37 protein-coding genes and 4 pseudogenes are annotated in these 57671 nt (G+C 68.9%); 17 read left to right on the top strand and 24 right to left on the bottom strand.

Annotated features, from left to right (window positions below; genetic code table 11):
* Positions 1-449: 449 nt before the first annotated feature.
* The 4 genes from AB0I21_RS36585 (at position 450) to AB0I21_RS36570 (ending at position 12760) form a co-directional block, all read left to right on the top strand.
* Complete coding sequence (locus AB0I21_RS36585) at positions 450-4931, top strand: LamG-like jellyroll fold domain-containing protein (RefSeq protein ID WP_360568141.1); 4482 nt, start codon at positions 450-452, stop codon at positions 4929-4931.
* A 68-nt stretch (positions 4932-4999) separates the two neighbouring features.
* Entirely contained in the window at positions 5000-11608 is a 6609-nt protein-coding gene (locus tag AB0I21_RS36580) for an RHS repeat-associated core domain-containing protein (RefSeq protein WP_360568139.1), read from the top strand.
* A 2-nt stretch (positions 11609-11610) separates the two neighbouring features.
* Entirely contained in the window at positions 11611-11856 is a 246-nt protein-coding gene (locus tag AB0I21_RS36575) for a hypothetical protein (protein WP_360568137.1), read from the top strand.
* 457 nt (positions 11857-12313) lie between these two features.
* Complete coding sequence (locus AB0I21_RS36570) at positions 12314-12760, top strand: DDE-type integrase/transposase/recombinase (protein WP_360568167.1); 447 nt, start codon at positions 12314-12316, stop codon at positions 12758-12760.
* A 334-nt stretch (positions 12761-13094) separates the two neighbouring features.
* Here the strand turns inward: AB0I21_RS36570 and AB0I21_RS36565 are convergent, their stop codons facing one another.
* Entirely contained in the window at positions 13095-16301 is a 3207-nt protein-coding gene (locus tag AB0I21_RS36565) for a hypothetical protein (protein ID WP_360568135.1), read from the bottom strand.
* Positions 16302-16811: 510 nt separating this feature from the next.
* A pseudogene (locus tag AB0I21_RS36560) lies at positions 16812-17499 on the bottom strand (IS6 family transposase).
* A gap of 129 nt (positions 17500-17628) precedes the next feature.
* Between AB0I21_RS36560 and AB0I21_RS36555 the strand changes: the two are divergent.
* The 6 genes from AB0I21_RS36555 to AB0I21_RS36530 all read left to right on the top strand — a co-directional run bounded on the left by AB0I21_RS36555 (position 17629) and on the right by AB0I21_RS36530 (position 24262).
* A complete protein-coding gene (locus AB0I21_RS36555) occupies positions 17629-18024 on the top strand; it encodes a hypothetical protein (protein ID WP_360568133.1) in 396 nt (131 codons plus the stop codon).
* A 98-nt stretch (positions 18025-18122) separates the two neighbouring features.
* A complete protein-coding gene (locus AB0I21_RS36550) occupies positions 18123-18251 on the top strand; it encodes a hypothetical protein (RefSeq protein ID WP_360568132.1) in 129 nt (42 codons plus the stop codon).
* 115 nt (positions 18252-18366) lie between these two features.
* On the top strand, positions 18367-19722 hold the full coding sequence (locus AB0I21_RS36545; protein WP_360568130.1) for a serine/threonine-protein kinase: 1356 nt from the start codon (positions 18367-18369) through the stop codon (positions 19720-19722).
* A 128-nt stretch (positions 19723-19850) separates the two neighbouring features.
* Positions 19851-23282: an ATP-binding protein gene (locus AB0I21_RS36540; RefSeq protein ID WP_360568128.1), complete on the top strand. Its 3432-nt coding sequence runs from the start codon at positions 19851-19853 to the stop codon at positions 23280-23282.
* Positions 23283-23489: 207 nt separating this feature from the next.
* Positions 23490-23660, top strand: coding sequence for a hypothetical protein (locus AB0I21_RS36535; protein WP_360568127.1), 171 nt, complete (start codon positions 23490-23492; stop codon positions 23658-23660).
* Positions 23660-24262 (top strand): tyrosine-type recombinase/integrase, encoded by a 603-nt coding sequence (locus AB0I21_RS36530; RefSeq protein WP_360568166.1) that lies wholly within the window; start codon positions 23660-23662, stop codon positions 24260-24262. Before AB0I21_RS36535 ends, AB0I21_RS36530 begins: the two co-directional genes overlap by 1 nt.
* Before the next feature lie 670 nt (positions 24263-24932).
* Here the strand turns inward: AB0I21_RS36530 and AB0I21_RS36525 are convergent.
* From AB0I21_RS36525 to AB0I21_RS36510, 4 genes are all read right to left on the bottom strand, one after another.
* A complete protein-coding gene (locus AB0I21_RS36525; protein ID WP_360568125.1) occupies positions 24933-25082 on the bottom strand; it encodes a hypothetical protein in 150 nt (49 codons plus the stop codon).
* 245 nt (positions 25083-25327) lie between these two features.
* Complete coding sequence (locus tag AB0I21_RS36520) at positions 25328-25465, bottom strand: hypothetical protein (RefSeq protein ID WP_360568123.1); 138 nt, start codon at positions 25463-25465, stop codon at positions 25328-25330.
* Positions 25466-25601: 136 nt separating this feature from the next.
* The gene (locus tag AB0I21_RS36515) at positions 25602-32939 is read right to left on the bottom strand and encodes a discoidin domain-containing protein (RefSeq protein ID WP_360568121.1); all 7338 of its coding nucleotides are present in this window, start codon (positions 32937-32939) and stop codon (positions 25602-25604) included.
* Positions 32940-33213: 274 nt separating this feature from the next.
* Complete coding sequence (locus tag AB0I21_RS36510; RefSeq protein ID WP_360568119.1) at positions 33214-33750, bottom strand: SMI1/KNR4 family protein; 537 nt, start codon at positions 33748-33750, stop codon at positions 33214-33216.
* 51 nt (positions 33751-33801) lie between these two features.
* Here AB0I21_RS36510 and AB0I21_RS36505 point away from each other — a divergent pair, with 51 nt between their 5' ends.
* The 3 genes from AB0I21_RS36505 to AB0I21_RS36495 all read left to right on the top strand — a co-directional run bounded on the left by AB0I21_RS36505 (position 33802) and on the right by AB0I21_RS36495 (position 35362).
* Complete coding sequence (locus tag AB0I21_RS36505) at positions 33802-34395, top strand: ferritin-like domain-containing protein (protein ID WP_360568117.1); 594 nt, start codon at positions 33802-33804, stop codon at positions 34393-34395.
* Positions 34392-34973, top strand: coding sequence for a ferritin-like domain-containing protein (locus tag AB0I21_RS36500; RefSeq protein WP_360568115.1), 582 nt, complete (start codon positions 34392-34394; stop codon positions 34971-34973). The genes AB0I21_RS36505 and AB0I21_RS36500 overlap by 4 nt, the downstream gene beginning before the upstream one ends.
* A 92-nt stretch (positions 34974-35065) precedes the next feature.
* On the top strand, positions 35066-35362 hold the full coding sequence (locus AB0I21_RS36495; protein ID WP_360568113.1) for a tyrosine-type recombinase/integrase: 297 nt from the start codon (positions 35066-35068) through the stop codon (positions 35360-35362).
* Positions 35363-35962: 600 nt separating this feature from the next.
* On the opposite strand, the gene AB0I21_RS36490 is transcribed toward AB0I21_RS36495, so the two are convergent.
* The 7 genes and pseudogenes from AB0I21_RS36490 to AB0I21_RS36460 all read right to left on the bottom strand — a co-directional run bounded on the left by AB0I21_RS36490 (position 35963) and on the right by AB0I21_RS36460 (position 40881).
* On the bottom strand, positions 35963-36766 hold the full coding sequence (locus tag AB0I21_RS36490) for a hypothetical protein (protein WP_360568112.1): 804 nt from the start codon (positions 36764-36766) through the stop codon (positions 35963-35965).
* Positions 36767-36803: 37 nt separating this feature from the next.
* Positions 36804-37256, bottom strand: a complete 453-nt coding sequence (locus tag AB0I21_RS36485; protein ID WP_360568111.1) for a hypothetical protein — start codon at positions 37254-37256, stop codon at positions 36804-36806.
* A 42-nt stretch (positions 37257-37298) separates the two neighbouring features.
* Positions 37299-38016 (bottom strand): annotated as a pseudogene (locus AB0I21_RS36480) (IS3 family transposase); the annotation flags it as partial.
* 186 nt (positions 38017-38202) lie between these two features.
* Complete coding sequence (locus tag AB0I21_RS36475; protein ID WP_360568109.1) at positions 38203-39288, bottom strand: adenosine deaminase; 1086 nt, start codon at positions 39286-39288, stop codon at positions 38203-38205.
* 226 nt (positions 39289-39514) lie between these two features.
* Positions 39515-40237, bottom strand: a complete 723-nt coding sequence (locus AB0I21_RS36470; protein WP_360568107.1) for a GntR family transcriptional regulator — start codon at positions 40235-40237, stop codon at positions 39515-39517.
* 22 nt (positions 40238-40259) lie between these two features.
* A complete protein-coding gene (locus AB0I21_RS36465; protein ID WP_360568105.1) occupies positions 40260-40418 on the bottom strand; it encodes a hypothetical protein in 159 nt (52 codons plus the stop codon).
* A 331-nt stretch (positions 40419-40749) separates the two neighbouring features.
* Positions 40750-40881, bottom strand: a complete 132-nt coding sequence (locus AB0I21_RS36460) for a hypothetical protein (RefSeq protein WP_360568103.1) — start codon at positions 40879-40881, stop codon at positions 40750-40752.
* 118 nt (positions 40882-40999) lie between these two features.
* Between AB0I21_RS36460 and AB0I21_RS36455 the strand changes: the two genes are divergently transcribed.
* Positions 41000-41389 carry an STAS domain-containing protein gene (locus tag AB0I21_RS36455; RefSeq protein ID WP_360568102.1) on the top strand — a complete coding sequence of 130 codons (390 nt, stop codon included), beginning with the start codon at positions 41000-41002 and terminating at the stop codon, positions 41387-41389.
* Here the strand turns inward: AB0I21_RS36455 and AB0I21_RS36450 are convergent.
* Together AB0I21_RS36450 and AB0I21_RS36445 are read right to left on the bottom strand one after the other, a co-directional pair.
* Positions 41386-41841 (bottom strand): response regulator, encoded by a 456-nt coding sequence (locus tag AB0I21_RS36450; RefSeq protein WP_360568101.1) that lies wholly within the window; start codon positions 41839-41841, stop codon positions 41386-41388. The genes AB0I21_RS36455 and AB0I21_RS36450 overlap by 4 nt on opposite strands.
* 547 nt (positions 41842-42388) lie before the next feature.
* A complete protein-coding gene (locus AB0I21_RS36445; protein WP_360568099.1) occupies positions 42389-42637 on the bottom strand; it encodes a hypothetical protein in 249 nt (82 codons plus the stop codon).
* A gap of 1 nt (position 42638) precedes the next feature.
* Between AB0I21_RS36445 and AB0I21_RS36440 the strand changes: the two are divergent.
* Positions 42639-43388 (top strand): annotated as a pseudogene (locus tag AB0I21_RS36440) (ISL3 family transposase); the annotation flags it as partial.
* Positions 43389-43848: 460 nt separating this feature from the next.
* On the opposite strand, the gene AB0I21_RS36435 reads toward AB0I21_RS36440, so the two are convergent.
* Together AB0I21_RS36435 and AB0I21_RS36430 are read right to left on the bottom strand one after the other, a co-directional pair.
* Entirely contained in the window at positions 43849-44427 is a 579-nt protein-coding gene (locus AB0I21_RS36435; protein WP_360568097.1) for a transposase, read from the bottom strand.
* Positions 44428-44665: 238 nt separating this feature from the next.
* Positions 44666-44785: pseudogene (locus tag AB0I21_RS36430) on the bottom strand (IS5/IS1182 family transposase); the annotation flags it as partial.
* Between the two features lie 339 nt (positions 44786-45124).
* On the opposite strand from AB0I21_RS36430, the gene AB0I21_RS36425 reads away from it, so the two are divergent.
* The gene (locus tag AB0I21_RS36425; RefSeq protein ID WP_360568095.1) at positions 45125-47596 is read left to right on the top strand and encodes an FtsX-like permease family protein; all 2472 of its coding nucleotides are present in this window, start codon (positions 45125-45127) and stop codon (positions 47594-47596) included.
* A 4-nt stretch (positions 47597-47600) separates the two neighbouring features.
* Here the strand turns inward: AB0I21_RS36425 and AB0I21_RS36420 are convergent, their stop codons facing one another.
* From AB0I21_RS36420 to AB0I21_RS36390, 7 genes are all read right to left on the bottom strand, one after another.
* Positions 47601-49130 carry a transposase gene (locus AB0I21_RS36420; RefSeq protein WP_360568093.1) on the bottom strand — a complete coding sequence of 510 codons (1530 nt, stop codon included), beginning with the start codon at positions 49128-49130 and terminating at the stop codon, positions 47601-47603.
* Between the two features lie 1038 nt (positions 49131-50168).
* Positions 50169-50366 (bottom strand): hypothetical protein, encoded by a 198-nt coding sequence (locus AB0I21_RS36415; RefSeq protein WP_360568092.1) that lies wholly within the window; start codon positions 50364-50366, stop codon positions 50169-50171.
* Between the two features lie 1035 nt (positions 50367-51401).
* Positions 51402-51764 (bottom strand): integrase core domain-containing protein, encoded by a 363-nt coding sequence (locus AB0I21_RS36410; RefSeq protein WP_360568090.1) that lies wholly within the window; start codon positions 51762-51764, stop codon positions 51402-51404.
* Positions 51725-52438 (bottom strand): integrase catalytic region, encoded by a 714-nt coding sequence (locus AB0I21_RS36405; RefSeq protein ID WP_360568088.1) that lies wholly within the window; start codon positions 52436-52438, stop codon positions 51725-51727. The genes AB0I21_RS36410 and AB0I21_RS36405 overlap by 40 nt, the downstream gene beginning before the upstream one ends.
* 364 nt (positions 52439-52802) lie before the next feature.
* Positions 52803-53624 carry a transglutaminase family protein gene (locus tag AB0I21_RS36400; RefSeq protein ID WP_360568086.1) on the bottom strand — a complete coding sequence of 274 codons (822 nt, stop codon included), beginning with the start codon at positions 53622-53624 and terminating at the stop codon, positions 52803-52805.
* Between the two features lie 291 nt (positions 53625-53915).
* Positions 53916-54380 (bottom strand): DUF5994 family protein, encoded by a 465-nt coding sequence (locus tag AB0I21_RS36395; RefSeq protein WP_360568084.1) that lies wholly within the window; start codon positions 54378-54380, stop codon positions 53916-53918.
* A gap of 388 nt (positions 54381-54768) precedes the next feature.
* Complete coding sequence (locus tag AB0I21_RS36390; protein ID WP_360568082.1) at positions 54769-55827, bottom strand: glycosyltransferase; 1059 nt, start codon at positions 55825-55827, stop codon at positions 54769-54771.
* Positions 55828-56372: 545 nt separating this feature from the next.
* On the opposite strand from AB0I21_RS36390, the gene AB0I21_RS36385 reads away from it, so the two are divergent.
* A complete protein-coding gene (locus AB0I21_RS36385; protein WP_360568080.1) occupies positions 56373-57503 on the top strand; it encodes a glycosyltransferase in 1131 nt (376 codons plus the stop codon).
* Positions 57504-57671: the final 168 nt, after the last annotated feature.

Below are 57671 nucleotides of genomic sequence, written 5' to 3'. Positions count from 1 at the left end.
GCGGGCGTGACTATTGTCACACTGGTCAATGTGCATGTGCATATTGCTATGCGCCCGAGCTGTCAGAACTCCGAGGTCTCTCGACCTCCGCCGTGGCGACGCCTGATTGGCTACACAGAGTCGTTGTGTCGTTACCTTGACCGAAGGTGAGTTCGCCTCTTAATGTCCGTGCCGCCAGAGTCGTGGATCACGGGGGAGCGGCCCGCATGGATATGACACTGCCCGCCGAGGGCTCGCTGATCCCTGCGTGGCGGCGGAGTTTCGCCTGGTTGGCCGTGCTCGCTGTGCTGTTGCCGCTGTTCGTTGTTGCTGGTGTTTCTGGTGCGAGGGCTGCTCCGCCGTCGGCCACCTGCCCGGCGAGCGCTACTGACGGTGCTGCGGCCTTGCGTGCTGCCGCGGCTTGCACGGGGCAGGTTGAGGTGGCGTCGGCGCGCTCGGAGCGTTCGCAGGTGTTCGCGAATCCGACGGGTACCTTCACCGCCGTCGAGGCGGCGGTGGTGCAGCGTGTCCGGGACGGCCGCGGCGGCTGGACAGCACCGGATCCGACGTTACGTCCCGCCGCGCAGGGCGGTTTGGAGCCGGCCGCGAGTTGGCTCGGCATGTCGTTCTCCGCCGGTGGCGCGGGGCCGCTGGTGGCGTTGCGTCGCGGGGACGCTTCACTATCGCTGTATTGGCCCACCGTGCTGCCGACGCCGACGGTGTCGGGGCGTACGGCCACCTACGCGGAGGTGCTGCCGGGAGTTGACCTGCAGTTGGCCGCCTCCGTCGAGGGTTTCTCCGAGGTGTTGGTGGTGAAAACCGCAGCCGCTGCCGCGAATCCGGCGCTGGAAACGCTGCGGTTCCGCACCACGGTGACAGGCGTGCAGTTGCGGGCCGGTGCCGGCGGTTCGGTGGCGGCAGTCGATGCGAAGGGTGTCGCGCTCTTCGCGTCCGGCACGCCGGCGATGTGGGACTCGTCAGGCGGGTCGACGGCCGTGGCGGCTCAGCCGGCCGCGACAGCTCGGACGGCGGCGATGCCGCTGGTGTTGGACGGTGACACGATTGTGGTCCAGCCGGATCTGGCGACGCTGCGTAGCCCGTCGATGACGTTCCCCGTGTACATCGATCCGTCGTTCGGTGCGAGTGCCTGGACGATGATCAACAGCAGGTACAACAACCAGTCGTACTGGAGTTACGACCGCAACGACTGCCCCTCCCCATATTCGTCGGTGCAGTGCGCCAAGGTGGGGTATACCGATGAGGGCCTGACGATGACCTACCGGTCGATCTTCCGGTTCCCGACGTCGGGTTACACCGGCAAGCACGTCCTGGACGCGAAGTTCTCGATCGACCTGCTGCATTCCTGGACGTGCAGCAAGACGATCACCGATCTCACCTACACCCAGGCCATTAGTTCGGGCACGACGTGGAGTAACAACGCCGGTGGTTGGGGTCCGGTGATCGCGTCGTTGAGCAACAACACCTGTAACCGGGCTCGGGTGCGGTCCGAGTGGGGGATCACGAGCCTGGTCCAGACGGCAGCGGGCAACTGGTGGCAGGACATCAACCTCGGGTTGAAGGCCCGCAATGAGAGCAATCACGACGCGTGGAAGAAGTTCGACGCCGGTACGGCGCTGCTGACCGTCACGTACAACTCGTTCCCGAACGCGCCCGATCAGGTCACCGTCTCCGGTTACGCATGCGCGACCGGCGCCGCCCGTCCGGTGGTGAAGACGGCGACGCCGGAGTTGCGCGCCCGTACGACCGACGCGGACGGCACCGCGCAGGTGCACAGTGTCACGTTCTGGTGGTGGCCGGTCGGCGGCACCCGCAACGACACGGACAAGGTCACGCAGAGTTCGGTGACGCCGGGGCAGACCGCGATCGTGAGTATCCCGCCCGGCAGGCTGGCCAACGACGTCAGCTATGTGATCCAGGCTCAGAGCTATGACGGCGTCGATACCGGTCAGTTCTCCCAGACGTGTGAGTTCCAAGTGGATACCGCACCACCGGGCACTCCGTCGCAGGTGACGTCGACGGATTATCCGTCGGACGGTCAGCGTCATGGCGGGGCAGGGATCGCGGGCACGTTCACGTTCTACCCGCCGGCGACGATTCCGTCGGACTTCGCCGGCTACGCGTACACGCTGGACACCGGCACGTCGGCCGCGAACGCGACCCAGGTGGCGGCGAACCCCAGTGACAAGCGGGCCACGGTGACGATCACTCCGCCGACGGACGACGCGTTCACGCTACGGGTGTGGAGCCGGGACACCGGCGGCAGCTTCTCCGCAACGCCGAAGTCGTACGCGTTCAGTGTGAAGGCCGGCGCCGGGCCGGACGCACGGTGGAAACTCGACGAGGGCACCGGCACGACCGCGGCGGACGTGTCGGGTCACGGCAACACGATGACGGCGGCGAACACGGCTTGGACGGCCAGCCGCGGAGGTACCGGCAAGGCATTGTCGTTCAACGGGACCAACGCTTCGGCGGCGACCGGCGGTCCGATCGCGACGAAGTCGCCGACGACTGGTGCGGCGACGACGGTGCGCACCGACGCGAACTTCACTGTCACCGCCTGGGTGAAGATCGACACGTTGCCCGGTACGGGTCAGTACGTGGCGGTGAGTCAGGACGGTACTCGCACGTCGGCGTGGGCCCTCGCGTACCTCGCTTCGGCGGGCCGGTGGCGGTTCGCGATGACCGGATCGGACGTCGACGCTCCGGTGATCTACTCCGTGCAGTCTGATGCGGCGCCGACGGCCGGGAAGTGGACGTACCTCGCGGCGACCTACGACGCCGCCACGCACCAGATGCGGCTCTACGTCGATGGTGTCGCCCAGACCGGCACGGCGACGGTCGTCGGCGGCTTCAACGCCACCGGACCGGTGGTGCTCGGCCGGCGGCTGTGGGCCGGCAACCCGGACAGTCGCCTCAACGGCAGCGTCGACGATGTGCGGATCTACGCCCGGCTGGTCGGGGCGGCGGAGCCGGAGTTCACCAGCCAGCTCAATCCGGAAGCGCCGATCGTCACATTCCCGAACGGCAACGTCACCCAGGTCGGGCAGTCGCTGCAGGTGACGTTCGGTGCTGGGGGTGACCCGGCGGTGACGACGGTCAAGTACGGCGTCGGCGCGCCGAATGTCACGTCGACCGCGACGCTGCCCACGGCTGGTGGGCAGGTGACCGTCACCCTTCCGCCGGCGTTGGCCGCCGGCGAGCTGTGGGTGTATGCGCAGGCGGTCACGAGTGCCGGTCGGCAGAGCGCGATCGTCGGCGCGGTCATGCAGGTGGTGACGCCGCCGTCGTTGAGCGGCACCGTGATCGACGGCATGACCGGCGATGCGATGACCGGGATCACCGTGACCCTGCAGCCGGGCGGGCTGACCAGGACGACCGACGCGTCCGGTGTCTACGAGTTCACCGGCCTGACCGCCGGGACGTACACCGTGACAGCCACGGTGCCGGACAGCTGTGGCGTGTTCGCCAGCACCGCGGTCGAAGTGAACACCGCGACATATCAGGATCTGGTGCTGTACCCGCAGTCGGACGTGTTCGGCTACGCCTGCACGGTGGGCACGGAAACGTTCGTCAACGCCGACACGACGGTGCTGCCGCTGACCGGCGATGACGCCGTGACCCAGGTGAGCCTGCCGTTCGCGGTGCCGTTCTACGGCCAGGCCATGTCTACGGCATGGGTGTCGACCAACGGGCTGCTGACGTTCGCCGACCCGGGCAGCGATGCGTTGGGAACGAACGCGAGCATCCCCAGCCCGGGTGTGCCGGACTCGATCGTCGCGCCGTTCTGGGCCGACCTGTATGTCGACGGTGTCGCGAGCGTGCGCACGACCGTGGTCGGGTCGGCTCCGGATCGGAAGTTCGTGGTTGAGTGGCGCAACGTCGCCTTCTACAACGACTTCCCGCGCCGCATCACGTTCGAAGCGGTGCTGGGCGAGGACGGTGACATCACCTTCAACTACGCCAGCCTGGATGACGCCAAGGAGCGCGGCGACTCCGCGACGGTCGGTATCGAAAGCAACGGCGGCTCGTACGGATTGCAGTACTCCTACAACATGGCGTCGTTGACGTCGGGGAAGTCGATCCTCATCGGCCACCCGGCTGACGCGCAACCGATCAGCACGTGGACCCTGTCCGGCACGGTCACCCAGGCCGGGACACCGGTGGCGGGGGTCACGGTGACACTGCTGCCGCGAGGCGTCACGACCACCACGGCCGCGAACGGCACGTACAGCTTCGGCAACCTCGAGCAGGACGGCTACACGGTGGCGGCCAGCTACGGCTGCACCGCCGTGTCGCAGCCGCTGTACCTGGGCGGGGACACCACCGTCGATCTGGCGTTGACCGCGGTCCCGGACGAATACGGTTACCTGTGTTCGACGAGCAGCCAGTCGTTCGTGCCGGCGGACACCACAGTGCTGGGCCTGACCGGCGATGAGGGCGTCACGCAGGTGGCGCTGCCGTTCCCGGTGACGTTCTACGGCCAGAGCTCCAGCAGCGTGTGGGTGTCGACGAACGGGTCGGTGAGCTTCACCGACCCGAGCGCCGCCCATGCCGACAACCGTGCCGCCCTGCCGGACAGCGCCGCGCCCAACGCCACGCTGTACCCGTTCTGGGACGACCTCGTCGTCGACGGCTCCGCCAGCGTGCGAACGGCAACGATCGGATCTGCGCCGAACCGGCAGTTCGTCATCGAATGGCGCAACGTCCACATCTACGGCAACCTGTCGCAGCGCGTCACGTTCGAGGTCCTGATTGCCGAAAACGGAACGGTCACGTTCAACTACACCGGTCTGGACAACGCCGGCGAACGCGGCGCCACCGCAGTCGTCGGGATCGAGAACCACACCGGCCTGATCGGGCAGACCTACTCGTCGTTCACGCCGTCGCTGCTGGACGGCCGCGCGATCACGTACACCCCGCCGGCGCCATGACCGGCACGCCGATCCAACGTCATCGTCTTCACACCGCCGTCGATGCTGTCGAGTTCTGGAGGTTGTCGGTGCAGGACACTCCGCCGCCGTACGTGCCGGCGCTGCTCACCGCGCGGCGGGCCTGGTCCCTGGCGCGCCGCCGTGGGCGGGCAGGGCTGCTGTTTCTGCTGACCGTCGCACTGGTCGTATCGGCCGGCGGTCAGACGCCCGCGTTCGCGGCGCCGCCGAAACCGTTCACGTCGGCGCAGGCAGCCAAGGTGCCGAGCGTGAAGACGAAGCCGATCACGGCCGGCAAGCAGATCGCCGACTCCCGCAAGCCGGCGTCAGCGAACCCACCGGCGGTATGGCCGTCGGCGTCGACCGCGGACCTCGACGTGACAGCGCAGCCTGCCGCGGCGAAGGCCGCAACGGCGGCCAGTCCGGTCAGTGTCGGCATCCCCCGTTCCACGCAGCAGGCCCGCACGATCGGCGCGGCCAGCATCGGTGTCCCGTCCCGGGTCCGCGTCGAGGTCCTGGACCAGCAGACGTCGTCGAAGGCGAACGTGCACGGCCTACTGCTCAGGGTGGGCCGCTCCGACAACCGCACCGACGTCGGCATGGTCAACGTGACCGTCGACTACAGCCGCTTCGCCACCGCCTATGGCGCGGACTGGTCCACGCGGCTACGGCTGGTGCAGCTGCCGGCCTGTGCGCTGAGCACACCGGACCTGCCGGAGTGCCGCGGCACCCCGCTGCCGACCCGCAACGACACCAAGGCCGGCAAGGCGTCCGCGGATGTCACCGTCGGCACGGTACCCGGCGTACAGGCCGAAGCCGCGGCCGCCGGCGGGATGCAGCTGCTCGCGCTTGCCGCGGGTACGTCCGGTTCGGCGGGTAGCTACGGTGCCACGAGCCTGTCGGCGTCCGGTACGTGGTCCGCGGGTGGCTCGTCCGGTGACTTCTCATGGTCGTATCCGATGCGGACCCCGCCGTCACTGGGCGGCCCGTCCCCAACACTGCAGGTGACGTACTCCGCGCAGTCCGTCGACGGGCGCATGGCGACGACGAACAACCAGCCGTCGATCATCGGTGAAGGTTTCGAGCTGACCACGACCGGCTACATCGAACGCCGGTACAAGACCTGCAGCGAGGACCAGGCAGGTGGCGGCAACAACACGGTCAAGACCGGCGACCAGTGCTGGGCGACGAACAACGCCACGATGAGCCTCAACGGCAGCGGCTCGGAACTCATCCAAGACAACACCAACCCGAACCTGTGGCACCCCCGCAACGACGACGGCTCCCGCATCGAACGCAAGACCGGTGCCCCGAACGGCGACAACGACGGCGAATGGTGGGTCGTCACCACCGTCAACGGCACCCAATACTGGTTCGGCCGCAACCAGCTGCCGGGCGCACCCGCCGGCACGACAACGAACTCGACATGGACGTCGCCGGTGTTCGGCAACCACGTCAACGAGCCGTGCCACGCCGCGACGTTCGCCGCCTCGTCGTGCACCCAGGCGTACCGGTGGAACCTGGACTACGTCGTCGACCCGCACCGCAACACCATGTCCTACTGGTACTCCACCGACCCGAACTACTACAGCAAGAACAACGGCGCGCAGGCACAGTACATCCGCGCGGGGCAGCTCGACCACGTCGACTACGGCACCCGGGTCGAGAACGTCCAGGTCCCCCTTGATTACACGACCGGGACCGACACGACGTTCACCGGACATGCGGCGGCTCGCATCAGCTACACCTATGCGGACCGGTGCCTGGCTGATTGCGCGACGAAGGACAAGGCCCACTGGCCCGACACTCCGTGGGACCTCAACTGCGCCAGCGGCGCGACGTGCGAGCAGACGTCGCCGTCGTTCTGGACGACCCGCCGGCTCGCGTCGATCACCACCAAGGTGTACGAGGTCGCCATCTCGGACTTCCGCGACGTCGAGCGGTGGACCCTCACCCACTCCTACCCGGACCCCGGGGACGGCACCCGCGCCGGGCTGTGGCTGCAGAAAGTCTCCCACGAGGGCTTCGTCGGCATCATTCCTCCGGCTCCCCCAACGACCATCCCGGACGTCACGTTCGTCGGCACGCCGATGCACAACCGCGTCGACGCCGTCGACGCATCGCCGTCGATGAACTGGAGCCGGCTCACCGCGATCAACACCGAGACCGGCGGCCAGATCCAGATCGTGTACCTCGGGCCGGACTGTGTGGCCGGTTCGCGGATGCCGTCCGCGCCGTCCACGAACACGCTGCGTTGCTACCCGGTGCGGTGGACCCCGGACCCGATCACCGGCGAGATCACCGACTACTTCCACAAGTATGTCGTGGACAAGGTCATCGAGAACGACCTCACCGGCGGCTCGAAACGGGTGCTGCACCAGTACACCTACATCGGCGACCCGGCCTGGCACTACGCCGACGACGACGGCCTGATCTCCGCCGACCAGAAGACCTGGAACGTGTGGCGCGGGTACGCGAAGGTCGGCGTGTCCGACGGTGAGGCACCGACCGCGCCGGGCAACCCGGACGAGCGCACCTACAGCGAGACGTTGTACTTCCGCGGCATGCACGGCGACAAGCTGCCGTCGGGTACGCGGACGGTGAACGTCGTGGACTCCCTGGGTGGCAGCGTCCCGGACGAGGATGCCTACTCGGGCATGATCCGCGAGTCGCGGACGTTCAACGGCGTCGGCGGCGCTGAGGTATCCGGTGCGATCAACGACCCGTGGCAGTCCGCGGCCACCGCCACCCGCACCGTCAACGGCATCGTCACCACGGCGAAGTTCGTCAACACGCAGGCGGTGCACACCCGCACCGCCCTGGACGGCACCCGCGCCCCGCGGGTCTCCTCGACAAAGAACACCTTCGACGCCTACGGCATGATCGTCGCCGCCACCGACTACGGCGATGACGCGGTCACCGGCGACGAGCAGTGCGTCACCACCACCTACGAACCACGCAACACCAGCGTGTGGCTCATGACCGCGCAGCACCGCAGTCAGAGCTACGCGGTGGACTGCGACAAGGTCGCCACCGGCCCGATCGTCGAGGCCGACGTCATCGGCGACAGCCGCACCTACTTCGACGGCGCCACCGTCTTCGGCACCGCACCCACGAAGGGTGATGTCACCAAGACCGAGGCGCTCAGCACGTGGAGCGCGACCACCCCGACCTACTACCAGCTGACCAGGTCCAACTACGACGACCTCGGCCGAGTGATTGAGTCGTGGGACGCGATGGACTACCGCTCGGCCACCGCCTACACCCCGGCGTTGACCGGCCCGGTCACCCAGACTGTGGACACCAACCCGCGGGGCTGGACCACGACCACTACGGTGGAACCGGCGTGGGGGCTCACCACGTCCACAGTAGACACGAATCTGCGGCGGACCGACCTCGCCTACGACGGCCTCGGGCGGCTCACCGACGTGTGGCTGCCCGGCCGGGTGAAGGGCACGGATACCGCCAACACGCACTACGACTACCTGATCCGCACCGACGGCGCGAACGCCGTCACCACGAAGCAGCTCAACCCCACCGGTGGATACACCACCTCGTACAACCTGTTCGACGGCCTTGTGCGGCAACGGCAGACGCAGACCGCGTCGGTGTCCGGCGGGAGGCTGCTCACTGACGTCTTCTACGACACGGCTGGCCGGGCGGTGCGCAGCTTCGCCCCCTATCACGACGCGTCCGGTGCACCGGGCACCACGATCGTCGGCGTCGTTGACGAGGGCATCACCATTCCCTCGCAGACCCGTCTGGAGTTCGACGGTGCCGGCCGGCAGACCGCGGAGATCTTCCAGCCGTACAACGTCGAGCGGTGGCGGACGAGCACCTACTACGGCGGCGACTACACCGCCGTGACACCGCCTGACGGCGGCACCGGCACCGTCACCATCATGGACGAGAACGGGCGCACCACCGAGCTGCGCCAGTTCGCCACCCGGGTGCCGGGCGGGCTGAACGCCGACCCGTCCACCTACGACAAGACCACGTACACCTACAACCGGCGCGGGCTGCTGGAGAAGGTCAAGGACCCGGCCGGGTTCGAATGGACCTACGGCTACGACCTGCGCGGCCGCAACACCACCACGACCGACCCGGACACCGGCACCACCACGAACACCTACGACAACGCAGGGCGGGTCACGTCCACCAAGGACAGTCGCAACATCACGCTGCTGTACACGTACGACAACCTGGACCGCAAGATCGGGCTCTACCACACGTCCATCTCGGCGGCGAACCAGCTGGCCGGCTGGAGCTACGACACCACGAAACTCCCCGACGGGGTCACCGCGGCCAAGGGGTACCCGACGTCATCGACGCGGTACGAGAGCGGTCGGCAGTACAAGAGCACCGTCGTGCAGTACACCGACCAGTATCAGCCGACGACCACCACCATCAGCATCCCCACCGGCGAGACCGGGGTAGCGGGTGACTACACGTACTCCACCAGCTACAACGTCGACGGCAGCATCGCCGGTACGACGTCCCCGGCGGTGGGTGACCTGACCAGCGAACCGCTGATGGTCGGGTACAACACGCTGGGCATGACCACGACGCTGAGCACCTTCTACGGCGGCACCCAGCGGTGGCTCGTGCAGAACACCTCGTACAACGCCCTGGCCCAGCCGACGCAGTACAAGCTGTCCACCGGCACGGTCAACCCGGACGACGGCGACGACGCTGGGCCGTTCACGTACCTGTCCCGCGGGTACGAGCTGGAGACCGGGCGGCTGCTCAACCTCAAGACCGAACGCGATCAGGTTTCCCCGAACACTGTCGCGGATCTGCACTACACGTACAACGACTACGGCAGTATCACGAAGCTCGCGGACACCCCGGCCGGTGGGACGGCGGACGTGCAGTGCTTCACCCACGACCGGTACGAGCGGCTGACCGAAGCGTGGACCCCACAGTCCGGCAGCTGCACCGGGGCGAAGACCGTGGGCGGTCCAGCGCCGTACAACGTGGCGTACGAGTACGACACTGTGGGGCGGCGCACGAAGCAGACCCAGTACGGCACGGTCGGCGGCGACGCGGTCACCACCTACGCCTACCCGACCGGTGCGAACCCGGCCCTGATCGTGCGGCCGCACACCCTCAGCAGCGCCACCACGACGATCGGTGGCGTCGCCCAGCCCGCGAAGGCGTACACGTACGACAACGCCGGCAACACCCTCACCCGGCCGGGCGCCAACGGTGCGCAAACCCTGCAGTGGGACAAAGAGGGCCGCCTGTCCAGCGTCACCGACACCAGCGGCACCGTCAGCTACCTCTACGACGCCGACGGCAACCGCATCCTGCGCAGGGACGCCACCGGTAAGACGCTGTACCTGCCGGACATGGAAGTCCGGTGGACCAGTTCCTCCAACAGCAAGGCGTGCACCCGGTTCTACAGCTTCGGCGGCACGACCGTCGGGCAGCGCACCGCGACCGGGATCACGTGGCTGTCCAGCGACCACCAGGGCACCGCGGACGTGTCAGTTGTCGCCTCCACACAGGCGGTGACGGTGCGGCGGCAGCAGCCGTTCGGTGAGACCCGCGGCGGCGGCGTCGCGTGGCCGAACGAGAAGGGCTTCGTCGGCGGCACCAACGACCCGACCGGTCTGGTGCAGGTAGGCGCCCGCGCCTACGACCCTGCCATCGGCCGGTTCATCTCCGCCGACCCGATCGTGGACCACAACGATCCGCAGCAGTTGCAGGGATACGCGTACTCGGAGAACAGCCCCGTCTCGCACAGCGACGCCACCGGGCTACGCACCGACGAACAGTATTACGGCAAGTCCGGTGCGGAGACCATGAATGCCCCCCTCATGGACCCGGCCGAGATGGCCAAATTGAGGCAGCAGGAACTGGACCGGCAGAAACGCATCAAAGAACAGCAACACCGGGCCTGGTGCAAGAAGAACCCGATCCAATGCGGGCTGAAAAAGGCCGCCACCGCCACCGTCAACTGGGTCGACGAACACAAAGCCGAAATCATTGGAACTGTCGTCAGCATTGCCGTGGGCGTCGGCTGCATCGGTTTGATCGGCTGGACCGGTGTGGGCGCCGTCGCCTGCGGTGCCGTAGCTGGCGCGGTCGGCAACATGGTGACTTACGCCATCAAGACCAAAGTCGAGGGCAAGGGCAACTTCTCCTGGGGTGGCATGCTCGGTGCCGGAGCTACCGGCGCCATCGTGGGCGGCCTGATGGGCGGCGCCGGAGCCATCGCTGGCCAAGCCCTCAAAGCCGGCGTCTCAGGGATGGTGTCCGGGGCCGGCGCCAAAGCTGCCACCGATGCCACCAGCAAAGCCGTCGCAACTCAATCTCGTGCTATTGCCGAAGGGGCGAAGAACCTCGCCAAAAGCGGAGAGACCCCCCACTTCAGCGCCTATCCGCGCGAGTTTCTCGACCAAGCAGCAAAGTACGGTAAGGCCGGAGTTCGAGAGCTTCCCGATGGTCGGGTACGCTTCTACGGGGAGGTCGCCAAGGCTCGTACGGCCGGTGAGATGGTCGGTCGCCGCCTCGTCCGCGAATGGAACCCTGCTAACGGTGCCACCCGTATTTGGAACGAAACGCTAGACCACGCTGGAAGGGTCAGGATCGTTCGTCCTGACGTCGTCGCCACCGGGGGCAGCAAGGTTCACTACATGTTTGACGCCGTTGGCAAGTATACGGGGAAGTGGTAGACGTGCGTGAGGTTCTTGAGCAGGTCAGGATTTACATGACCGCCTTGGTGCAGGAATCAGTAAGTCGTGAGGAAGTGGCCGATTGGGCCATGGCACGCGTCAAGGATGAATCCGCCGACTACTCGTCCGATGCTATTCTTTGGACAGCACTCGATCGGTTAGCCGGAGCTGATCTTCAACAAGGGCCCGGGGTGTATCTGCATGATGGGGCCGATTTTCGCGCCTGGCTTGCTGACCTCGATCGGTAGTCGACCCGATAGAGTCCGGCGAACAGCTTCGGCGCGGAGGTCAGCCCCACGCCGAAGCTGCCACTAACTCCTTGACGTGATCTCAACAAATTACGGTAGATACCGATATTCGAAGTGCGTGAGGTGCAGGGCTGCGGCGACGATGTCGCCGAGTGCGCGGGGGCTGGTGGTGTGGCGGAGGGGTTCGCCGGCGGCCGGTGAGGATGGCGAAGCCGCGTTCGCCGAGGCCGCGCATCGAGCGCAGCAGCAGGTTATGGGCGCGGTTGTCGACGGTGAGTGGTCGGCCGTCGGCGGATTGCTTGTACGGGGTCTGGATGCCCAGGCCGGTGCTGTCGTAGCCGGCGCCGGTCAGGGTCGGTAGGTCCGAGACCGACCGGTGCCGGCTCCGTTGCGTTGAGCGTTGGCAAGATCGAGGCAGACTCGAGCAGTGAAGTCATCGATCCGTCCGCGCACGTGGCTGCCGCCGAAGTCGGCGTTCGCCGGCTTCCGGTTCCCGCCCGAGGTGATCGCCGTCGCGGTGCGCTGGTACCTGCGGTTCAATCTGTCCTACCGCGACGCGGTCCGGAGGTTCTTCCGCCGTGCGCTGTCCACGCTGAAGGTCAAGCCTGCTGAGGTGGTCACCGATGCCGCCGCGGTCTACCCCGCGGTCCTCGACGAGCTGATCCCGTCGGCGTGGCACCACGTCGAGCAGTACGCCAACAATCCGATCGAGGCCGATCACGGTCGGCTCAAGCACCGGCTGCGACCGATGCGCGGGCTGCGAACGGACAAGACCGTACAGGTGATCATCACCGGTCATGCCTTCATGCAGAACCTTCGACGCGGACACTACGAGGTCGCCGTCGACGCCCCGCCGGCAACGCGGGTCGCCGCCGCGTTCACCGAACTCGCCCAAGCGATCTGACCGCCGACCCCGATCAGGGGTTCAACGCGTCCAACGATCCCATAACGCAACGGCGCCTTTCAGCGTCCTTGGCACGGTCGCTCATGGGCAGCAGGCGCAGCATCGCCAGCGTGTTGGTTACGCCGAGGTAGGCCAGTCGGAGCAGCACAACCAGACATCCTCGCCCCGCGGTCGTCAGCGGTACGACAAACCCGGGCACGTTGACAAACGCAAGATCTCGTTGTGGCGGTCAAAGTGACCGTGAACAGGGCGGACGTCATTGTCGGCACCCGCAGGACTCTGTTGCCTAATTCTGTCATGCGGCGAGGGGTGAGATCGAGCCTGCTCAGGTGGGTCATGCCTGCAATCGGAAGCCGAAAGATATTGCGGCGCGGAGCCGGCGGAGGTCGTCCACGTTCGGAAGGAAACCTTCTCGCTCGCGTACCGCCAGCATGGCGGCGGCACGCTGACGGGTTTCGACAGCGCCCCTGCTCATCGCCATGGCGATGGCGTCGAACCGATCCGGCAGCAGCTTCGGTTGCCGGATCACGATCGCGGCCAGGCTGATCGCGAGGTCGTCCTGTGTTTGCGAGTCGATAGCGAAGGTCACCACCTCACGGACGACGTCGATGTCGAGGGACGAGGCGTCCCGTTCCAGCAGTCGTAGGAGCAACGTGCCGGCCGGGGGTGTGCAGCGGTCCGGGGCGCCGAGCCGACGGATCAGGCCGAGGTACTCGGTGGACGTCAGCGGCATGCCTGCCATGAGGCTCTCCAGCAGCGTTTCGTGGAGGTGCGCGTGCTCAGGTCCGTCGGTGCCGGTCCGGCGCCACGATCGAATCCCGGATCGGATCCACGCCTCGAGCACGTGCTGGCCGGTGATACGAGCCTCACCGAACGCCAGGCGAAAGTCCGACAACAGGTCGCTGTGCCAGCCCTGCACGTTGAGATGCAGACTCACCTCCCGCGTCGCGCCGGAAGCGTCCAGCCGTTCACGCAGGTCGAACGTGTTGCAGATCGCTTCCCAGTCAGACACGTCAAGACACGAGCGCCACAGCGCCACCATTGCCCGCCAGGCCGTGAGGTCACTCGTGCTTCCCATCACGACCTCGTCGAGTGGTACTCCGTCGTCGCCGCCCGGCAGCGTAAGGCGAAGCGTGACGAGGTTGACGCTGTACACCGCGAACCGTTTGATCGGATCGCCACCGGCCTGGACGTACGTCGCGTACCGCATGCTCTCCGTAAAGAGATTTCTCCGGTCGCTGTTGATGAGTTGCGTCAGTGTCTCGAGCGTCGCATCATGCTCCGCGGCGCCATACCGGGCCCAGATTTCGGCGGCGAACGAAAGAATCCGCGGGTTCTTGACCAACGGCTGGTGCGACAGTAGGGCGCGCAGTTCACTCAGGTCCATGCTGACCGTCGACCGGCGCAGCGCCCGGATCGCCTGCGCCTGGGCCAGGTCACGCAGGATCCGCATGATCCTTGAGGCGACCATGAACTCGCCGAAGGTGGCGTGGAGAAACTCGTACGTCCGCGGCGGCTGCCGGGCACCGTCGATGCGGCGCTTAGGCGGCGGCGAGTGGATGAAGAAGAACCGGGCGAGCGTCGCGGCGGCATGGTCGAGCGGATCGTCGAGGTCTACGGGCGACAGCGCCTCGTCGCCGTCGAGGAACACCGCCAGGTCCGCGCGCAGGTCCTCCTCCGTCAGGAATTGACGGCTGCGGTTGAACATCGCCAATGCCGCGATCGCAAGTTGATGAAATCGAAGATCGACGAGATTGGCGTACACGTCAGAGCGGGGACCACCCCGGATCTGTTCCTTGTCGAGTTCACGCCGGATGAACGTGTCGACCAGCGCCTGGTAGAGCTCCGACGACGACATGGCCTGGCTATCGAGCTGCTCGTTCTCAGGATTTGATGCGTAGAGCGCGAGCATCAGCAGTAGCAGCGGCTGACGGGCCAGCTCGCCGGCGTGGCGTGCCACTTCCGACGTCATCGGCCGGAACCGCGGCACGTCCAGGTTAGCCTGATTCCAGACGCTCAGCCATTCATCGATCTGACGATCGTCGAAGTCCTCGAGCTTCACCAGTAACGAACCCGCCGGAATCGCCAGCCGGTCGGCCACGACCGTGCGGCAGGTGACAGCTGCGGCCACGGGGGCGCCCTGGGCGAACTCGGTGTCTTGGAATTCCTGGACGTCGAACAGGTATCGGGCGCGGGAGGCGCCGCTGGCCAGCATCAACTCGTCGAGACCGTCGAACAGCACGACCCGAGTACCTCCGAGGTCCCCTGTGACAAGATCGTTGAGCTTCACTCGGCCGCTGGTCGACTCATCCAGTGCCTCCTGGACCTGCTGATACACGGGCGCGTATGCATGCACGCGTCGCAGCGCCACGCAGATGGCGACGAATTGCTCCCGGGGCAGCCGGGCCGCGAGCACAGTTGCGAGCAATGACTTCCCGGCGCCCGGATGACCGAGGATGACGATTGGGCGCCGAATGCTCTCGGGCGAAGCGAAGTGCGCCGCCAGGAACAGGTTCAGATCGGACTCCACCGGCCGTTCGAGCCACCAGGACTCGTCGGCCATGCGTGCCGCAGGGTCGGCGAGCGCAAAGCGAAACCGAGGCATCACGTGGATCTCTTCAACTGACGGAAACCGCAGGGTCTCGCCGTACCAGGAGCCCTCGCGCGCGAGGACCGGCTTGCGCAGCGTGCTCGCGTTGACGGCGGCAACGATGTCCTGCGCGCTGACGACGTCCGGCCGCCCGACCCGAGAGCCTGTGAAGGTGCCGCCGCTGGTGATCGCATGGCGGAGGAGCGACTCAAGGCTGGCGAGCGCCTTGGTGTCCGCACGGATGGCGGTCAGCGCCCCGGCGATGACGTTCAGTTCCTGGTGTGTCTGCGTGTGCTCAGCAAGATCCGCCCAGAAGGCGAATTCGGTCGCCCGGCCGACCAAGTCGGCGTAACCGTCGCGGTACAACACCAATGCGTCGGTCACGATGTCGTTGTGTGTCGTCCCCAGCACCTGCTGCCAGCCCGGCAGGCCGCGGAAGAACTGGAACGAGCGCTCTGCCATCGAACGATAGAGCGGCGCGATCCGGTGTTGCAGATTCGCTTCGAACCCGAGGCCGGACCACGGCATCGCAACGCGGGTCTGCATCAGTTCCGCGAGACGGCCGCGTCCGTCCTGCCGCTGTGTACGCGGACCCGGCAGGACCCCCTCAGTGGAAACCTTCAACCCCGCGTGGCGCGGTCCGATCGCGGTGCGGAGGGTGTCGAAGAACGAGGCCACCACAACGATGGTGTGCGCGGCCTCGATCAGCTGGTAGCGAGCCAGGCCGGTGGTGCCGGCCAACTGAAAGGCAAGCCCGTGCATCAACCGCCTGCACTGTGCCATCACCTCGTTCGCCGGGTCGATCAGGCCGACAAATGGGTCGCCGATCGCCGCGCTGGCGCCGAAAACGACGCCGCCAAGCGAAGCGTCGATCTCGGTCAGCGTCGGCCGGTCGAACTGGCCGAGCACCTGCAGGGCGCCCCTGAAGCTGACCGATGGCTCGATGCGCATTCCTTACACCCTGGCACTGGCGCCTCTGCGCAGTAAGGCCGCTTGCTGTCAGAAATCAGCACCGGCCGCGATCGTTGCCATCGCCCAGGAATTATGCTGTGCGAAGGCATTTATGGGCGGCCTGGAGAGGGTAAGCAATCGGTGATCCGCTTTACGGACAACACCGGCACCGAGTACAGCTTCGACGAACGCCGCCGCATCGGCGACCCGAGTGGCGCCGGTGCTGTGTTCGTCGGCTAGGCATCAGACGGCAGTCCTGTTGCCGTTAAACGGGTCCGGCTGCAACGCCAGACCGAGGGGGACGAGCGCAGACGCGCCCGTGAAGTCGAAATCGTCGAGCGCCTCATCCGCGCGGCGCACTCGGGAGCAGACACGAGCAATCTCGTGCTGCCGCTCGGCTATCGGTTCGTCGATGAAGACCTGTTTCTGGTCATGCCGCTCGCGGAAGGATCGTTGGCGCCGTTGCGTTGTGGGATCGGCGGACGCCTTGAACCCGTGTTGGGTCCGCGGTCAGATCGCGTGGACGAGTTCGGTGAACGCTGCGGCGACTCGCAGAGCGGGCGGGAAGTCGACAGCGAGTTCGTGGTGTCCGCGGCGCAGGTTCTGCATGAACGCGTGGCCGGCGATGATGACCTGTGCTGTCGTGTCCGTTCGTAGGCCGCGCATCGGTCTCAACCGTTGCTTCAGTCGACTGTGATCAGCCTCGATCGGATTGTTGGCGTACCGCTCGACATGATGCCACGCGGACGGGACCAGCTCGTCGAGCACGGCGGGGTAGACCGCGGCGGCGTCGGTGACCACCTCGCTGGGCTTGGCTTTCAGCGTGGACAGCGCCCGGCGGAAGAACCGACGGACCGCGTCGGCGTCCCGACGAGCCGAGACCAGCACGTCGATGACCTGACCGTACTGGTCGACCGCCCGGTACACGTACCGCCAAACTCCGTTGACCCTGACGTACGTCTCATCGACGTGCCACCTTTCGCCGGGTGCATGGCGGCAAACCGGCCGCGTCGGCGAACAGCGGCGTGAACCGCTGCACCCACCGATACACCGTGACGTGATCGACCTCCACACCGCGCTCGACCAGCAACTCCTCGACGTCGCGGTAGGAAAGGTTGAACCGCAGATACCAGCGCACCGCGACCACGATCACCTCCACCGGGAACCGGAACCCCGCGAACGCCGACTTCGCGGGCAGCCACGGGCCAGGACGGATCGATGACTTCACCGCTCAAGCTTGCCTCGATCTTGCCAACGCTCAACGCAACGGAGCCTTGTTCGTCTTCATGGCCGTGCTGGGCCGGTCCTGACCACGACGCTGTTCTTCGTGCGCGACAAGGCGCTCACCCCCGATGTGGTCACCGACCTGCGTGCAAAGCAGAGCGCGGCGGTCACGGTTGCGGTGGCGTCTGACCAGGGCGTGCTACGGATCATTCCGGTCAAGCCCGGGTGGTGGCTCGACGACGTCCACGCCCAGGATGCCGCGCCGGTCGTCGCCGTCCAGGACGCCGAGCATCGGTTGCCCGGCTGGAATCCGCACGATGTCGCGGTCCGGGCCGGCATGTCCGACGTCGTGGCGTGGATGCCGCGCCGCAACGGGGGTCCGGGACGCCGCGTCCGCCGCGCCGTTCCCGTGCCGCAGGTGGGGTCGCCGCGGTGGTGTTCCGGCCCTCGTCGGTGCCGGAACTCGGCGGCACGCTGGAGCCACTCGACGGCGAGTTGACCGGCAGTGTGTCGTTCTTCCGCCTGGCTGTGGGCGTCGCACTGCTCATCGGCGTCGCCTACGGTGTGTGGCTGCTGGCCGCCGGGTAGACCGGTGCGATGCCGGAGGCGAGGCTCGTCATGAACGAGGTCGGCATCCCGGTCGCCTCGCTGTGGCTCGACCAGGCCCGCTGCAATCCCAACCTGCGAGCCGACCTCGCGGCGCGGATGCGAGCCGCCGAATCCTGATGAGACGAAAGCGCAGCGCTGGGCGCCAGCCGTCGTCCTGCGTGCGGCAACGATCCGGAAGCGGGGGCCGTACGGCTGAGTGTTGAAACGCGGCTGATGGGCGGCGGTTGGAAGAATGGCGGCCGTGACTGTACTGCGATTCACCGACGGTGACGGTGTTCAATGGACCTACGATGATCAGGACAATATCGGCGAACCCGGCGGTATGGGCAGCGTATTCAGGGGCACGGGCCCCGACGGCACGCCGGTGGCGATCAAGCGGGTCCGGCTGCAATATCCCGGCGTGAGTGCCGAGCGTCGGCGCGACCGCGAGGTGCAGATCAGCGAAGTGCTGGTCCACACTGAACGGTCCGGCAAGGAGACCTCGCACCTCGTCGTGCCGCTGAGCTTCCAGTTCGTGGACGAGGATCTCTACATCGTGATGCCGCGGGCCGACGAGTCCCTCGGGCACGCGTTGAAGACGGCGTCGTTCGACCTGCCGTCCGGCGTGCAGGTCGTGCGGCAGATCGCGCTGGGACTCCAGCAGCTCGCGGCGGAGTCGATCGTGCACCGCGACCTCAAGCCCGACAACGTCCTGCGATTCGGGTCCACCTGGCAGATCACCGACTTCGGCTTGTCCAAGAACCTGACCGAGGGTCCCGTGACGGTGTCGCTCGCCGACTGGGGGACCGAGGAGTACACCGCGCCCGAACTGTGGAGGAACGAGCCCGCTACGCCGCGGTCGGACCTGTACGCGCTCGGAGTGCTGGCGTGCGAGGTCTTCACCGGGGCGCGACCGTTCCCCGGCCCGCGCGGTCAGTACCGCCGCCAGCACCTGCAGCATCCGCCGCCCGACCTGCATGGCCTGCCGCCGCGGCTGGCCCGGCTGACGCTCCGGCTGCTGGCGAAGAATCCGGCGGAGCGGCCCCAGGACGCGCGGGCGGTTGTCGAGGCGATCGACGCGTACGCCCGCGGCCTGCGCCGTGACCAGGAGGCCCTCGTGGACGCGGCGCTGGACCTGGAACGCGCCCGGGCCAACGGCCAGGCCGGCGAGGCGGTTGCCACCGACCGCGCCGCGCAGGCGGAGGCGTTGCGGGTGCAGGCGGTCGGTGACCTGGGCGACGTGCTCGCCAACGCCCACGACGACGTCCACGAAGCCCTGCCCGACGCCCGCATCGATCGCGCGGCGCTGGAGATCCTGATCGTCGGGCTCCGCATCGCGTTCGAGACGTCGGAGCCGCTGCGCCTGGGGGCCGCCGCCGATCCCGGTGGCGCCCTGCTGACCGGTGTGGTCCGGCTGGTACCGCCGGACGGCCCGCGCCAACTGGGGCATGTGTTCGCCCACCTGGCGTACGTCCCCCGACACGACGGAGGGCACCACTGGATCTACACCGGGCCCGATGCGACCGACACGGACCGGCGCACCCTCGACGACGGGGCCGTCCTCGCCATCGTGCGCGCGGCGCTGGCCGCCGCCGTGCGGGGGCTGTAGGCGTGACGGACGATTACCGCATCGTCGACGCGGCCCGGGTCATCGAGGGCGGCCGCACCAGCCGCCTGGTCAAGTGGATCGGCGCCGCGAACCAGTCCGAACCCGGCTCCGGGTTCGCGGAGATCCGGGTGTTCGACGCGAAGAACGAGTTGATCCAGGCACTGGACAGCCTGCGTCGTGCCGCGATCACAGGGCTCGTCAACGCCGACCCGATCACCCGGGGGCCGCTCATGATCGCGACCCATGCCGTCCTCGTGGTTTCGGCGTTCTTCACCGAGCTCGCCGATCAGGAGACGGCCGCCGAGGCGTCACACGGTCGGCTGGACGTCAGGCGCTGGCCAACGCTCGATCGATCGGCGATCGCGCTCATGGTCGGCATGCGGGTGCCGGTACCCTCCCCGATGAAGACGTCGAGCGAGACTGATTTTAAGATCTGGCAGCTGTACTCCGAGACGGCAGCGCTGTTCAACGAATGTCTGGTGGTGGATGCTCCGAACGCGCATCTGCCGGCCATCCGTCGGCTGCAGTTCCAGCTCCTGCAGCATCTCCCGTCCGGGGCGCTGCGGCGCTATCGCAAGTATGTGCTCGCGGTGGCCGCCAAGGTGCCGGCGTTCACGATCTGGACGCTGTTCGACGACGATGCTCCGAGGGGTTCGCAGCTCCTGCCCGCACCGCCCGAGGACGCGAACCTCGCCCGGCTGCGCCGACAGCTCGGAATGGTCGTGGTCCCGGCCGTTTCCGGATCCGAGATCGGGACGATGCTCGACGAGGTCCGCGCCTGCCTGGACCGGCAGCCGGCAGGCCTGTCCGGGTTCCACGGCGCGCTGGATCGCGTCGAGCGCCGCCCGCAGGTAGCCGACCAGTGGGCCGAGCTGGCGGAGTTCTACCTGGACGAGGTCACCCGCGACGCGACGGAGCACGACCAGGGCGCGCCGCGGCTGCCGGTGCTACGGGACCTGTACGTCAACCCGGGCTACCGGGCCAAGCCGTTCGACCTGGGCAACGACCACCCGCACGAGGAAGCCTGGTGGGAGCAGGTGCCGGCCGGGGACGAGGTCCAGGGTTTCCTCGTCCGCTACCTGCTGTCCCCGTCGGCCACGCTCATGCCGCTGCTCGTGCTCGGCCATCCCGGCGCCGGCAAGTCGGCGTTCACGCGGATGCTCGCCGCGCAGCTCGGGGCCCTGGGGCGTCCGGTCGTGCGGGTCGACCTGCGCAGCGTCGTCGCCGACGCGCCGATCTACCTGCAGATCTCGAAGGCGATCGAACGGTTGCTGAGCCGCCGGCTCGACTGGGCAGAGCTGGCCCGGACCGCCCGTAACGCTGCGCCGGTGGTGATCCTCGACGGGCTCGACGAGCTGATCCAGAGCAGCGCCGCGAGCCGCGCCGACTACCTGGAGCTGGTGCAGGAGTTCCAGCGCGGCGAGGCGATCAAGGGCTGCCCGGTCGTCGTCGTCGTTACCAGCCGGACCGTCGTCGCGCACCGGGTCCGCATCCCCAACAGGTCCATGGTGATGCGGCTCGAGCCCTTCGACGAGGTGCGCATCAAGCGGTGGCTCGACCGCTGGAACGAGCACAACGCCCGGTACTTCGCGGCGTCGGGCCTGCAGCCGTTGACCGCGCCGGCCGTGCTGGCTCACCAGGGGCTTGCCGAGCAGCCGCTGCTGCTGCTCATGCTCGCGCTGTACGACTCGGACGGCAACGCGCTGCAGCGCGACGGCGCCAACTTCGCTGGCGCGGACCTGTACGAACGGCTGCTGCGCAGGTTCGCGACGCGCGAGGTCCGCAAGCACGCGCCGGGTGTGGAGGCGGACGAGGTCGAGCGGCTCGCCGAGAAGGAGCTGCTGACGCTATCGATCGCGGCGTTCGCGATGTTCAACCGGGGCAGCCAGGCCGTCCTGGAGGATGAGCTGGCCGCCGACCTGCAGACGTTCACCGCCGCGCCGTCGCAGCGCACCCACCGGCTGCCGGTGCCGCCGGACAAGGCCCGCAAGCTCGTCAGCCGGTTCTTCTTCGTGCACGTCTCGCAGGCGACCGCTGTCGACGGCGGCGGCGAACGCACCGCCAGCGCCTATGAGTTTCTGCATGCGACGTTCGGCGAGTACCTCGTCGCGCGGCACACCCATCGCGCGTTGCTGCACACGTACGAGAGCACGCAGCGGGGCGGCCACTCGCTGAGCATCCGCGAGGAGGAGCCGGACTACGGCCTGCTGAGCGCGCTGCTGTCCTTCGAGTTGCTCTGCGCCCGCAACACGGTGCTCGCGTTTCTCGGCCACGCGGTTCGCGATACCGACCCCCGCACCCGGCAGGGGCTGATCGGAATGCTCATCGACGTCCTGCAGAACGCGCTGTACGTCGACGCATGGCGCGGCTTTGAGGACTACAGCCCGCGTCGGACGAGCATCCCGGAGCGGCTGAGCATCCGGACCGCCAACCTCGTCCTGCTGCTGGTGGCTCTGAGCAACGGCATCACCATGGCGACACTGTTCCCGGACGCTGCCGACCCGGCCGCACGATGGCGCGAGCTCGCGGCGTTGTGGCAGGCCACGCTCAGCCCGGCATCCTGGCAGTCCCTGACCGAAGCGTTCGGCGTCAAGCAGGTGGGCGCCGCGCTGCACATCAGCGACCTCGGCGCGAAAACGCCCCTCGACGTCTACGACACCGTTCCCGCGCTCGACTCGCTGCGTCGGCTGAGCCGGTTGACACTGGAACCGCACACCCAGTGGGCTTTTGCCGCGCTTGAACCGCTGCTGCACGCGGTGCCCGCGGTGGACGAGGCATTGAGCCTGATGCACCAGGCGTTTCCGCTCTGGTTCGGCGGAGGGGTGGCATCTGAGGCCGAAGCCCTGCTGCACCATCGCATCCGGTTGCTGGCCCTCGAGCCGGGCGCCATCGAGGCTCCTACGCTGGCAGAGCTCTCAGTCCAGCTCGACGACCTGGAGACGGGCGCTCCGGCGATCCGCGCCGAGCTGTTGTTCGAAGCGATCCGCCCGGGCAGGCCGGCCCCGGCAGCCCTGGACGTGTTCCGCGAGGTGCTGTGCGAGATCGCCAGGCCTCTGGGCGAGCACTGTCCGTCCGCGCGTCAATTGCACATCGCGATCGGATTGGCTCGCCTCGGCATTGCTGACCGGGACCTTCCGTCGAGCCTCTGCCTGGTATCGATCCTGTACGAACCCCGGCATGCCGTGCGTCTGGTCGACGGCGACTGGCGTCTGGCGGCCGACCTGATCGACGTAATCCGCTCGACGTCCCGCTGGCGTGCCGCCGGCCGGGCCGCTCGTGTACTGATCGCGGTTCCGGTGCCGGTCCTGCGCGGGTTCTGCGAACCGGACGTGCTGTTCGTCGCCGAATGCGCCCGGCGCGAATACCCGGACGCCGCGGCACACCTGCTGGCCAGCTGGGCCGAGGCGCTCCTGCTCACCGAGCGCCTGCGCGTCGCGCGGCTGCTGCGCTCCGGCCTCGCCCGGCGGATGGCCCTGACACGCGTGGCCCTGGCCCTGCGTGCGGCGGCCGTTGACCCGCGCCAGGCGGCATCGGAACAGACCGCACGCGCAGCGCTGTAAGTCGGCCGGCGGCCCTGGGGAACACCGTCTGTGCCGTCTCCCACGCCGCCGTCTTGCCGCGGTGGGTCCGTCCGTTGCGTTGAACGTTCCCACGTCAGTGCTGTTGTGGTTGGTGCGGGGTTGCGGTCGCGGCTGAGCGCCAGGACGGTTGAGCGCACTTACCAGCAGTTGGAGGCGGCCGGCTACTCCCGTACGACGTTACGGACGTTGCATCTGGTGCTGGGCAAGACGTTCGGCGAGCAAACTGGCCGGACCCTCGGCGCGTGTAAACCGCAGGAGTCTGACGACCTGCGTGCGGTGTGGACGGTGGATGAGGTCCGGCGTTTCATGAGCATGTTGCTGGCGATCGGTTGTATCCGTTGTGGCGGTTGCTGCTGATGACCGGTCTGCGCCGTGGTGAATTGTGCGGTCTGCGCTGGCGTGATCTCGAACTGGACCTCGCCGCATTGACGGTTCGCCGGCAGCGGGTCGTTGAGGATTCGACGAGCCGGGTGCGGGAGAAGACGCACAACGGCACCCGGAGTCTGGTCCTTGACCCGGCAACGCTCGCGGTTTTGACCGATGTCAGGCCGCGGTCGGGGAGGGTGTTGGCGTCCGGTTTCATGTTCACCGGCCGGCAAGGGCGGCCGTTGCGGCCGGACAACGTCACGCACCGGTTCAAACAGCTTGCGGTCGCTGCGGGCGTGCGTCCGCTCGGTCCGCATCAGACCCGGCATTTGGTCGCTTCGAATCTGCTGGACCTCGGGTATGGCATTGCTGAGGTGGCTGAGCGTCTTGGTCATGACCCGGCGACGTTGATGCGCTACGACTCGCGGGTCAACGCTGGCCGCCGGCGTCAGGCCGCGGACGACCTTGCGGGCTCATCGCCCAGACTTCGCCGCGACCGCCGAGGCGCTGAGCGCGGCATGAAGACGACCATCCGAGCGCTCGTCGAACGACTGCGAATGCAGTGCGGACGCAGCAATACGAACGGCACTTGACCGGGAAGCGCTCACAACGGGCTCACAGCGGAGATCAACTCCAGGTGGACACGAACGTATGACGCAGCACCAGCTGGCACGGGGAAGGAGTAGTATGAGGAGGTCAGGAGAACGTGAGGGCATAGACCGGCATCAGGCAACACTCGGTAGTGGAGTCGTTACGAGCCTGGGGGTCAAGGGGTCGTGGGTTCGAATCCCGCCGTCCCGACCGGGTAAAAAGGCCAGCTTAGCTGGCCTTTTTTGTCGACCCAGATCGATGTGTAGGCAAGGGGTGCGACACGCGATTTTGCCCGTACGACCGTACGGTTTGTGTCGTAGGTGGCTGTTCAGAGTGCTTGAAAATCTCCTTGCTGTTACGCCGGACGGAGTCAAGGGGTCTGTGATGGCCTGCCGGCGATCGACATGAACTGCGGTTGAGCAGGCACTATGCGAGTGTCGGCTGTTGTCGTGCCGCGATCGACACCTTGACTCGGATGCTTGCACCCCCTTGAACTCAAGTGTCCACTGTGGATGATCGCGACACATCGTTGACACGAACGTCCGTACGGTGATCTCTCTGCAGTCCGCCGGCGTGCTCGCTCGGCGTTCTCATCGTTGGCGCGAGCTGGTTGTCTCGGCTGGCACTCCCTGCTGCGGCCAGCGCGAGTACGTCGGACACGACGCCTGCTGATCAGGGTGTGCTGATCAGGCCGGAGATCGCGGTGCGCAATTCGCGGGAGTCGCTGATCGCCTGCCGGACCTGCTGCTCGGTGACGGTGAGCCGTAGGCCGAGTTGGGCTGGGCTGGAAGGCAGCGCATTCAGGTACTTGGCGTCAACCACGCCGTCGCGATGGGTGAAAGCATGGCGGGTCGCCCAGGTCTGCAGCAGCCGCTGCCACGTCGCCGGTTGAGACGCTGACGGAGGGCCGGGTAGCCGTTGGCGGCAAGCAGGTCGGCGGTGTGCTCGAGGCGCTGAAAGATGGCGCCCTTGCCGTTCAAGATCTGGTCGACGTTCGAGACGGCTGCGTGGAACAGTGGGTTGGCGAGAGTTTCGACGGCGCCGGCGAGGTGCTCCAGGGTGTCGACTCAGATGCGGGTGAGGCCATCGTGCTCACGCAGCGTCGTAGCAGCATCGGCTGGCAGCAGGGCGAGCACGTCGAGGCGGTCGATGTCCGCAGCGAGCGCGTCGAGGGCAACGGCGTCGGGCCGCAGCGGCCCGCACATCGGGCAGAAGCTATCTCGATGTCTCCCAGATGTGGTGTGCCCGCAGCTGGTTCGCTCGCTCCCGCCAGGGGTGAGCGTCGCAAGAGGGCGCGGTGGCCGGGACCCCGAGCGGGTACCGGCCACCGGTGTGCTACGCCTACGGCGTGCCGTAGACCTCCAATTCGTCTGTCATCGACCAGGCGGTGCCGCCCTCGATGGTCACCTTCACGTACCTGGCGTCGGCGTCGAGGCCGGTCAGCCGGTAGTTGTGGGCGGCCGTCTCCCAGGCGTACCAGTGCTGGTCGACCGTGCCGACTTCGGTGAAGGTCTCGCCGTCCGTGGAGACGGAGTACGTCACCGTGCCGGGCAGGGCCACGCCGTCGGCGGGTGCGGCGAGCCAGCCGGTGTTGAGCTCCCGCAGGTGCCGGGTCGTGCCGAGGTCCAGCATCACCGAGTAGGTGCCGGCGCCGTTGCGGCCCTGCCAGCGGGCGTCGTACACGAGCGCGCCGCGTTGCCCGTCGGTCAGGGATGTGCCGCCCGTGTCGGGGTAGGCCGGGTCCGCGGCCACGCTGGTGGTGTAGCCACGGCCTCGGGCGTGGTTGACGAGCGCCGGGTCGCGCTGCGCGGTGGTCGCCGGGACCGGCGTGGTCTGGTCCGAGTATCGGCCCCAGATGCTGTACTCCGACACTGTGTACCGGTAGGTGCGGCCCGGGTCGACCTGCCGGTCCACGTACTGCGGACCGGGCGTGAACCCGACCATCTCGCCGTCGCGGTAGACGAAGTAGCCCTGTGCGGTGCCGCTGGCGGTCCAGTCGAGCGTGACCGCGTCGGCGCCGTTGGGGGTGGCCACGAGCGCGGCGGGCGCTGCCGGGGTGTCGGCGCCGAGGATCTCGATCTCGTCGAGCATCGACCAGGCGGTGCCGCCGTCGACCTCGACTCTTACGTACCGTCCCGAGGTCTGGAAGCCCGTGGCCCGGTAGGCCTTGCGCTGGACCGCCGACCCGGCGTTGGGCCGCTCGAGGTTCTCGATGTTGAGCCAGTTCTGCCCGTCGTCGGACACCTGGTAGAACACGATCTCCGGCAGGAACACGAAGTCCTGCTGGGCCTGCAGCCAGCCGGTGCTGATCTCGTCGATCCGCTGCCAGCTGCCGAGGTCGACGGTGATCGAGTAGCTGCCGCCGCCGTTGCGGCCCTGCCAGCGCGGGCCGTACGACGCGCCGCCCCGTTGCCCGTCGGTGAGCGACGTGCCGCCCGTGTCGGGCCAGGCCGGGTCGGCCGCCGAGGTGGTGGTGTAGGCGCAGCCGGCGGCTCCGGCCGCGGCGCCGCACCGGGCCAGGTTGATAGCCGGTGCGGGCCGCACCTCCAGTGTCGCGGTGACCGGCTCGCTCATCGCCGAGCTGTTGCCGGCGCCGTCGACCTCGGCCAGCTGGTAGGTGTACGTCCGGCCGCCTTCCAGCAGCGGGTCGCCGAACCAGCGGTCGCCGCCGTCGAGCTGCGCGACGCGTTCGCCGTCGCGGTAGACGTCGGTCCGCACGGCGCCGCCGCTGCCGGTCCAGGTCAGCTGGATCTGCTGGGCGGATGTGAGCGGGATCGCGGTCACGCCGACCGGCGCCGAGACGCCGTCGCCGAAGCCCCAGACCCCGATCTCGTCGAGCATCGACCAGGCGGTGCCGCCGTCGACGTCGACGCGGACGTACCGGGCCCGGGTGTCGAGGCCGAAGCCGCGGTACTCCTTGCGCTGGACGGTGCCGTCAACCGCGGGACGGTCGATCGCGGCGACCTGGGTCCACTGCTCGCCGTCCTCGGAGACGGAGTAGGTCACCCGGTTCGGCAGGAAGACGAAGTCCTGCCGTGCCTGCAGCCAGCCGGTCGTGATCTCCCGGATGTTGCGGGCCGCGCCGAGGTCGACCGTCGCGTGGTAGCTGCCGGCGCCGTTGCGGCCCTGCCATTGTGCGGTGTACGAGGCGTCGCCCACGGCACCGTCGGTCAGCTCCCGGCCGCCGGTGTCCGGGTGCCCCGGGTCCGCCTCGACGGTGGTCGTGTAGGTGCATCCGGGTGCCCCGGCCTCGGCGCCGCAACGGGCGTGGTTCACCTGGAACGCGGTGGCGGCCGAGACACCGACGGAGACGGTGTCGCTCTGCTCGCCGGCCGCGCCCGCGGCGCCGATCTCCTGCACCTGGTAGGTGTAGGAGCCCGCGTCGACTTGACGGTCGGTGAACGTGGTGTCCGTGCCGGGCACCACGGCGACCTCGTTGCCGTTGCGCAGGATCCGGGTCTGCGCCGCCGCTGCGGTGCCCGTCCACTCCAGCTGGACGGTGTGCGGGGTGTCGGACGTGGCGGTGAGTCGGACGGCGTCGGGCGGCGTCGTGGCCACGTTGAGCTTGTACGTCGCCGGGCCCTGCAACCCGAAGACGAACAGCGTGTAGTCCCCGTACGGCAGTGGGTCGGTGGCCACGGTGGCACAGCCGCCCGAGCCGACCTCGGTGGAGGTCTGGTCCGTCCGGCGGACGAGCTGCCAGCCGAGGCCGGCCGGGCACTGCGGCGCGTCGATGTGCAGTGTCTCGCCCCCGCCGAGGCGGAAGGTGTACGCGTCCTCGGTCGTGCCCGGCTCGATGCGGCCGGCACCGGCCACCGGCGCGCCGTCACGGATCGACAGCGGCAGCGTCACCGCGAACCGCTGCGTCGGTAGCGTCCGCACCTTCATGGTGTACGTGCCGGAGCGTTCCTCGTACGAGCGCACCGACAGCGTGAAGTCGCCTCCTTCGAGGTACACGCCCTCCTGGCTGAGCGTCTGCGCGTGCGAGCACCCGCCGAACAGCACCGTGTCGCCGGTCGAGGTCAGGATCCGGTACTCGAACACCGGGTCCGCGGCGCAGTCGCCGGCGTCGATGTAGAGCAGCTGGTTGTCCGCCAGGTGGAAGCGGTACTCGTCGACCGCCGTCTTGTCCTCGAGGTTGCCCGCGCCGGCGCCCGGCGCGTTCTGCCGGATCTCGCCCGGCAGCTGGAGGGTGAACTGCTGCGCCGGCGGCAGCGGGGTGATGGTGATGCCGTACGTGCCGGCGGCCGATCTGGCCAGTTCGGCCGACGCGACCAGCCGGTACCGGCCGGCGGGTAGCTGCCCGGTCCGTTCGTCGGAGCACATGCTGTAGGAGGTGACCGGCTCGCCCGTCACGTCGTTCAGCAGCCGCCACTGCGGCGTGCTTGGCGAGCAGCCCTGCACGTCGATGTACAACGCCTGCGCGGTCGGCAGCGTGAACCGGTACTCGTCCACCGAGGCCCGGGTCTCCATGTTGCCGGCGCCCGGAGCCGGGACACCGTCGGCGATCCGCACCGGGAACGCCACGTCGAACGACTGCGGCGCCGGCATGACGAAGAGCTCTATGCCGTACTGGAAGACCTTGCCGTTCGCGGCGATCAGCAGCGCGTACGACCCGGCCGGGACGTTCTGGATCGTCCGGTCCTCGCGGCAGCCGCCCTGGGCGAGCACGGCGCCGGTCGCGGTATTCGTCAGCCGCATCGTCGCGCCCTGCGCCCAGCAGGCGCCGCCCAGGTACCGCAGGGTCTGCGTCCCGGCCAGCGTGAACCGGTACTCGTCGCGCTCGTCGCCGCTGTCGAAGGCGCCGGCGTCTACCTTGATCGGGAGCGTCATGTCGAAGCGCTGCGGCGGGCTCGCCTTGACCCGCACGCCGTACCTGGTGACGTTGTTGGACGACGAGTCGACGACCAGCCGGTACTTGCCGGCGGGCAGCGGGTCGGTCAACCTGCTGTACCACGCCGGTCCCTCGACCCTGGCACCCGTCGCGTCGTTGACCAGTGTCCACTCGGCCCGGTACATGAACTGCCCCTCGGCGGTGGTCGTGTCGACGTACACCTCCTGCGCGGCCGGCAGCGTGAACCGGTACTCGTCGACGGAGGCGCGCGCCTCTAGGTTGCCGGCGCCGGCCGCGGGCACCCCGTCGGACACGGCGAACGGCAGCTGCACGTCGAACGTCTGGGCGGGCGGGATGACGGTTACCTCGAGCCCATACGGGCCGGTCTTCGCGTCCGCCGGCGACGAGCGGACCACCAGGCGGTACGTGCCCGCCGGCAGGACCTTCGTCCGGTCCTTCGACGAGTACCCGAAGGTGATCACCGCGCCGGTCGCCTCGTTGACGATCTGCCGCTCGGCGCAGTAGCTCAGGCAGTCCAGGCTCACGGCAAGAGCCTGCGGCTGGGTCAGCGTGAACCGGTACTCGTCCGCCGACGCCTTGGTCTCCAGGTCACCGGCGCCCTCGCCGGGGCGGGCGTCCGGCCCGACGGTCAGCGGCAGCGACACGTCGAAGCGTTGCGGCGCCGGCACGACCGACACCGCCATCCTGTAGGTGCCGGTGTATTCGAGCGGTGCACGCACGACCAGCCGGTAGGTGCCGGCGGTGAGTGGCCCGGTCTGGGCACCCGCGCAGCCGCCGGTCAGCGCGGCGGCGCCGGTCGCCTCGTCGACCAGCTGCCAGTCGAGGCGGCCGTCCAGGCACGCCATGGTGTCGACGTACAGTGCCTCACCCTGCTTGACGCTGATGCGGTACTCGTCGCGCGAGACCAGCGTCTCGATGGTGCCGGCACCCGCGGCCGGGACGCCGTCGCCGATGGTTGCCGGCAGCGTCACGTCGAAGACCTGCGGCGCGACCGGGTCGACGTGCAGCGCGATGTTGTCGATGCCGAAGCCCTGGTTGGCCAGGCCGTCGACACCGGCGGCGGTGAACACCGCCTCCAGCTGGCTGATCCGGTGGGTGAGCGGGACGGTGACCTGGTAGACGGCGAACGGCTGCCCGTTGGCCAGGGTGCCGGTGCGCTGTGGGGTGACGGTGCCGTCATACGCCTGCGACCACACCTCCTTGCGGTCGACTTGCAGGCTCACCTTCTCCACGTCGCCGTCGCCGGCCCAGTTGCCCACGGCGACGACGTCGAAGGACAGGCTGCCCTTGAGGTGCGCCGGCAGCTGCTGCGTGTACATGCGGTACGACGCGTTCCGCCCGCTGAACGGCCCGGCGAACGACGTCGCCGCGGCATCGTTGGTCAGCGCCGCCGGCGCGAGGTTCGACGGCAGCGTGGCGCCCTCGAAGTCGACGGACAGGTCACCGGCCGCGGTGACGGTCGCGGCGCGGGGATCGATGGTGATCTCCTTGCGCTGCGCGGCCATCGCGGCGAACTCGTTATTGGAGGTCAGCACGACGTCGACCACGCACGCCTCGAACTGCGGCCCGGCCGCCACGCCGTGCGCGGTGCACACCTCGGTGCCGGCCGCGACCTCGGACGCCGTCAGCGTATTGATCGTCACCACGTTCTTCGGGTACGACTTGTCGGTGAAGCTCGCGGTGCTCTGCCCGGCCTGGTAGGTGAACAGCGACGACGCCTGACTGATCCGCCACGAGTCGGCGTAGGCCCCGTGCAGCACGGCGGGCGACGCGTCGGCGGCCAGCTGGGTGCCGTCGCGCAGCTTCAGGTCGTTCTTCGGGTTCTTGTCCGCGTTGCCGAGCAGCCCGCGGAGACCGGCGTCGGCCGGCATGTGCAGCCCGATGCCCGCCGCACGTCCGGGCAGCCACACCATGACCGGAGTGTCCGAAGTGGACCCCCAGGCGACGGCGAGCTTGCCGCCGGTACGGCGCAGCGTCGCGTCACCGCCCAGGTCCACGAAGTGCTCCTCCGGCAGGTCGAACGCCTTGCCGTCGACGCGAACGGCCCCGGCGGCGGTGAACTCCACCCGGTGGTCCCCCACCTTCGCCGCGACCGCGTCCAGCCCCGACCAGGTCCCGGCGCTGCTCATCGAGGCGAACCGCGTCTGGATCTTCATGCCGTACTTCTCGGACTCCGCGAAGTCGAACTCACCCACCGACTGCAGGTCGTACTGCAACCCGTCGAGCGTCGCCAGGTGCGGGTCACCCCAGACACTGACATTCGGCGCGGGCAGCTCGTCGGCGAGCGCCGGCTCACCGTCGGTGAACGACTCGTCCGTATCGGGATCCTCGAGGGGCAGCGGGATCAGCGGGTCGATGTCGCCGCCGCCCATGGGGGGCATGCTCTCGCACACCGCACACGTCGCCGGTGCGTTCTTGATCTCGACGACGAACTTGTCCTTACTGAGGATGCGATCTTCGCGGTAGAAGGCACCGAGTTCTTCGCCCGTGTCGCTGTTGTCGTCGGCCTTGACGATCTTCGCCGCCCACGTCGCCTTGGTGTTGACGTTCGTGTCGTCGACGAACGGTGCCGCCTCGTAGGTGGAGTTGAACGGAATCTCGTCGCACTCATACCGGGTGACGCCGTCGGCGCCTACGGTGTAGTTTTTCCCCCCGTTCTGCCGGATACACTCCGCCGGGACCTTGCTCCGCTTCTTCATCTCGTAGACGTTGCGGGTCATGAAGGTGATCGGGCGCTTGTCGAAGTTGCCGGGGATGTAGACGCCGGCCGGCGGGTTCTTCTTGACGCGGTCGAGGTACCAGTACGCCTGATAGAAGAAGAAGACCGACTCCTGCTCAGGACCGGTGTAGTCGTACTGCATGATGCCGCGCACCTGGTCGAAGACGCATCCGCCAGGACCTTTCCAGACGATGTACTGCGCCTCATCACACCGTACGGTGGTATGGGGCCCGCGGTAGACGCCACTTTCCGGGCTGGGGGAGATCGTGTTGAGGGCGGTCACCCGGAATTCGAACGTCGACACCTTCGGGTCGGTGCGCAGCGAGGGCTTCTTCAACTTGGAGAAGGAGGTCTGGTCCCAGCCGGTAGCACCCGTGGTCTTGCCCTCCGTTTTCTGCTGGTAGGTGCTGTTGAGCTCCCACTCGGCGAGCGTCCTGGATTTGCTCGCTCCCTGCTTGCACTCACCGCCGTCTGATGTCTGCTCCACGCAGGCGACCGAGAGGGTCAGCGGAGCCGTGGCCCACAGGGCGGGATTGCTGCCCTTGATCTCGTCCACGCGCAGTTTCCACGTGATGGTGCGACCCTCGTTGCCGGTGAGACCGACCGCTGTCAGGCGAAACGACGAGCGCGCGATGACACGGCATGCCGCACCTTCGCACTCCTTGTGAAGATAGTCGATGGACTCGCCGACCTGGCAGGCGAAGAAGCGGTTGCCGTAGTACCAGGGCGCGGGCCTGCCGGTCGCCTTGGCAAGGTCGTGCGTGCGTTCACAGAATTTGATGTCGTTGTCTTCCAGCGCCGTCGCCACGAACTGCGCGCCACCGCCCGCGGCGTCGGCCGGGTCGGCGACGATCGCGCCGGGCAGCTCCGCATCGGCCTGTACCTGGGCGATCTCCTTCGCCAGCGAAGCCTTTGGCGGGCTGATCCGCCGCAGGTACGCGTCGGCACTCTCGCCCGGCAGCATGGCCGGGCCGGCCGTGAAATCGTCGGTCCCGGTTACGGCCGCCGCCGCGGTCACCGCTGGTGCGAGCGCTGTCCCGACGGCGCCGAACGTCAGCGCCAGGACGAGGAACGCGTTGAGCGCCCTTCGGCCGATCTGCTGCATGAACACCCCACCGTGGTCGGTCAAGGGCACCGTCGGGGTGGCAACCCGGCAACGGTGCGCCGCCGTCGATCACCCACACGGCAGCGGTGCAGCATAGGGGCAGGTCTGAGTATTCGGGCAAGAGCGCAAAAATCACTCTAGGAGGTTTTTCCAAGCTTTATCGCAGGTTTGTCCGCAATTGCGGGGCCGGCAGCGCGCCGAATCAACCGAACGGCCGACAATCCGGCCGTCCGCCGAGCCGTCCTGTTCGCGGCCGAGTCGGATGACGCGAGCGTCACTCCCACTCCACCCCGCCGTCGACCAGCTGGTAGCTGTTGTCCAGCCACGGTGCTCCACCCAGCAGCGCGGACCGGAGCTCGCTGTAGAGCTCCTCAAGACCCGTCCATGACCCCATCGCATCCTCGCCGTTCTCGGGTTCCCAGAGAAAGGCCCGGCCGGTGTCCACGTCTGGGGTGTGGTCGACGACCAGGTAGCCGCCGCACCGGTCGGCAGCGAGCGGCACCCAGTGCACGTCCCATGCCTCCGGGTTGGATGCGCGAGCGGTTGCCCTCAGGCGACTGGCGTCACCAGCGACACCGGCCGCGTTGGTGAGCCAGTAGGCCGGCGCCAGCTGGAAGCCGCCCATCTCCTCCGTTGCCCCGTTGTGCCAGAGCAGGGTGCTCGCGACTTCGGGCAGAAGCGCGAACCCGAGCCGCGACTCCAGCTCCCGCAGCTGCTCCTGGCTCGCCGGGGGGTGCAGCAGGGACAGTGTCCGGGGTGCGTTCGCGGCGAGCCACTGGTCGAGGTCGGCGAGGATCACAGCAACCGTCACGGTTTCAGATGATATGCCCCGGGGTGGTGGTCGGTCCGGTATGAAGGGATTGTGAAGGTTCGTCTTGGGCCTGCCCTCCTGATGGCGCCGTCGCCCGGTGCCGGCGGCAACGTCGTCAAGCTGCTGCAGACGGCGGCCTCCCTGGAGAACCTCGCGACGGCGGTGTACGACGCCGCCCGGAACCTGTCCGTGGAGTCTGGCGTCCTCGACCTCTGTACCAGGGCCGCAGCCATGCACACCGAGCATGCCCGGGCGTTCAACGAGGCGGCCGTGCGGGCGGGTGGGAAGGCGCAGGAGGGTCCCAACCCGAAGTACGCCCGCGCCGTCCAGGCCGCGCTGGGCAAGCTCGCGACGGCCGTGGACGCGGTGAAGCTGGCGGCGACCGTGGAGGACGTGACCGTGCAGACGTACGTCAGGAACGTCGTCACGGTACCCACGCCGCAGCTGCGGGAACTGTTCGCGGGCACAGCCGGCGCGGATGCCCAGCAGCTGGCGGCTCTGCTGGTCGTCCAGGCGCTGCTGACCGCGGGCCAGCCGTTCCCGCCCGACCCCGCGAGGCTGCCGGCTGCGGCCCTCGCGGCGGGTGTCGCCCACGCGCTGTTCCCCGTCGACCGCGCCTCTCCCGCCGACGAGGGGGCGGTGTGACGGCCACCCGCCGGGTACTCCTGCTCGGCGTCGCGGGGCTCGGCGCGGCGGCGATGACCGGCTGCGCGGGAGACGACGGCGGGACGCCTGCCCTCATGACCTCGCCGTACGCGGATCCGGCCCGTGCTGCGGCCCACGGCGCCGCCCTCGAACGGCTACTCGTCGACGCGTACGACGCCGCGCTGCGACGGGCCGAGGACGGCGAGGTCGGCGCGGTGCCACCCGCGGTGACCGCGCTCCTGGAGGCGTGCCGCGACCACCACCGCGACCACCGCGCCGCCTGGTCCGCCACGCCCGCGCCGACGCAGCTGGGCATCGCCAGGCAGACGCTGAGGGACATCGGCCGTACGTCATCCGTCACGGAGCTCGCGAAGGTGCTGGAGCCGCTCGAAGACCTCGCCGCGCAGACGTACACCGCCACGGTGGCCCAGACCCAGGACGGCAAGGTCGCCGGCACCGCCGCCCGCATCCTGCCCGTCGAGGCGGGGCATCAGGCCGTGCTCCGCTTTGTCACCGCCCAGTACCCGGTGCCCGCACAGCAGATCGGCACCACCCGGGCGCTGCCGCCCGGCTCCTGACGTGCGGCTACGATGCACGAAAGGCCGTCACCACGGTCGACGGCTTCGCGCTCATCGGACGGGACCAGCCGGGAAACCAGGCTCCCGCAACCTTGACGTTCGGCTGCCGCCTTCATCGTTCTCTGCTCGTACCCGGCCGGCCGTTGCGGCCGGACAACGTCACGGATCGGTTCAACAAGCTCGTGGTCGGCGCGGGTGTACGCCCGATCGGGCCGCATCAGGTCCGACTCCTGATCGCCTCGGCGTTGCTCGACGACGGGTACGGCATCCATGAAGTGGCGGAGCGTCTCGGTCATGACGCGGGCACGTTGATGCGCTCCTACACGCGCGTGAGCGCCACCCGACGCCGCGAAGCGACCCAGTACCCGGCCGAACTCATCGCGTCCTGACAGGACCCGAGCGGTCCTGGGCAGATGCGCCCTGACATCCGAGACGGCTCTATCAAGGCGGAAAGTTCGTGTCTGCAGTCACCCCCTTGCCGGCAATTCGGCATCGACCGTGCGGGCAAGTGTCTCCGGACCCAGCGCCGGTTGGTCGCGAATCGCTGCGCGTCGCCGATGTCGGCCTCACGCCAGGTCCGGGGTCAGGTGAAACTCCCCGTCCAGCAGCACCCGCCTACGCGGACTCGCGTAGGCCAGGAATTCTCCGAGCTGGAAATTCTCGATCCGGCCCGCAGCGCCGACTGGCGAATGAGGCCTCGGTCAACGCGGCGGCTGGCGGGGATGCGGCGGTGGGCAGCGGCATCGCACACGAGCAGCGGCCTGTACTCCACTGAACACACGCTGATGTCGACGGTGCGGAGGCTGGAGATCGGCAGGAGGTCGGCGATGCTGCCGGCGTGTACCGATGGCTCCAGGTCGCGGCGTTGCCGCGCAGTGGTGTGGTCGGCGGTGAGCTACGGAGGAAGGACAAGGTCGTTGGGGAGTGCAGGCAACCGTGCTCGCAGGTACCCAATGCCTGCGCCGACGATCCACTGAGCGGCGTCTGGTTCAAGATCCCAGGGCCGGTCGAGGAGGATTCGCTGGAGACGGCTGCGGTCCACTACCTGCGCTGGTTCGGGTGAAAGCCGGGTCCTCCAGGATCCGTCTGGTCCCCAATGCGAATGGTCGGAGTCGTCCAGGGTGTGAACGAAGGTGCGGACGAGTTCCGGCCAGGTTGGTGTGGCCCCACCAGTGCGGGCAGGCCAATCCACCGTGTGCTGCGGCCTGGTACAGGGCGTACCGTGCGCCGCGCCGCTCGGCGGTGGCGGCGAAGCTGCCCAGCGTGCCGTTCACGTGTTCGGTGAACTCGCCCAGGTCATCACCTGCGAGGTCGACGAGTTTGACGGCGGTCGGTAGCCGCCGGCTGGGGTTGATCAGCCATCGGAAGATCCGCGCTGCCAGCCAATTGACGTCGTCCGTTTCCAACGCGTCCAGTGCTGCGATCGGCGACTGGGCGGTCAGGCTGAGATCGGTACGCCACCGGCGCGCGATCTCGCGGATCCGCCATGTGGTGTGCGCGTTGACGCGCAGCATGTCGCCGTCGCTGAGGGGCCCGTCTCCCGCGTGCCAGTCCTCGACCGGGCCGTTACGCCATCCGCTGTTGACGATCCCGATCGCGGCCAGGTCGAGTACCGAGCCAAGACGATCAGGGTCGATTCCCACCTGATAGCGGAGCATGGCGTCCAGTAAGGCTTTCTCCCGCTGCGGACTGATCTCGTCGCGTGCCGCAGACGTCTGGTCGTGCTGTCGCGCGGTGCTGAGATTGCCGGACGGCTCCTTCGAACCGGTGGCTTGCTGGGCGTCGTTGTTCAACGCCGGAACTTTCTGCGTCCATCGCGCGGATCCATGTTCAGGAAGGTGCGGAACCAAGCTTGCGGGCGGTAGTCACCCATCCCAGTCGTTCGGTTGTAATCACTGTCTGGATCTTCGATACCGTCCATCTCGACATCTCGACATGGAACAGATCCAGGATGTCGTGGTCCTGGAAGAGCACCTCGCTCGCCGCATCCCAGTCGTAGTCGTCGGGATGCTCCAGCAGCCGAGTACCCGTCTCGTCCAGCCCGGCCCAGCCGTCCTCGACTGCAGCCGGCGCATCCAGCAAGACCAAGTGCAGCGCCAGTTCTTCACCGGGACACCGCGGGCGCGGCCAACGGCCTGCCGCGAGGTCCTCCGTGAGGTCGTCGAATGCGCGGGAAGCCTGCCTGCGCCACACCGCGTCCTGCCGCCACGTGATCCGCGGGTACCGGCCGAACAAGATCCACGCGTCGTTGTCGCCCGAGGGTTCATCCCCATGCTGCGTCACATCGTCGTACCCGGGCCTTCGCCCCTGATCTTGGACACGCGGTTATGCAGCTTGGGGCAGCGTAGCCGGCGTTGGTGTGGTGGCGGTCTCGTAGGCGATCGGTGATCGGTGTCCGAGGCGTGAGTGGCGGCGGATGGTGTTGTAGCGGTGCAGCCATCGGAAGGTGGTGAGTCGGGCGTCGTGTTCGTCGGTGAAGGTGCGGCGGCCTTGCAGGGTTTCGCGTTTCAGTGAGGCGTTGAACGATTCGGCGGCGGCGTTGTCGGCGGAGCTGCCGACGGCGCTCATGGACTGCCGGACTCCGGCGGCGGTGCAGGCGGCGGCGAACGCCTTCGACGTGTACTGAGCTCCGTGATCGGTGTGTAGCACCGCGCCGTGCAGGCCGCCGAGACTGCTGCGGGTGCGCTGGGCGGCGTGCAGGGCGTCTAGGACGAGGTCGGTGCGCATGTGATCGGCTCGCCCACCCGACCAGGCGGCGGGAGTGCAGGTCGATGACGGTGGCGAGGTAGAGGAACCCGCGGTCGCCGTGTGGCAGGTAGGTGATGTCACCGACGTACCGCTGGTTGACCGCGTCGGCGGTGAAGTCCCGGCCGATCAGATCCGGCGCCTTCGCTGCAGCCGGGTCCGGGACGGTGGTGCGGTGCCGCCGGCGCAGCCGCAGGCCCTGCAGGCCGATGGCCCGCATCACCCGGGCCACGCGCTTGTGGTTGATGCGTTCCCCGGCGTCGCGAAGTTCGTCGGTGATCCGGGGGACGCCGTGGCTCCTTCGGGCCTGGACGAACCGCGAACTGCCGACGATGCGCCTGACCGCCACCTCGCCATGGAAGGCTCGCGGATAACGCCGTCGATCCGGGCGATCTGGAAGGCAACGTGGAACAAGTCGGCAGCTCGCCGCGGTGCGCGGGTTCTGGTGGTGGTGTGACGAGCTGTTCCCTGGTGGAACTGCTCGTCAGGCCGTACTTGGGAGCTGGCGGTGCCATGCGAGCAGTCGGCTGTGGAGGTCGTCGCGTTCGTCGGGGGGCAGGAATGCGGCTGCGGCCGCGGCCGCGGTCATCTGTGCGATCTCCGGCCAGGTGAGCCGGTGCAGCCGGACCAGGTGGTCGAATTCCTGGCTGAGGGTGGTCTGGCTCATGAGTCGGTTGTCGGTGTTGACGGTGACGGCGAAGCCGAGCCGGTGCAGTCGCGGTGCCGGGTGGTCGGCCATGGAGGGGGCCGCCCCGGTGTGGACGTTGGATGATGGCGAGGTTTCCAGGACGATCTGGCGGTCGTGGACGAAGCGGGCGACCGGGCCGAGTGTGTCGCCATCGATGTCGTCGATGACGCGTACGCCGTGGCCGAGCCGTTCCGCGCGGCATTCGACGGCGGCCTGCCGGACGGACTCGACACCGTCGCCCTCGCCGGCGTGGATGGTCAGGCGGACACCGGCGTCGCGGAGTTCGTGGAACCGGTCGCGGAACTGCGCTGCGGGGTTTCCGGCTTCGGGCCCGCCGAGGTCGAAGCCCGCCAGGCCGGCATCACGCCGTCGGAGCATCAGGGTGGCCATGTCGTGGAACGCGCCGCGGTCGCGCATGGCGCAGACGATGATGCGCACGTCGATGTCGCGACCGGTGGCTTTGACCGTTTGGACGCCTTCCCGGGTGCCGGCGAGCACGGCGTCGAGTGCCTGGCCCGCTGTGAGCCCGTGCCGCAGGTGCAGTTCGGGCGCGAATCGGCTCTCGGCGTAGACGACGCCGTCTGCGGCGAGGTCTTCGACGTTCTCCCGCGCCGCCCTTGCGATCGCCTCGGTGCTCTGAAGGACACCGAACGTGTGCTCGAAGGTGGCGAGGTAGACCGGAAGTGACCCGCTGGTGCTCGCCGCGGCGAACCAGTCGCGCAGGCTGTCGGGATCGTCGGCCGGGAGGTCGCGATACCCGGACCCGGCGGCCAGGTCGACGATCGTGTCCGGGCGCATGCCGCCGTCGAGGTGGTCGTGGAGCAGCACCTTCGGTGCGCTGCGGAGCTGGTCGAGGGTAGGTGTGGAGTGCGGGTTGGACATCGATGGCTCCAAATTCAGGTAAGGGTCCGGCCGCAGTGCTGGTAGAAGCCGGCAGGGTCGACCGAGACCGCCCGTCTGACCGGCCTGCCGGAGGTGTGCGCCACCGTCCGTCCTTGGCTCGGACCGGTGGTCACGATGTCGCACCGCACTTCGTCGAACGAGAAGGGCATCGGTCACCGGCACGTGGTTGGTCACATCAAGCCGGGTTGGTCAGCGGGCCGGTATGTCAGTGGCGTCGGCGGACGAGGTGGAAGGAGAAGTCGGTGCCACGGTGGTAGTCCTCGGAGTAGAGCAGTGGACGGCCGGCGTGGTCATGGTGGGTCTGTGCGAGCAGGAGCCACGCGACGGTGGCGGGTTGGCCGAGGCGCCGGGCCAGCGCGCGGTCCAGGGTCACGGCGCGTACCTGGGTCAACGCGTAGGCGACTGGGTGCCCGTGTTCGCTCAGCAGGGCGAAGAGTGAGCCGGTCCAGTCCACTTCGGACAGTGGTTGCGGTACGAGCGAGCGGGGGAACAGGTCGATGGAGTAGAGAAGGATGTCGTCGCGGTGCTGGCGTCGTCGTTCGAGTCGTACCAGTGCCTCGCCCGCGGCGAGGCGGAGCTGACGTCGCTGCTCCTCGTCGGGTTCGATGAGCGCGATGTCCAGAACGGTGTTGTGGACGGCCAGGTCACGGCTGGCGAGCATTTCAGTGACGCCCTCAAGCCGGGTCAGCGGCCGGTCGAGCTCGGGTTGGGCGGTCAGGTACCGGCCGTCGCCCTGCCTTGTCTGCACGACACCGTCCTGCTCCAGCAGCTTCAACGCTTCGCGGACAGTTGTCCGGCCGACGCCGAAGCGGGCGATGAGGTCGTTCTCCGACGGCAGTTTGTCTCCGGGATTGAGCCTTTCCGCCACGACGAGGTCGCGGATCTGGTCCCGTAGTTGGACGGCGAGGGTCCGTCGTGGAGTGGTCACGCGAGAAGGATCGCGCACCGGTTCAGCGGCGCCCATACCCGGCTACCGGGCGTCCCGGGCGCAGCGGCGCCGTGGCGAGGTCGGCGGCGGTGGGGTAGCTCGGCGCGCAGAACCGGTGGGTGACGGAGGCGGCCGCCGCGCGACCGGTGAACCCGTCGGTCGGGATTGGGTTGAGCAGCACGGTAACCCGCTGGCCGGGCGGCGAGGGCCGCCACCGAGTCGTTGAACGACTTGCCGCCGCGCCCGCCCATGCCGTTCGCACGCCGACCTCGACGCTCGATCCGGCATCGACCGCCGCCGGCTCCCCTTGTCGTCGGCTCCGCAGGCGGCGGTCGATGACAGCAACACGATGCCGCACAGTGGAACCCGGGCCGGACGCGACAAACCTCTCACGGCTTCCTCCGATTTCGCAGACCGGACGGCGTTCTTGATTCACCGGTGCCTGCATCACAGTCTGAGCAACTTAGCTGAGGACTGTCAACACTTGTCAGACAAGCTGCCTTGCGTGGCGCTCAGGCCCGGACGCTGATCGAGTCGACGATCGCCCGCGACCAGTCGATCCGTACGCCGACGCCGATCAGCTGTCCTGGAACCACTGCACGACCCAGCTGGTCCGGGCCGGCGCGGCCCCAAACCAGGTCCACCGCGGCTCGAACCCGACGGGAACATCACGCCGAAACCCGCCCGCTCGTCGCGTCGCCGTGCGGCGTGTTCGCAGCGGCGTTAGGCTGGCGCCCCAGCACCGAGCACGGGGACACGTCCATGAACGACGACCGGCACGCCGACCCCCAACCGGCGATCCAGTCCGAACTCACCATCACCACCACGACCGGCAGCGGCGAGACGCGGCTGGTCGCGGTCGGGTACCTCGACTTCGCCTCCGCCGAAGCCTTCCACGCCGCTGTGCTGCAGGCGTTCGACGCCGGGGCCCGGGCGGTCACCGCCGACGTGGCGGGGATCGCGTTCAGCGACTCGTCCGGGCTGGCCGCCCTCATCCGCGCGCACAAGACCGCTGCCCGGCTCGGACGCCGGTTCGGCATCGCCGACCCGGGCGACCGGCTGACCCGGATCTTCGCGATGACCGCCCTGGACCAGGTCCTGCACATCATCAGGACCCCGCCCACCGGCCGCGCCGGGGCGGCGGACGGCTAGCTGGCGGCGCCGCTGGGCAGCGGGACGGTGTCCAGCCAGAACTGGTTGATCTGCCGGACCACGCCGACGAACTCCTCATACCCGGCCGGCTTGGTGATGTAGGCGTTGCTGTGGCTGTCGTAGCAGGCGATCAGATCCTCGAGAGCGCCGGAGGTCGTCAGCACCACCACCGGGATGCTCGCCACCGCGGCGTCGCTCTTGATCTGCCGCAGCACCTCACGGTCGTCGACGCAGGGCAGGTTCAGGTCGAGCACGATGAAGTCCGGCCGCGGCGCGTCGACGTGCTCGCCCCGCCGATACAGGAAGTCCAGGGCCTGCTCGCCGTCGCGGGCGACGTGCAGATGGCTGTCGGGCGCGTCGTCGGCGAACGCCTCCCGCGCCATCAACTCATCACCGGCGTCATCCTCGACGAGCAGGATGGTCGCGGTCAGCGCACGGCCGGTCAACGCCATGGCAGAGTGTCCCTTCCGCCGAACATGCCGCTCTGGGCGGCCGACACCCGGCCGGGATCGATTGCCGGTAACTGTACGGCCCGACGGCGCCCACCGCCCTTGGGCCGCCACCGCGGCCGACGCAGCATTGGAACCGTCGGCCGCTCCAGGGCCGGTCGGCGCCGCCTGTGTGGTCCCCGGCCCGGTCACCTCCGCGGCTGCCACCACCGCATCGGCAGCGGCAGTCCGGCTGACGGCCAGCGTCGCGGACGCGCTCATGGCGAGTGGCGGTCGGTGCGTGGTGATCCGTCCGGGCTCGGCAGCCCTGCTGCTTGTATCGTCCTGGCCTTGCCCGGCAAGAGGACGCCGGACGGCCGCCCATGTCGGAGTGTCCGGGACCCGGGCGGGTGTTCGGGTCGCGCTGCTCGGCGTGATGCTCGAACGCGTGGGGCGGTGCTGCGGGTGGTTGGGGCGGTCAGGGGGCGGCCGGGGCTCGTTCCCGCGTCAGGGCTCCGCGTCGCGGGCGTCGGGGATGACTCAGAGGTGTCCCGGCTGCCTCCTGTCCGCCTCACCGGTCCGGGTCGCGTGGTGGGAAGGCGAGGGTTTCGTCGTAGAGTTCGCCGCGGGCGAGGCAGTGGTGCAGTCCGGACAGCAGCCGTCGGGCGACGCGGCGCAGCGCGCCGGCGTAGGTGTCGCCGGCGGCGCGGCGGTGTTGGTAGAGCTGGCAGGCGCCGGGGGATTTGGGGATCTGGCGATGATCTTGTGGTGATCGTTGGCCTGTTGCGGGTGTCCACTGTTGACCGTGGTAGTAGATCACGGTGGATCTTGAGCGGCTGCTGCCGCACCTGGCGGAGGTCACGATCGACGGGGTTCATCAGGCCGGCGGTTGGATCGTGGTCGATGCCCGGTCCCGTGCTGTACGGGTCGCCTGTCCGGGCTGTGGTATCGAGTCGGCGCGGGTGCACGTCCGGTACCGTCGGCGGCTGGCGGACACAGCCCTCGTGGGGCGCCCGGTCGTGATCCGGCTGCTGGTACGGCGGCTAACCTGCCGGACGAGCGAGTGCGCCCGGGTCACGTTCGTCGAGCAGATCCCGGGCCTGACGAGCGCGCATTCCCGGTACAGCCCGCCGTTGCGCGCGGCGTTGACCGCGGTCGCCGTCGCCCTGGCCGGTCGGCCCGGTGCCCGGCTGGCCCGGAAGCTGGGTATGCCCGCGGGCCGGGACACGCTGCTGGGGCTGCTCCGCGCGGCGCCGCTGCCGCAACCGACCGTGGTCACTGTGCTCGGCGTCGACGACTTCGCCCTACGCCGCGGCCATGTCTATGGCGCCGTACTGCTCGACATGGACACCCACCGGCCGGTCGACGTCCTACCAGGCCGTGACGCCGAGCCGCTCGCCGTCTGGCTGCGGGAGCACCCCGGGGCCGAGATCATCTGCCGGGACCGGGCCGGCGCCTACTCCGACGGCGCCCGCAGCGGCGCCCCGGACGCAGTCCAGGTTGCAGACAGGTGGCATGTCTGGCACAACGTGGGCGAAGCCGTCGACAAGATCGTCACCCTGCATCACGCCTGCGTGCGTGCCGCGTTGACCGCCAAACCGGGAACCGGCCCAGCTCCCGAGAGTGAGCCACAGCCCGCCCACGACACCGAACCGGCCGGAGACTCGCAACGAACAGCCGACCCTGGACAACCGCAGGCCCCGCCGAGAGTAGTCGCCCCTGCCGTGCCGGACGGGACGCTCGACGTGTGCGGCCGGGAACGGTCGCTGGTCGGACGGACCCGTGACCGCTACGCGGCCGTCCAGCAACTGCTGGCCGAGAACGCCTCACTGTCCGAGATCGGCCGGCAGCTCGAACTGGACCGCACCACCGTGCGCCGCTTCGCCAGAGCGTCCAGCGCCGACGAACTCCTCGTCAAAGCCGTCAACCGCGCCAGCATGCTCGACGGCTACGCCGAACACCTGACCGCCAGATTCACCGAGGGTGTCACCAACGCCAACACCCTGCACGCCGAACTGACCACGCTCGGGTTCACCGGAAGCGTCCAGACCGTCCGCCGCTGGCTACACCCGATGCGCACCGCCGCGCCCACCAAGCCCGTGCGACCACAGCCCGCCAGGCTGACCCGGCCTGGGTGCGGGCCTTCGTGGCGAAGTCTTTGGCGAGTTTGAACAGCCGGAGCGCTTCGACGTGTCCGTTGCCGGTCTTCGCTTGCGTGGTGGCGCGGCCGCTGAGGACCGCCCGTGCTGCGGCTTCGGCGTCGATCGTGTCGGTCTTGCCACGCCGCCGTCGGGTGGCTCGGTCGGGGCTGTTGACGTCGATGACGTGAACGTTCTTGGTATGCAGGTAGCGGGTGAGCGCTGCGCCGCAGGAGCCGGTGCCTTCAACACCGGCCTGCCGTACGGTGCCGAAGGAACTGGCCCAGGCTAGGAGTTGCTCGTATCCGGCTGCGGTGGTGGGGAACGCTGCGGTACCCAACAGGACGCCCAGACTCGTGAGCGCCGCGGCGACGTGGGTGTCCTTGTGCGTGTCAACTCCAAGCGTGATCTCGAGTTCGACAGGGTGGGTGTCGGCCTGGCCGGCAGGCGGCGGCTGGGGGATGCTGAGCATTGGTCGTTCGGCTCCTTGACGGCTTCGAGGGCGGATGGCCGTCGCCGGGCCGGGAGGGCGGTCAGGACTGTGATGGTGCCTTGTTCGCAGCAAGGCCCCTATCGGGACACGCCTTCCCGGTCTGGCGGCAGCACGCACCGCCCCAGGCCTGGTGCCGACAGATCGTCACCCAGACACCAGAGTCGGTCGTTGCGCGGGTCAGGCACCCGACCTGGGACAGCCAGAAGTTATCCTCACAGTCATTGCGGTTGCCGCCGGTCAGTGACACGGCGAGAGGGATGTTGGCGCCCTCGGTCAGGACGTGGTGCTTGGAGCCCGGACGGGCGCGGTCGACCGGGCTCGGCCCGACGGATTCGCCGATCCGGCTGATCGCGTCGTCGGTGTGCAGCAGCTTCGATGCTGTCAGTTCGACACGCAGCCGCCCGAGGTAGGCCATCGGCGGCAGGCCGGCGGTCGTCGTGAACAGCCGCACCAGATATTTGGGGGTGAGGGCTCGATCTGACGCAGTAGCATCAGAGCTCCACGAACCTGGGCCAGTCGCCCGCTCGGGGCGTTCGAAGCCGGTCGCAGGCCCGCCGGCTCCGCAGAACACCCACGTGGGGCAGCGGAAGCTCGACACCGTTGCAATGGATACCCTGAGGCCTTCTCCGGGAATTTCCCCCTGCTGCGGGCCGCCCGGCGGGGCGAGGATGAGGGGGTGCTGCGGCTTGCTCTCAAGGGTGCGCTTTCCCGTTGGCGGCGACTGGCCCTCTCCGGGCTGGCGGTCGTCCTCGGCGTCGTGTTCGTCTCCGGTGCGCTGGTGCTCACCGCGACCCTCGGCGGCTCATACACCGAGACCGCGCGCAGGGCCAACGCCGGCACCGACGTGTCGGTCGGCCCCGGCGACACGATCTCCGCCGCCGGGGTGCCGGCGGCCCTCGCCGTCCGGCTGGCCGATGTGCCCGGGGTGGCCGCGGCGACCGGGATCGTGTCGGCCGACGGGGCGCGGCTCATCGGCGCCGACGGCAAGGTGGTGCCCTCGCCGGATCGGCCGCGGCTCGGCGTCAGCTGGCCCGGCCAAGCCCGATCCGTGCAGCTGCGCGCCGGGCACGGCCCGCAGCGCGACGACGAGATCGCGGTCAGCACGGCCCTTGCCGCAGCTGCGGGCGTGCGGGTCGGGGATCGGGTCGCGGTCCTCACCCTGCAGCCCAAGCGGACGTTCACCGTCGTCGGGACGTTCGCCTACGCCGATACCAGCCAGCAGGTCGTGGCCTTTACCGAGCCCGTCGCGCAGGTGCTGATGCTCGGTGCTCCCGGCGCGTTCTCCTCGATCTCGGTCACCGCCCGGGTCGGGGTCGATGCCCGGCAGCTGCGCGATCGGATCGCCGCCGCGCTCGGCGCGGACTATCGGGTCCGCACCGGTGAGCAGGTCAGCCTGGCCGAGGGGGCCGCGCGCGGACGGTCCCTGGACCTGACCAACAATTTGCTGCTCGGGTTCGCCGGGGTGGCACTGTTCGTGGGGGCGTTCCTGATCCTCAACACGTTCTCGATGCTGGTCGCCCAACGGACCCGGGAGCTGGCGTTCCTGCGGGCCATAGGCGCCGGGCGCCGGCAGATCATCGTGTCGGTCCTGGCCGAGGCGGCCGTGGTCGGGCTCGGCGGCTCGGTCATCGGGCTGGCCGGCGGGATCGGCGTGGGCGCGCTGGTCACACGAGCGCCCGTGGTCGTGCCGGCGAGCGCGGTGCTCGCCGCGTTCGGGGTGGGGCTGCTGGTCACCATGGTGGCTGCGCTGCTGCCGGCGGTGCGGGCCGCGCACGTGCCTCCGGTGGCGGCGCTGCGCGAGACCGCTGCGCCCGAGCGGCCCTCGACCCGGCTCACGGTGGCCGGGGCGATCGTCCTCGCCGCCGGCGCCGGCCTGCTCGGGTTCGGCTTCGCCTCTGCGGCCCAGAGCGGTGCCCCGCTGATCCTCGGCGGTGCACTGGTCGCGTTCGCCGGGATTACGATGCTGACGCCGGCGCTGGCCCGGCCCGCCGCCGGGCTGCTCGGGCGGGTGTTCGTGCGGTCGGTGCCGGGTCGCCTGGCCCGGCTCAACGCCGGCCGCAATCCCCGACGCACCGCGGCGACCGCGGCCGCGCTCATGGTCGGCGTGGCGCTGCTGGCCGGCATCTCCACCGTGTTCGACTCCGCGACGGGCAGTGTGCGTCGGCTCGTCGCTGACCAGGTCAAGGCCGACTTCGTGCTCAGCGGCGACGCCAACGGCGTGACCCGCACCGGTTTCGACCCGGCCGTGCTGACCCGCGCCGCGGCGCTGCCGGGCGTGGCCGCCGTCGCCGGGCTGGGCGAGGGCGGCGCCGTCATCGACGGGCAGCCGGCCTACGTGGAGACCGTCACCGACGTGCCCGCCCTGCGCGACATGCTGAGCCTCACCGCCGCCGAGGGCACGATCGGCGCACTCGGCGACGACCAGATCCTGGTCGACCAGCGCGCCGTCACCGCGGCCGGCCCACACGTCGGCGACCGCGTGACGGTTCGCCTGCCCCGCGGCGAGCCACGGCAGTTCACCCTCGCCGGCATCTACACCGACACCGACCTGCTGACCGGCTGGCTGCTGCCGGCCTCGGCGGCGAGTGGCTTCAAGCAGCCGCTGCCGAGCCGCGCGTTCATCCGGCTGCACCCCGGCACCGACACCGGCGCGGCCCGCGGGCAGTTGACCGCGCTGCTGGCCGACAGCCCCGAGGTCGGCGTGAGCGATCGCGGGCAGTACACCGCCCAGGAGAATGCCAAGGCCGACCGCCTGCTGGGCATCGTGCAGGCGCTGCTGTCGCTGGCAGTGGTCATCGCCGTGCTGGGCATCGCCAACACCGTGGCCCTGTCCGTGCTCGAACGGACCCGCGAGCTGGGCCTGCTGCGCGCCGTGGGCCTCCGCAGGCTCCAGACCCTGCTGATGACCGCCGCCGAGGCCACGGTGATATCCGTCTTCGGCGCACTGCTGGGCGTCGCGGTCGGCGTCAGCCTGGGCGCGGCCATCGTCCGCGCCCTGCAGAGTCAGGGCGTGACCGAGCTGTCGGTGCCGTTCGAGCGGCTTTTCGCCTACCTGGCGCTGGCCGCCCTCGCCGGCACCCTGGCCGCCATCCCGCCGGCGGCCCGCGCCGCCCGCCTGAACATCCTGACCGCCATCGCCAACCCCTGATTCCCTATCGGGGATCGGGTGTCAAGGCCCGGCTTGACCGGGCTGGTTTCTGGTCGGAGGATCGTTGGTGGGGAAGGTTGCCTCGTTTGTCCGCGCCTTGCGCGCGTGACCTGTCATGCCCTGTGTGGGTTTGCTGAGGGGCCTTCCCCGCCCTTGTCTTGCTGCTGCGGCGCCGACGACGGACGTCCTCGGTCACGGTCCACTGCTCCGCGATGATGGTCTTCGCATGGTCGGGAGTGACTGGTCGGCCGTCGGTGTCGCAGATGACGTAGGGCATGCCGCGGTGCATGACGGTCCAGAGTCGTTCGGCGAGCCGGCCGGCGACGACGCAGAGGGCTTTGAGGTGTTCGGCGCCGCGTTCGACCATCTGCTGGTGGTAAACCCTGGCCAGTTGCGGGTCCTGTTTACGGGCCCAGTCCGCGGCGCGGATCAAGGTGGAGCGGGCCAGCCTTGACCCGGCTTTGGACATGGGTTGGCCTTTGCGGTCGGTGTTGCCGGTCTCCGACGCGCGGGGAGTCAGGCCGAGGTAGGACTTGAAGTGCGCGGCGGTCGGGAACCGGTCGGGGCGGCCGATGACCGCGGTCACCGCGGGCCCGCCGACCAGGGCCAGCCCGGGAAGGGTCCGGGCCAGCTGCGCAGGATCGACCCACCGGTAACACGTCTCCCGTTCCGCGGCGTGCGCGGCGAGCTCGACACCGACCGCGCGCAGCAACCTGACCTCGGTAGCGATCTCGGCAGCAAGGTCGGTGAACGCCGCCGCCGGATGCGTGCCGTAGAGGTCGACCGCAGCCTGCGCCGCGGCGATCCACTGCTCGGCCCGGGCCGTGCCCTGATGGTTGTTGGACGCCTTCACGATCACCGCGGTCACCCGGGCCCGGCCCGCCTTGAGCAGCACCCGCGGATCGGCATAGCGTTCCAGCACAGCAAGGTCGGCCTGGCCCAGGTCACCGGTCAGCGGTGTGCACGGCGTCACCTGCCGGACCAGATCCTTGATCCGCACCTTGTGCTCCGCAGCAGCCATCGTCAACCGGTCACATGCCCGCACCCGCCGGTCCAACGCCGCCGCCTCGGCACCGGGCAGTTCCAACTCCCGCAACCCGCCGGGATCGATCAACGGCAACCGGGCAAGGGTGTCCGCGTCGATACCGTTGGACTTCGCATGCCGCGACAGGAACCTGCGCAGGTCCGCCGCCTTCGCCGACGACACCCGGAACACCGCATGCCCGCGACCGGTGAAGAACACCGCGACCGGCAACCACGCCGGACCGGTCGGCTCGAACACCACCTCCAACCGGGTCCCAGCCACCGCACCAGCCAGGGCTGCAGACTCGATCGCGGTCAGGCTCTCCACCGTCGGTTCGCACCGCCGCCGACCCACCTCCCGCCCACCCTCGTCCAGAACCCGCACGGTATGCGCCGACGCGATCCCCAAATCGATACCGACCAGCCGTCGCTGCACCACCACATCTCCACCCTTCGTCAGCCGCAACGAACTCCGGCGGCCCACCAACCAACGGCACACCTTCACGGCCACGGTCCCAAGGAGGCAGAGCGTCCTGACGACGGCTCCCACTCATGTGCTGCAAACGGACCCGACCTCCACGGGCCGGTCCACTTCCCTCATCCGGGGCATCCGTGGCCAGGCCAGCGATGGCAATCAGAGGCACGAGGCTCACCCTCAGACCCACTCTCAACGCCACCCACCGGACCAACCGGGATGCTCATGCAACCCTGGAACCCCGGACCGATCAAGTACCGGAGCTCCTTACATGACCCGACCCGATCAACTCGACAGCGGACCGCCCGCGTGTGCCGATGGTGTTGTGTGGACCGTTGCCGTCACAGGAGAGGTGCGGTCAAGATATCGCTTGCCGCTCGCTGGCCGTGGTGCCGTCGAGCTCACGCAGCTGGTATGCGCACCATCACGGACTACACCGCAACCCTGGCGGCCGGTGACACCTGTACCGTGCCAAAACGTGTCCTCGTCGGTTCGAGCGTGGAGATGAAGGTGACAGTTACGGGCGCGCATTTTCGAAGGCACCGATCAACACGTCCCCGCATGTCAACAGCGATCCGAAAGCGGCCGCGGCTGCGCTGCAGAACGCATTGAACAAGCATCTTGACAAACCGACGCCATGACGAAGTCCCTCGTGTCGATGGCGATGGTCGCTCTGGTGGCCGTCGCCGGGAAGGTCGCCTGCAGCGGACCGGCAGGATCGCCCAGCCGGCGGCCAGAGGTGAGCCCTCCCGGCGACTGGCAGCGGATCGGCACCTGGGACTCAGCCACCGCCGGCCTCCCGCCCGCCCGGGTTTCCATCCTGGGCGGGCGGTTGATCGGCCTGCGGGCTCGCTGCTCAGGCTCCGGCGAGCTGACGGTGCGCGTGCACACGGCAACCTTCGAGGTCGTCAACGGGGCCACCTGCAACGGACGATGGCGGTTGGCTGCGCTTCTGTTCCCCCCGGGGGGAGCCAGCCCGAGCCCGGACCCAATCCGGCGGACCTCGACGGACCGGGCACCATCACCTCCTGGGAGCTGGAGGCGTACGACACCGATCCTCCTGTCCCGACGCCGTCAGGGTGAGGCGGGCGGAAGGACGGTCAGCGTCACGGTGACGGGTTCTGCCGGGTAGGGGGTGCTGGTCCGCACGGCCAGCCGGGCGTAGTGCACGCCCGGCTTGCCGGCGGCGGAAGCGGTCAGCGTGACCGTCGCCGTCCGGCTCTTGCCGGCCCCGACGGCGAACGCCGCCGGGGCCGCCGACAGCCGTGGCACGTCGGTGGGCTCGTGCTCGTCGTCGCAAGGTTGCCCTGGAGGAGGTCGATCAGGCGCTGCATGCTCCGCCGGGCTGCCGGTTGCGATGGTTGAGGAGCTGGACGGTCTCGCGGACGCAGCAGGCGCGGCGCTCTGATGTCATCCGGGAGGCACTTGTGGCCTACGTCAGGGAGGGGCAGCGCCGGTTGGTCCTGACGACGCGCAGCAGGCGCTCGATGTGCTGCGGAAGGTCGTTGCCGGTCGATTCGGCAACCAGGCCGAGGTGGCGTAGCCGCAGGGCTCGCTGACATGGACCCCTTTACTCGGCCGGTTTATGCTTTCGGTGACCTGGGAGAACGTGCTTGAGCACGTCGCTGGGGCCTCCGACGACTGGGGGTCAAGGGGTCGTGGGTTCGAATCCCGCCGTCCCGACAATCTGAGGGTTTCCGCAGGTCACACTACCTGCGGAGGCCCTCATTTCATTCCCTGGTTTGAATGTCAGGTCAAGCATGTCGCTGTTGGACCCCTTGACGCGGCTTGTTCGGTTCCAAACGATCTGGAATCCAGGCGTGTTCTTGCTGGTCTCGGGCTTGTGCTCCCGTGTCTGTTTCGCGCGGGCCGGCGATCAGCAACCTTGACATTGCGCCTGAACGAGTCAAGGTGTCTCGCCCCTTCGGGTGATGGCTTTTGGCTGATGGCTGCCTAACTGGCATTGGGTGGTCCATTGCGGGCGCGCACCGCCCTCGATTGCGTGTCAACGGTTCGCTCGCAAGTCAGATTCCGTCAGGGCGACGCAACGGTTTCAGCAGTTCAGGAGCTCGCGAGACGCGCATCGGTGTGACTCGGTCTTGTGCGTGGATCGGTGCGCAGCTCTTGAACTCCTTGACATTGCCGGAAGTGGTTTTATGGCGCTGCGGGCGCTGTTGGCGGTCAGCTCGCTGCGCGGCAGTTCCACTTCGGCGCGCAGGCCTGTATCGGGCCAATATTTGTCGCGTGGTCTGTGACCTGGGTGTTCGCCGATCTGGTCTGGTCAGGCTGCTCGTGGGTATTAGTTGATCACGCCGCCGAGGAGTTGTCGTCGTCGAACAGATGCATCGATGGCGACGAGTGCGTCTGGGTTGTGGTTGGGTGGATGCTGGTCGAGGCTCTGGTGTGGACGGTGGTCGTTGAAGTGGCGCTCGTACCGCCGACCACGGCACGGGCGTGCCGCTCGTCGTATACCAGCACCCGGTCGGTACATTCGGCCCGCACGCTGCGGACGAACCGTTCCGCGTAGTAGTTCGCCCGAGGAGTCCTCGGCGGAGTTCTGACCACTTCGACCCCGTCGGCGGTGAACACCGCGTCGAAGGTTCCTGCGAACTTGGCGTCGCGGTCACGGATCAGGAACCGAAACGCGGTGATCCGATCGCCGAGGTCCATGACCAGATTGCGGGCCTGCTGGGTGGTCCATGCGGCGGTCGGGTGCGCGGTGACGCCGAGGATGTGCACCCGCCGCGTGCTGATCTCCATGACAAAAGCAGCACGTACAACCGCCGCAATGTGATGGTGTCGATGTGGAAGAAGTCGGTCGCCAGCAGCCCGGACGCCTGAGCCTGCAGGAACGTCCGCCAACTGGTGTCGATTTCACGCGGGGCAGGCCCGACCGGGGAACCGGCGAGGATGCGGCGGATGGTGCCGGCGCCGACCCGGTGACCGAGCCCGACGAGCTCACCCTGGATCCGTCGATGCCCCCATCCCGGGTTCTCCCTGGCCAGCCGCAGGACCAGGGCACGGACGTCGTCGCTGATCCGTGGTCGTCCCGGCTGGTTCGGGTAGGTCCAGTGCCGGCGGACCAGCCGGCGGTGCCAGGCCAGCAGCGTGGCCGGGGTGACGATCCGATGCTTCCATAGCTCCCGTGGCAGCGTCCGGACCAGCGGGGACAACACCGCACGTTCCGGCCACGACAGGCGCGGCCGACCGACCTGGCGGCGCAGCACCGCCACCTCATGGCGCAATACCATCAGCTCCGCGGCCATCGCGGACTCGCTCCGCACGGGCTGCGGCAGCCAGCCGAACACCCGCACAACGCTCAGGTGCAGCACCCGCACCAACACGCCCGCCATCCTCCATCAGCATCACGGAACAGCAGCTCACGCCATGTGCGACGAGTATTGGCACGGTACAGGTCGACCCGCGAGTCGTGACTCGAGTCCCACCGCATCTGCGGCATGTCTTCTCAACGGCCGCCCTCCGACAGGGGCATCGGATGCGAAGTGGCGCAGGAAGGGCCTCACCAACTGGCACCGGTCGGTCCGTCTCGACGCGCCTGCGACCCAGCAGGCCGCCGCGCCGTCCAGGACGACAGGCGAGCTTCGGACAGCCCGGCAGCATTCAGCGATTGACCGCCACAAACTGGTGACGGGCCTGCGATCACTGCTTCGCAGCGAGACGCCGCTACCGGGCGCTCGTCCGCCACATTCAGCGAAGCGCGACGAGGCCGCCGTGATCGTCGGCCGGCAGGTCGGCGCCGGCGACCGCGACGACCTCCAGGTGCTGCAGGTCGACACGGCCTGAAACGACGGTCATGAACGCGGTGTCGGCGGCGTCGCGGCCGGTGGCGATGCGGACGAGGGATTGGCGGGGGGCCAACCGGGTGGCGTCCCACACCTGCCAACAGCCGTCGATCTCGGTCTCGACCACGGCATGGAAGTCCATCGGCGACAGGCCCGGGGCGTACACAGAGGCGATCCGCGCCGGCACGCCGGCGGCCCGGCACAACGCGGCCACGAGATGGGCGAAGTCGCGGCACACACCGCGCGCGTCCAGCAGCGTGTCCACCGCGTCCGTGCCGGGCCCGCTGGTCCCGGCGGCGTAGGTGATCCGTCGCCAGACGTGGTCGCAGATCGCCTCGACACGCGGCCGGGCGGCGGGAATGTCGCCGAAGGTGGCCCGGGTGAAGCCGGCAAGGCGGTCGGACGGGCAGTAGCGGCTGGGGCGCAGCGCCTCCACCCGGGCCTCGGCCGTCACCGCGTCCGGGGTCACAGCGCCGGTGGTCACCGTCGCCTCGTAGCTGACAGTCCCGGTCCCGGGCTCGAGGTGGACCAGATACTGGCGACCGCCGACCGGGCCGGCAAGTTCCTGCGTCGGCATGGGAACGCTGTTGCTGACCGCTTCGAGACGCTCGCTGACCACGGTACCGGGCCGGCGGGCCGGCGCCGTCTGGAGGACGACAGTGGCCGGTGTGGCCACCTCCAGGACGAGCGAGCATCCGACCTGGTCCGCCGCTGAACTTGAGCTCATGGTCCTCTTTCTGGTCGTGGCTGGTCGCAACGGCGCCGTTCAGCTCGTGCAGTGGTGCGCACGTCCGTGACGGACTTCGCTGCGGCGCTGGTGCGTGTGGCGGGCGTGGGCGGCAGGAAGCGGGAGTGCGTCGTCGACCGACAATCCAATGGCCCCGAAGGTCGACCTGAAATGCTTCGACCAGGGCGGCGTCGTCGGAGGCGCCGATCTGCCATGAACACCGCCACACCGCATCCTCACGACCGATCCCGGCCCGATGCCCGGGGCATGGGCGTCGGCTGACTGGCGGCTCTACCGTGCACCGCCGCCGAGCGGCTCGTGCGCGGCAGCGGCGGCCGCCGCGAGCACCGCCGGGGCGCGCAGCCGGTTGGCCGGGTCCGCGGCGGCCACCATCGCGCCGTGCGCGACAGCCTCAGGCGCGTCCGGCGGCACCACGAGCAGGTCGATCTGGTCGCCGCGGTCGGTGGTGGCGATGAGCACTTCGGGATCGACCGCGCTGAACCATCCGATGCGGATCTCGTGCCCGTCCACCCCGAGCCGGGGAAACCGGCGGTCCCAGGCGGCACTGGACAACATCAGCCGGCGGATGCGGCCGTAGCGCTCCTGCAACGCCACCACGAGTTCCGGAAGCTCGGCCGCGGCGTCGAGCGAGCGGGGCCACCAGCCTCCGTCCAGGATGGCCCGGGTGGCGCGCACCGCGGAGAGTGAGAGCCTCGGACCGGCGGACGGCTGCGATGCGGGGAACGGCGAGGACATGCTGTACCTCTTTCAACGTGCATGGAGGTGACGTCTCGGCGCCGACGTTCGGGCGATACAGGGTGCGTTTCGGACGCTGTCGAGGTGGCGCGGCACGCTCGGCGTCCGGGTTGGTGAGGCCGGTGCACCCTGGCCCGCGTCCGCCGAAGGTCCCGGAACATCCGACCGAAGACCCACCGCCCCGCCAGAGCACCGAAACCGACGACGTCGGTGGACCACAAACGCGACAAGACCAGCAAGGGCCGACAGCAGACGCCCAAGGTCAGCGATCAAGCTCAGTGTCGGACGCCCGCTTAGCCTTCTTGTCGGCCCGCTTCTCCTTCAGCGTCCTGCTTTCCTTCTTGCGGTCTTCCTTGTGTGCGGATCTGCTCGTCATGATGACCTTCTCTCATTCGTCGAAGGTGGGAAACGAGCCCGGCTGGCGGCCGGCGAGCACGGGACCGCTGGCGGCGTCCAGCCGCTGCCCGTGCTGCAACGCGGACAGCAGCGCAAGCGTCGACTCGGCGCCCTGGTTCTCGTTGCGGCCGGAGGCGGTCAGCCCGTCGCGGCCGCCGCCGGTCAAGGGGTCGTGCAGCGGCAGGCCGTTGTCGTTGGCGCCGAGGAACCAGTCGACCGCCGACGCCAGGCCCCGCTCCCAGCGAGGGTCGGCGCTGACGGTCATCGCGCGGGCGCACGCGTCGGCCATCGCGGCGGCCTCGATCGGCTGCTGGTCGAAGGCCGGGGCCCTGTCGTGCGGGCTGGCACCGCCGACCGGTGTGCAGGACAGGTGGCCGTCGCGGGTCTCCCGATCCAGCAGCCAGGCGAGCATGCGCAGGCCGTCGGCCGACGCGTCACCACCGGCCGCGATCAGGGTCTCCGCCAGGGCCGCATTGGCGTAGGTGAGGCGGGGCTCCGGCCACGGCCAGTCCGGATCCGTCGGCACGGCACCGATCGTGACCACCGCATCGTGCAGCAGCCAGCGGGCGGCGGAGTGATCCGGCCGGACATGGAGGACTTCGGCGGCGCCGAGCGCCGCGAACGCCATCGCCCGCGGCCAGCGGGTACGCCGGTGCGCGCCGTTCTCGAAGCACACCAGCGCCGTCTCGCGCATCGACGGCAGCGGGCTGCGGGCGGCCGCCGTGCCGAGGCCCCACAGCGCCCGGCCCCACCAGTCGCCGTCCGACGGCTCGTCCTGCCATCGCCCGTCCGCCCGTCGCCGGTTGCGGAACGCGCCGTCGGGCGCCTGCGCCTCGACGACGAACGCCAGGTACCGCCCGGCGAGGTGGAGCAGGTCCGCCGGTGCGGTCGGCTCGCGGCAGATGACCAGCAGGCCGCGGGCGACGTCATCGACGCAGTACCCGTGCGATGTCCTCGGCGTGCTGTGCTCGGCATGTTCGAACAGGCCCACGTCGTCACTGAGCCGGCGCAGGTGTGCGAACGACGGCCTTGGATGTCGGCGGATGCTCACGCCAGCACCGGTGCGGTGCATGGACACCCCTCCGGGACGGTCACCGCGGACGGCCGGAACCCAGGGACGGAATCGGACATGACCCACCTTCCAATGGCGGGTGCGGCGCCGGCCGGCGAGCGCAGAAGCGAACACGGCGCTGGTCATTCGGTGCTGGGCACCATGAGACGGCAACCTTGCTGTCGCCGCTCGGGCGTCGATCGATGACACATCAACTGACCCCACCGTACACGCATGCCCGGCAAGCGCCACCCAGCGCCGGCGGAGCACTTCACCGGCGCTCGTCGATCCGGCGCGCACGTCCATTGTGGACGGTCGGACGGGCGGGCGTGCTACGGTGGGCCCGTTGACCTGCCTCGACAAATGCTCCAGGTCAACGGCGACGGATCTGTCGCCATCATGGTGCACGCACCGAATGACCAGCGCCGGCTCAGCCTTCTGCGCTCGCCGGTCGGCGCCGCACCCGCCACGAAGGGTGGGCCTCACATGCACACGATGCACCGCAACCGCCGCTGCAGCAGTCCCTGGTCGGCAGGTCGTCGGCAATGACGATCTCCTACGGGTTCCTGAGCACGTACCCGCCGACCCAGTGCGGTCTGGCGACCTTCACAGCCTCCCTGCTACGCGCACTCACCACATCCGCGCCGGGGGACCGCGCGGGCGTCGTGCGAGTGGTGGACTCGCCCACCTACCTGGACCGTCCCGAGGTGATCGCGCAGCTGGCGCTGCACTCCCCGGCAAGCGAGGAGCCGGCCGCCGCCGTGCTCGACCGGCACGACGTCGTGATCGTCCAGCACGAGTACGGGATCTACGGCGGAGCCGACGGCGTGGACCTGTTGCCCTTGCTGCGCCGGCTGCGGAGCCCCGTGATCGTGGTACTGCACACCGTGCTGGGCCGGCCCAGCACGCACCAGAAGCTGGTGCTCGAACAGGTGGTCGCGCTGGCCGGCGCCGCGGTCGTGATGACCGAGGCGGCCCGGACGCTGCTGCTCGCGGAGTACGACGTGGCCCCGGACAAGATCACCGTCATCCCGCACGGTACGCCGGAGGGCCGGCCGCCGCGGCGGCTCGAACCGTCCGACCGGCCCGTGATCCTGACCTGGGGCCTGCTCGGCCCCGGCAAGGGCATCGAGTGGGCGATCTCCGGGATGCGGGCGGTCCGCCACCTGGTGCCGCGGCCGCAGTACGTGATCGCCGGCCGGACGCATCCCAAGGTGCTCACCGAGCAGGGCGAGGCATACCGCCTGAAGCTGTACGCGAGGGTCCGCGCGCTCGGTCTCGCGGGTCTGGTCACGTTCGAGCGCGCCTACCTCGAACAGGACCGGCTCGACCGGCTCATCGAACGCGCGGACGTCGTGCTGCTGCCCTACGACTCACCCGACCAGGCCACCTCAGGAGTGCTCGTCGAGGCGTTGGCGGCATACAAGCCCGTCATAGCCACCACCTTTCCGCACGCCGTGGAGACGCTCAGCAGCGGCGCCGGCGTGCTCGTGCCGCACCGGGACGGCCCGGCCATCGGCGCGGCCCTCAAGCGGGTGCTCACCGAGCCCGGCCTCGCCGCCGGCATGCACGCGGAGGCCAAGCGCATCGCCCAGCACAGCGGCTGGCCCGTCGTCGCGCAGCGCTACCGCGGCCTGGCGGCGATGCTGCTGAGCCGGATGCCGGTGCCCCTGTGACCGCGTCACGGGCACCGGCGGTCGGTCCCCGCGGGGACCAGTGAGGCGTCAGAGCTTGTCGGCGACGAGCACTTCGGTGGTGAGGAAGAGCGCCGCGATCGAGGCGGCGTTCTGCAGGGCGGAGCGGGTGACCTTGGCCGGGTCGATGATGCCCTCGGCCAGGAGGTT

The organism is Dactylosporangium sp. NPDC050588 (assembly GCF_040654975.1).
GTDB classification, from domain to species: Bacteria; Actinomycetota; Actinomycetes; order Mycobacteriales; family Micromonosporaceae; genus Dactylosporangium; species Dactylosporangium maewongense.
The sequence above is the reverse complement of the archived record's forward strand: the minus strand, read 5'-3'. Positions and strand labels throughout refer to the sequence as shown.

Excerpts from the sequence above, each read along its gene's own strand:
- AB0I21_RS36565 (WP_360568135.1), bottom strand. The coding sequence starts at position 16,301 with ATGCGCATCGAGCCATCGGTCAGCTTCAGGGGCGCCCTGCAGGTGCTC.
- AB0I21_RS36550 (WP_360568132.1), top strand. The coding sequence starts at position 18,123 with ATGCCGGAGGCGAGGCTCGTCATGAACGAGGTCGGCATCCCGGTCGCC.
- AB0I21_RS36545 (WP_360568130.1), top strand. The coding sequence starts at position 18,367 with ATGGCGGCCGTGACTGTACTGCGATTCACCGACGGTGACGGTGTTCAA.
- AB0I21_RS36530 (WP_360568166.1), top strand. The coding sequence starts at position 23,660 with ATGACCGGTCTGCGCCGTGGTGAATTGTGCGGTCTGCGCTGGCGTGAT.
- AB0I21_RS36520 (WP_360568123.1), bottom strand. The coding sequence starts at position 25,465 with ATGTGCGGGCCGCTGCGGCCCGACGCCGTTGCCCTCGACGCGCTCGCT.
- AB0I21_RS36515 (WP_360568121.1), bottom strand. The coding sequence starts at position 32,939 with ATGCAGCAGATCGGCCGAAGGGCGCTCAACGCGTTCCTCGTCCTGGCG.
- AB0I21_RS36475 (WP_360568109.1), bottom strand. The coding sequence starts at position 39,288 with ATGTCCAACCCGCACTCCACACCTACCCTCGACCAGCTCCGCAGCGCA.
- AB0I21_RS36455 (WP_360568102.1), top strand. The coding sequence starts at position 41,000 with ATGAACGACGACCGGCACGCCGACCCCCAACCGGCGATCCAGTCCGAA.
- AB0I21_RS36450 (WP_360568101.1), bottom strand. The coding sequence starts at position 41,841 with ATGGCGTTGACCGGCCGTGCGCTGACCGCGACCATCCTGCTCGTCGAG.
- AB0I21_RS36435 (WP_360568097.1), bottom strand. The coding sequence starts at position 44,427 with ATGCTCAGCATCCCCCAGCCGCCGCCTGCCGGCCAGGCCGACACCCAC.
- AB0I21_RS36410 (WP_360568090.1), bottom strand. The coding sequence starts at position 51,764 with ATGGACCTCGGCGATCGGATCACCGCGTTTCGGTTCCTGATCCGTGAC.
- AB0I21_RS36400 (WP_360568086.1), bottom strand. The coding sequence starts at position 53,624 with ATGAGCTCAAGTTCAGCGGCGGACCAGGTCGGATGCTCGCTCGTCCTG.
- AB0I21_RS36395 (WP_360568084.1), bottom strand. The coding sequence starts at position 54,380 with ATGTCCTCGCCGTTCCCCGCATCGCAGCCGTCCGCCGGTCCGAGGCTC.
- AB0I21_RS36385 (WP_360568080.1), top strand. The coding sequence starts at position 56,373 with ATGACGATCTCCTACGGGTTCCTGAGCACGTACCCGCCGACCCAGTGC.